Source organism: Pseudofrankia sp. EUN1h (assembly GCF_001854645.1).
GTDB lineage: Bacteria > Actinomycetota > Actinomycetes > Frankiales > Frankiaceae > Pseudofrankia > Pseudofrankia saprophytica.
On sequence record NZ_MBLN01000058.1, the window covers coordinates 1 to 57,344 of the forward strand.

The following is a 57,344-nucleotide window of genomic DNA, read 5'->3' on the forward strand; positions in this document are numbered from 1 at the left end:
GGCGCTCGCGGAGCGGTACCGGGTATACGTCCCGGAGCGCCGTGGCCACGGCCATACGCCAGACGTCGAAGGGGCGTTCACCACGGAGGCGATGGCCGGCGACACCATCGCTTTCCTGGAGAGCCTGCACATCGGGCCGGCGCGTCTGGTCGGCTGGAGTGACGGCGCGTTGGTCGGTGTGCGGGTTGCTCTACGCCGCCCCGACCTCGTGCGCAAGCTTGTGCTGATCGGCCAGTACCTGACCCGTGACGGTGCCACGGCGGCCGCGAAGGCCTTCATCGAGACTCCCGCCGTGTCGCTGGCCGAGATTTTCGGGCCGAGCTACGCGCTGACGTCCCCGGACGGCCCGGACCATCTCCCGGTGTTTCTCGACAAGCTCTCGGCCATGTGGCGGGGAGAACCGGACATCGAACTGGCCGCGCTCGGCGACCTGGCCATGCCCGTCCTCGTGCTTCAGGGGGACGACGACGCGGTGCGGATCGAGCACAGCCTGGCCGTCGCCCGTGCACTGCCCGACGCGCAGCTCGCCGTCGTCCCCTGCGCCTCGCACGCCCTTCCGGTGGAACGGCCCGCGCTGCTGAACCAGATACTCATGGACTTCCTTGCCGACGAGCAGCCGGCGAAATTCATGCCGCTCGGTGCCCTCGCTGATGGGTGACGGGGAGCGGCGCGCTGCTGGATGTCACCGGCCGGCCTGAGCGACTCCCCTCGCCTTCGGTTGCTCAGGCGAAATCACGTGGCGGGCTTGCCGAACCAGCGGGAGAGGTGGTCGTCCAGGTCCCGTTGGTCGTCGCCGATCCAGGCGACGTGGCCGTCGGGGCGTAGCAGGAGGCACGGAACATCCAGTACCGCGGTGGGATCCGCGAGGTAGTCGACCCGGTCTGACCAGCCGCCGATGGTCAGGCGTTCGGTGCGATCCAGCAGCAGGCCGCGGCCGCGATGCAGCAGACCGTAGAGGTGGCCCTGTTTGACGTCGATGTCGCGCAGGCGGCGGCCGAGCAGGTCGGGGCCTTCGCCGAAGTCGTAGCGGATGCCGATCGCGGTGATCTTCTCGAGCAGATAGCGGTTCACCTCGTCGAAGTCCATCAGTTCGGTGAGGAGCCTGCGCACGGCCTGCGGGCCCGGTTCGGTGGACAGCAGTTCCATCTGGGCGCGGGTGTTGTCCAGCACGTCCTCGGCGACCGGATGACGTTCGGCCTGGTAGGTGTCCAGCAGTTTTTCCGGCGCCCAGCCGCGGATCTGTGCGGCCAGTTTCCAGCCGAGGTTGAATGCGTCCTGAACGCCCAGGTTGAGGCCCTGTCCGCCGATGGGCGGATGGATGTGCGCCGCATCGCCGGCCAGCAGCACCCGTCCGACCCGATAACGTTCAACCAGCCGGGTGGCATCCCCGAAGCGGGACAACCAGCGCGGGGAGTGCACGCCGAAATCGGTTCCGGCGATGGTGCGCAACTGCTGTTTGAAATCCTCGATGGTGGGCGGTTCCGTGCGATCGCCGACTCCCGCGCCGGGGACTACGACGCGATAGACCCCTTCACCGAAGGGTCCGAGGCTGAGTGCCTTGTTGGTCTCGCGGATTTTCGCCACCTTGGCGGTGATCTCCTCCTGCGGCACACCCACCTGCATCTCGCCCATCAGCGTCGCGGTCCGCGAGGGCTCGCCGGGGAAGCCGACGCCGAGCAGTTTGCGCACCGTACTGCGCGCACCGTCACAGCCGACGAGATAGCGCGAACGCAGCTGTTCCCCGTCGGCCAGCTCGATGGTCACACCCTCGTCGTCCTGCTCGAAGCCGGCCACCGCGCAACCATGCCGGACCTGCGCACCCAGTTCGATCGCATGCTCTTCGAGCAGGTGAACGATGACCGGCTGCGGGATGCCCAGCAGATAGGCGTACGCAGAATCCAGGCCCTCGGGCACGGGTTTGGTGATGGCGGCGAAGAAACCGGCGGCCGGACGCTGTCTTCCGCGTTCGAGAATGCGTTCCAGCAGTCCGCGCATTGCCATCATCTCGATACTGCGAATATGCAGCCCGACTATGCGGACGAACGACGCGGGCTCGGTTTCCTTCTCCAGGACGAGTACCCGCACATCGTGCAGCCGCAGTTCGGCGGCCAGCATGGCGCCAGTCGGCCCGCACCCGGCAATGATCACGTCGAACTGGAGAGGCGCGCGTTCGGCACCGGAGGCCGGCGACCAGAGTCCGGGGACGTCGCTGATGGTGGGGTCGCGCTCGACCGTGTCGTTCGGCGACGGCGCGGCGGTGAACTGCAGAGAGTGCATAGGTGTTGCCTTCCCGGGAGTGCCCTGTTGGCGAGGCGCTCCCGGCGACACCTATGTCAATCGCCCGACCGTGACGGGAAGGGGGAGCACCCACATCGATACAGCGTTCATGGGTCTCACCTCCTCGGGCGGTGTCGCGGCCAGTCGCAAGCTACAAGCCCGAGCATCATCCCGTCCAGTCCTTTCCCACAGCTGCTTGGACGATGCGGGAGCTGGGCTTTCGGCCGTTCAGGCAGCGGCCGGGGAAGCCGTGCGCAGTGGACGGAGCGCCTGCGCCCACGCCAGCAGTTCGTCGACCAGGCCGTGCAGCTGCGCTGCCTGCGGCTCCTGCGGCCGGAAGTCGGCGAAGTTCACGAAGTCCTCGCGCAGCGACAGCGCCACCTGCGGCCCGATGTCCGCCATCCGCAGCTGGCCCGCCTGCGCGCGCAGCTTCTGTACCGCCATGACCGCGCCGAAGATGCCGTAGCCGACATAGCCGACGGCCTTGCCGCCCCACTCGGCGTAGAGGTAGTCGATGGCGTTGGTCAGGGCGGCGGGTGGGGCGGTGTTGTACTCGGGCGTGACGACGATGTAGGCGTCGTACGAGCCGATCCGCTCGGCCCATCGCCGGGTGTGCGGCTGCCGGCCCGGCGCCATGCGCGCCGGGATGGCCTCGTCGAGCAGCGGCAGCTCGTAGTCCTTCAGGTCCACGAGCTCGAAGTCCGCGGCGTCGCCCGCGTGTTCGGCCGCCAGGTCCCGTACCCACCGGGCTACCTTGTCGCCGCTGCGACCAGGGCGGGTGCTGCCGATGATGATGCCAGTCCTGATCATGTCTGCTTCTCCTGTTTCGTTTGGGCGCGCTGAATCTGCCGTTGCCTGGTTCCTGGTTGGCCCGGCAGGTTGTCGCCGCCGGCCGCCGCGCCCGGCCCGCTTGGTCTGGGGCGCGGTCGGCTCGTGCGGTCAGTCTGTGAGCGGACGAGCCTGGCTCGCCTCGCGGAAGACCGCCCAGGCATCCGCGACGGGCCCCACGTGCCCGAGCTTGTCGGGGTTGATCACCGTACGGATCGTCTGGATCTGCCCGTCGAGGATGTCGAGCGTCATGGTGCTGAGGACCTTGCCGTCCCGGTCACGGAAGATCGCGCCCGGCTGTCCGTTCACCTCACGCGACTCCACGACGCCGCCGATCCGCAGCAGCGGTGGGGCAAGCATGGCGAGCACCTGGGCCACGGCCTCGCCATGGAAGCCGGGCTTCCACTGCGGGGCCTTGCCACCACCGTCACCGATCATGAACACATCGGCGGCGAGGAGTTTCCGCAGCCCGTCGACGTCCCCTACCCGGAAGGCGTCGAAGAACCGTTCGGCGAGTTCCTCGCGTTCCTTCCGGTCGGCCTCGAAGCGGGGTCGGCCCGCGTCCATGTGGCGGCGTGCCCGCACGGCGAGCTGGCGGCACGCCGCCTCCGACCGTTCGATGGCCGCCGCGACCTCGGGGAAGCCGAAGGCGAACACCTCCCGCAGCACGAAGACCGCGCGTTCGAGCGGGCTGAGCCGTTCGAGGAGAACCAGGGCCGCCATCGACACCGAGTCGGCCAGTTCCGCCGAGCGCTCGGGGTCCTGGTAGGGGTCGGTCAGCAGCGGCTCGGGGAACCACGGCCCGACGTACTCCTCCCGCCGGACGCGGGCCGAGCGCAGCACGTCGATCGAGATCCGGGTCACCACGGCCGAGAGGAACGCCTTGGTCGACGTGGGCTGCGCCGGGGAGGTCTCGTAACGCAGCCAGGTCTCCTGGACCGCGTCCTCGGCCTCGCTGACGCTGCCGGTGATCCGGTAGGAGATCGAGAACAGCAGCGGCCGTAGCTCCTCGAACTCCTCGGTCCTGGTCATGCCAGCTCCTGGCCGTCCCGGGACCCCGCTTTCACCTGCCCCGAACACCCGCACGTCCATCACCTGCCCGCTCCCGAAGTCCGTCTCCGATGCCCGAGACGAGACAGCCCAGCTGCCTGTGACATGAGCTGATCTCTGGCTTGATGGGGAGATCGCCGCGGTGTGCGTGGACGGCGTGGACTCAGGCGTTGGCATCCTTGACGTCGGTGAGGGAGGCGAGGGAGAGGACGCAGAACTCATTGCCCTCCGGGTCGGCCAGGACCGTCCATCGGACGTCACCCTGGCCTACGTCGGCGGGCGTCGCGCCGAGGGCCTTCAGCCGGGCCACCTCCGCCGCTTGGTCGTCACCGGGGTACGGCAGCAGGTCGAGATGAACGCGGCCCTTCACGGTCTCCGTATCGGGTGTACGGAGGAACTCCAGATACGGGCCGACGCCCTCGGTGGAGCGCAGGCGCGCGTGATCGTCGGTCACCTCGTGCAGGGTCCAGTCCAGCGCCTCGTCCCAGAACCGGGCCATGGCGCGCGGATCCGCGCAGTCGACCACCACCGCGGCGATCGGCCCGGTGTCCCGGTAGATCTCCCGAGGCTCCAGCACGCAGAACACGTTGCCCTCCGGGTCGGCCAGGACCGCCCATGGGACGTCGCCCTGGCCGACGTCGGCGGCCGTCGCGCCGAGGTCCTTCAGGCGCGCGATCAACTCCGTCTGATGGGCCACGGAGGTGGTGGCGAGATCGATGTGCGCGCGGTACTTCACCGTTTCGGGGTCTGGGACGGTGACGACATCGACGCAGACCGCGACAGGGTCCGGCCAGGCAAAGCCCACGGGTTCAATGTTGGTAACACCGGGTCCCTCGCTGGAAACACCCCAGCCGAGCGCCTCCGCCCAGAACCGGCCGAGCGCCGCGTCATCCCGAGCCTTGAAATTCACCTGGACAAGTCGCAGTGCCATGCCGCCAACCCTATGACAGCGGATGAACGGGATGAACCACGTGCCGTTGGCTCAGCTGGCGACAATGGGCAGGTCGAGGACCTCGCCGAATTACCCAATGCCCTGGGTAGGCGTGGAGGCGGTGGTTGTCTCGGGTTTGGTGTGGAGGACCTCACGGGCCTGTTCGGCGGCGCGGGTGATGCTTTCGCTGATGAAGTCGAGGAAGCGGGCGATGTTCTCMAGTCGGGCGGCGGCTGGGGTGTGGGGGCCGAGGACGGCGACGCCCTTGCGTGCGGTTTCGACGAGCTGGTCGTTGGATCGGGCGCTGGCGATCGTCGCCTGGTAGAAGAGCTCGTCGTCGACGATGTAGCGGTCGCGGCGGCGTTCGTCACGCTCCCGGCGTACCAGGCTCTGGCTTTCCAGGAAGGTGATCGCCTTGGAGATGGACGCCGGGCTGACCTGGAGGCGCTGGGCGAGCTGGGACGCGGTGAGGCTGCCCGCGTCGACGGTGAACAGGCAGGTCAGCACCCGGGCTGCCATCTTGGACAGGCCCGAGGCCATGAGGACGGTGGTGAGCGTCTCCTCGTACTCGGCCACGGCCCCGGCGTCGCGTCCGTGCGGCTGAGGGGCCGACTCCGTCCCGTGGGTGGAGACCGGCCCGCGCCGCTGGGCGCGGCGTTCGGTGGCGCGGTGGGCCAGGTCGGCGCGGTAGGCGGTGGGGCCGCCGTTGCGCAGCACCTCACGCGTGATCGTCGAGGTCGGGCGGTCGAGGCGCCGGGCGATCTCGGCGTAGGGGAGGCTGTCGGCCAGCCCCAGCGCGATCCGCTGGCGTTCCTGCTGGGTGAGCCTGCCTCCCGGCATCGCGATCTCCCTGGTGGTCCCCCGTGGTGGTCCCTACCGCCCCACCATAGCGTTCACTTCCCATCCATTGCAATGATCGGGCGAGCGGTCGTTGCGTTTGCGACAAGGTAGTTGCAACGATTAACTGCCATCTACCTGCGGAAATGCAGATCTGATGCAACGATCGTGTTGCCGATACTCGGAAAGCAACGTAGCGTTTGCGGTGTCAGAAACCACGAGCGAGCACGGGAGAGCACGATGCAGAAGTTCGACACCCCCGCCCCGATCTCCGCCGTCCTGGACATCCCCGCCGGACGCATCCAGCTCATCGCTGCCGACCGCGCCGACACCACCGTCGAGGTCCTGCCCGCCGACCCCTCCAGGAGCCGCGACGTCCAGGCCGCCGAGCAGGCCACCGTCGCCTACGCCGACGGCGTCCTGCGGATCCACGCCCCTGAGTCCGGGAAGCAGCTGTTCGGCTCGCCTGGATCCCTGGAGGTCACCGTCCAGCTGCCCGCCGGCTCCCGCGTCGAGGCGAAGACCGCCAGCTGCGAGCTGCGCGGTGTCGGCCGCCTCGGCGACGTCGCCTTCGAGGGCGCATACCGTCACATCAAGATCGACGAGGCCGCGAGCGTCCGCCTCACCGCGATCGACGGCGACGTCGAGGTCGGCCGGCTGGGTGGCCCCGCGCAGATCAGCACCACGCGGGGCGGCATCCGGATCGCCGAGGCCGTGCGTGGCACGGTCGTGCTCCGCACCCAGTCCGGCGACATCTCGGTCGCCGCCGCCGCCGGCGTGTCGGCCACCCTGGACGCCGGCACCGGCCACGGCCGCACCAGCAACACCCTCAAGAACAACGGCACCGCCGAGCTCGACATCCGCGCCACCACCGCCCACGGCGACATCACCGCCCGCAGCCTCTAGCAGGGGCGACGGGCGGCACCGTCCTGGCCGCCGACTCAGGGGTGGCCGGTCTCCGGCAGATCCACGGTGTTGTGGCGGTGCTGGATCTTCCAGCCGTCGGGCGTGCGTACGTGCCGGCTGTAGTGGTGCCCGAACCAGACGACCCGCGTGAGCCCGTCGTCCTGGGTGCGGCCGACTCCGTAGAGCATGGTGGAGCTGGCGGTGTCGCCGTCGATGGTGATCCGGGGGTTCATCTCCATGTGGATCACCGCCGGCGGGTTCTTCGCCATCACCGCGGCGAGCATCTCCTTGATCGCGGCTCGGCCGCGGGCGGTCCGGCCCGTGCTCATCTCGAACTCGCCGTCCTCGGCCCAGAGCTCGGCCCAGGCGTCGAGGTCACGGGTGTCGAGCAGCTCGCCGTAGTCGATCAGGCTCTGCAGGATCTCCTCCCGGTCCTCCAGCAACTGCACGCGCTCTTCGAGGCTCATCTTGCTTCTGGTCATGGTGCGTAGCTTGACGAACGAATTTGCACTCGGTCAAGAACTTGCCTCGACGGTAGATCGCCGGCACCGTGTCGTCGCGGTCGCGAATCCGGTCAGATCGCGACCGCGACGACACGCCTGCGGCGATCATGAGGCTGGCGTGGCGCCAGGCCTGGAGGGGTGTCCGGAGTCCGTCCTCCTCGGCCGTCACCGACTGGTCGTCCTGGCACCGGTGGTTTCGACGGCCGGTGAGACCGGTGCTCCCCGCGCATGACACCTGACGGACAGGCGTTATAGAAGCGCTGAATCGGGCAACCCGGGTGACAGGGTGGCGCTTCCGCGCACACCAGTCAGATCGACCCAGGTGAAGGGGCCGACATGTGGAGCCGAACGATAACGGCAGCGGCGGTCTCATTGTGTGCCGTGTTCGCGGTCGCGGGCTGCGACCCCCTCAGCGACACGTCAGATGGCGCGGGAACCAGCCCGTCGGGGACGGCGACGCCCGGCGGACCGACGACGACGAGCGAGGGCCCGTTCGCCATGCCGGCGTCGGGTTGTGACCTGGTCGACGCGGCGTCGGTGCAGCGGGTCGCGGGCCGTGGGTCGGTGACGCTGACCCCGATGGGCGGTTCGCCGACCGGCTCCGACCGGACCGTGCTGACCTGCGCGTTCACCGACGGGGCGGTTCCGGTCGGGCTGCTGACCGTCGATGTCCGTTCGCCCGGCGAGAACAGGTCCGCCGGTGAGGAGCTCGACGCCTCGGTCGCCGGCAGCCTGTACAAGTCCAGCACGACGGAGCCGGTCTCCGACCTGGGGGACGCGGCGAAGTACGGCACCGCCCTCAGCGTCGGCGGCCTCACCTACGCCTCCGTGTGGACGGTCCTGCTGGGTGACGGCAAGGTCGGAGACCTGTCGGTCACCGTCGCCTCCGAAACTCCCGACGCGGCCCGTCCCGGCCTGATCGACCTCGCCCGCACCGCCCTGACCAAGCTCGGACAGCCCGTCTCCAGCAGCAGCCCGTCCCCCACGGTCAATCCCGAGACCGGCCCCTGACCTCTCGCCTACCTACGACGTCCGCGGGACCCTTCGGGGTGGTATTCCCCTCCAGAAGGAAGGGAAATACCACCGGGCCACCGCCTCGGGCCGCGGGCGGCGCCGGTAGGGTGATCAGCCATGTCGGCGCAACCGCTGCGGGAACTTGTCGAGCCAGGCTGGGCACAGGCTTTGGAACCGGTGTCCGAACGGATCGCGGCCATGGGTGACTTCCTGCGCGCGGAGATCGCGGCGGGGCGTAGCTACCTCCCGGCCGGACAGAACGTCCTGCGGGCCTTCCAGCAGCCCTTCGACGACGTCCGGGTACTCATCGTCGGGCAGGATCCGTACCCGACCCCGGGAATGGCGATCGGGTACAGCTTCGCGGTCGCACCCGAGGTGCGCCGGCTTCCGGGCAGCCTGGAGAACATCTTCCAGGAGCTGCGTGCCGACCTCGACGTGCCGGCGCCCTCGAACGGTGACCTCACGCCGTGGACCCGGCAGGGCGTGCTGCTGCTGAACAGGGCGTTGACGACGGCGCCGCGCCAGCCCGGCTCGCACCGGGGCAAGGGCTGGGAGGAGGTCACCGAGCAGGCGATCCGCGCCCTGGCCGGCCGGGGCAAGCCGCTGGTCGCGATCCTGTGGGGCGCCGACGCGCGCGGCCTGCGGCCCTTTCTGGCCGACACCCCGACGATCGAGTCCGCCCACCCGTCACCCCGCTCCGCGGACCGCRGCTTCTTCGGCTCCCGGCCGTTCAGCCGCGCCAACGACCTCCTGCTCCGTCAGGGGGCCCAATCCGTCGACTGGCGACTCCCGTAGACCGAGCGGCCGAGCCGACAGGCTGACCCGACGGCCCCCGGCAGTCGGCGTGAGCGGGGGTCTGGGCGGGGATGCCGGTGTTCGAGCCAGGCCGTGATGTTCGATCAGGGCGTCGAGGGCCGGTCTATGCGGTAGACGTAGTGCAGTGGGTCGTCGATGGGGTTGTCCGGTGCGATGGCTCCCTGCCCGACCCGCCGCAGCCCGGCTTTCTCCAGCGCCCGCCATGACGCCCGGTTCGCCGCCACCACCGACACCATGACGCAGGTGGCCTCGGGGAAGTCCGACCAGATTCTGAGGATCATCGATGTGATCATGTCGGGGCCCAGGCCACGCCCTATCTGGTCGGGTTCACCGATCAGATAGTCGATGCCGATGGCGCCCGCAGGAACGTCGACGATGGGTGCCAGCTGGTCGTGATCCTCCGGGTAGTCCGCGATGCGGCACCGTTGCATCAGCCCGATGGGCCGCTCGTCCAGCAGGGCGAGGAAGTCCTCCGACGGCTCCTCGCCGCGGGCCGCGGGCCCGAAGTCGCGTTGGACCGCGGCGGCCGTGGTCTCGTGGTTCCACCACCGGGCGACATGTGGTCGCTCCAGCCATCCCCGCAGCAACGCGAAGTCGGACTCGTCGAGCCGCCGCCAGGTGATCATCGTGGACCGCTCCGATGCGATGACGTCACGTACGTACAGCTGCCGGCCATGGCCGGTGACGACCGGCCGGCGAGATCCGCCTGTTGGTATGTCCTCGCTGTGCGGCCATCCTGTCAGACCCACGCCGTCCCGTGCCTGGCAGGTCACGCGTGGCGGCGCGGAAAATGCGATACAGGCCCTCCACAGGGTTCTCTCATGCGTGCACAGGATTCCCACGGCTTCGGCACAGGGAGCGGAACTAGCCTGACGGCCAGGCGGCTGAGCTGGGGAAACGCAGAGGAAGAACGTTTCGGCCCGGCCGCTGAAGGGAGTCCGGAAGGCCGGGCGTGAATTATCAATTTGCATGCCGAGAGGAAGCCCTGTGCGTATTTCCAGGAATGTTCGTCGCACCATTTCCGTGACGCTGGCCGGGGCGGCGGTCGTCGGCGTGGCGGCGCTGCCCGCCAGCGCCGCCACCGCGTCGCCGGCGGCGCGGCCGGCGGTGGTGTCGGCGAGCCCGGCCCGTCAGCAGGTGCGCGTGGACATCGCCATCACGCCGGCCTCGCTGCCGGCGGGAGCGCGGGCCGTGTTGGTCCGCGACGTCACGGCCGGCACCGTCGTCGGCGTCTTCCCACTGAGGACGGACGCGGTGACCCACGTGACGGTGACGGTGCCAGCCGGGACGACGCTCGACATCTCAGCGTTGACCTCGGCGAACGCGAACCGGCCGGCGCGGCTCGGCACCGTGCGGGTCGTCGTGGGGGCCCAGGGCTCGACGGCCGCGGGCAACACCGTGGCGGTCACGTTCCGCCGGGGCGAGAAGCCGCGGGCGGCGGCGAGCGCGCAGCTGGGCCGGCAGGGCGCGAAGGTCTCCGTGCTCTGATCCCGTCCGGCCGGGTGCGCGGCGCGGGGGCACCGCGCACCCGCTCGGCGCCGACCTGTTCAGGTACGGCGAAGGACGTGGCCGCCGCGTATCGCCCGCTGCGGTTGCGCGTCGTCGCGAGGCGCGTGGCTTGGGTGACCCGCGCCGCCACGAGCGGTGCGGACAGTCCTTCCGCACGGCCGAATCCCAGGACTTACGTCAGGGCCTGGTAGTCGACGCGGATCCCGGAGTTCTCAGGGATGACGAACACCGGTGCGCCGCTGGTACGAAACCACCCCATGGGTAGCAGCACGTAGCTCTTGGACGTTCGCACCAACAGCCGCAGCCCGGAATATCGGAAGCGGTAGGCCGACTCCGGCTGGTCCAGCAGGTCCATCCGGGTGCCGTAGCCCGACAGATAGAGCCGGTCGCGGCTGTAGACGACCACCCCCGTCGTCTGGTTGGACAGGTGCTGGGTCATCCTTTCGGCGATCGCCTCGCCCTGCAGGGCGCCGTAACTGCCCATCGCCCAGAACGCCGCGAGGATCAGCACGCCGACCGCCGCACCTCGTTGGACGGTGTCGGCCTGGCGGAAGGTGGCCGGAGTCGCGATCCATCGGTGCCGCAAGTGGATACCGAAGGTCGTCAGGAGGACGCCGATACCCAGTGCCAGCGGCGGTAGCAGCTGTTTCAGCGGCAGCCGGGTCTGCTCCGGCAGCGGTGAGACGAAGGCGGCCAGTGCCCCGAAGCCCGCGGCCGTCACGCCTGCCGCGATCAGCAGCGGCGTGACGGCGCAAACGTAGCGCAGGTAGCGGGCGGCGTCCGGGCGTCCGGCCAGGATGTCCATGCCCCGGTAGAGCCAGTACCAGCCGAGCGCGCCCAGCAGGAACAGCGCCGCCGGTCGGAAGACCACCGAAGGGCTGCGTTGGACATAGTCGAAGGTTCCGAACCCCAGCGTCCCGACGTCGACACCGAAGTAGCTGTACACGGTGGTCGTCCGCACGTAGCCGAAGTAGGTCAGCAGTGCCGCTGCTACCGAGACCGGCGTGAGGACCTTCGCTGCCAGTTCCACGACCGCGCCGATGTCCCGCGTGTTGGAGGCGGGCGGCGTGCCCGGGCCCGTCACCAGCGGTCAGCCCACTGAGGAAGAGCCAACGGGGCCAGGGGCGGTCGACGTGGACTGCGTCTGCGTGGGAAAAGGATCCAACGAGGTTCGTCCTGTCTGCGTCATTGAGCCCTTTGGCAAGGGCGGCTGGACGTCGCCGCTCTCTCCGGCCCCTCCCTCGGGCCCGGGCGCTCTCGCCGGCGCGGGTRCCTGGCTGGCCCCGGTGGCGCTGGCAGGCGGGTTGCCACCTCGAGTCGGCGTTGGCGTTCCGCCGGACGCGGACACCTTCGGGTCGGGGCCTCTCTCCGGCCCGGTCTCATCTGACGATCCGCACCCGACGAGAAGAACGGCCGCCAGCCCGAGGACCACGGCCGAGAGGCCGAGGGTGGGTGGGTTTGCTCCGGTCATCGTGTACGGCGGCATCCGGGCACCTGCCTGTGTCTGGAGAGCGAGGTCGCCGGAGTCGCCGCATGCGAGACCGACCACGAGCGAACGGCACTCACGGTAGCGTTGCTGCTACGTTCAGTCGATAGATCGACGGTCGGGTGCCCTGGCCGACGCTTCGCTGTCTGAACGTATGGGGGTCCCCACCGTGCCGTCCGGCTCGACACAGGTCTCCGGCTGGCCCGGCTCCCGCGCCCCGGCCGGGCCAGCCGGCCCGGCCGGGAGAGCGGGGACGGCCGCCGGGCGGCCGCCGCGCAGCGCGGAGGCGGTGGCGGCGACCAGGGCGAGGACCGCGGCGACGGCGAACACCACGACCAGGCCCTGGTGAAACGGGCCGGAGATCAGGCTGGGGAAGAACTCGTGGCCGGTGAGCGCCTGCCGCTGTCGCGGGGTGAGCTGCGCGAGCGTGCCGGCCGGGAGCAGGTGCTCGACCGGGTTGAACCCCAGCTGCGCGGCGAACAGCGACGCGACGGGTGGCAGGTGCCCGACCTGGGTGGCCACGTCCGCCGGCACGCCCTGCTGGGTGAGCCCCGTGGACAGGGCCCGCGGGAGGCTGCCCGCGAGCCCGGCGACCATGAGGGAGAAGAAGACCCCGATCGACAGCGCCGTCCCCGTGTTCTGGAACGTCGCGCGCATCCCCGACGCCACGCCCCGCTGCGGCGCCGGCACACTCCCCATGATCGACGAGGAGTTCGGGGAGGCGAACATGCCGCTGGCGATCCCGTTCACCGTGATCAGCAGCGCGAACGGCACGTAGCCGAAGTCGACCGGCAGCAGCATGAGGCCGACGAACGTGGCGCCGAACAGCACCGCCCCGGAGCTGGCGATGCCCCGGGAGCCCAGCCGGTCGGACAGGTAGCCGCTGATCGGCCCGGCGACGAGGAACCCGAACGTGAGCGGCAGCAGGAAGACGCCGGCCCACAGGGGGGTGTCCTCGTAGTCGTAGCCGTGCAGCGGCAGCCAGACGCCCTGCAGCCAGATGATCAGGATGAACTGCATCCCGCCACGGCCGATCGACACGCACAGCCCGGCGATGTTGCCCATGGTGAAGGCCCGGTTGCGAAACAGCTCCGGGCGCAGCATCGGGGCCTTGATCCGGTTCTCGACGGCGACGAACGCCAGCAGCAGGGCGACCCCGCCGACGAGCAGGGCGATCACCAGCGGCCGGGTCCAGCCCATGGTGTGGCCGGCGTAGGGCTGCAGGCCGTAGGTCACGGCGACGAGCACCGCGGACAGGCCGACGCCGAAGGTGAGGTTGCCCCACCAGTCGATCCGGCCGCCGCCACGTTCCGTGGTCTCCCGCAGCCGGGCGTAGGCCCAGATCGTGCCGAAGATGCCGACGGGGACGTTGACCCAGAAGACGGCCCGCCAGTCCCAGGCGGCGAGCAGGCCGCCGGCGACGAGGCCGACGAACTGGCCGGCGAGCGCCGCGACCTGGTTGATGCCGAGCGCGAAGCCGCGCTGCTCCGCGGGGAAGGCGTCCGTGAGGATCGCCGCCGAGTTCGCCGTCAGCATCGACCCGCCGACGGCCTGTAACAACCGCCAGCCGATCAGCCAGGTCGCCCCGTGCGCCTTGTCGAACGGGTCGAACGACAGGAGCACGGAGGCGACGGTGAACACCGCGAACCCGGCGTTGTAGAGCCGGACGCGGCCGAACATGTCGCCGAGGCGGCCGACGGTGACCACGAGAACGGCCTGCACCAGCCGGTAGCCCATGATCATCCATAGCAGGAAGGCGATGTTGCCTGGGGCTAATGGGTCCAGGTGCACGCCCCGGAAGATCGCCGGCAGCGCGATCAGCACGATCGAGCCGTCGAGCGCCGACATGAACACGGCCGCCGTGGTGTTCGTCAGCGCCGTCCACCGGTAGGGGTCGGGCACCGGCCGGGCGGGAGCGGTCGCGGTGGGCGGGATCGGTGGGACGGCGGCCGGGTCGGCCGCGGGTGGCGCCCCCATCAGGCGTGCGTCTTGGCGAGCAGCTCCAGGATCTCGGCGGTGGTGGCGGTCTCGCCGAGGCGGGGGAAGATCACCTGGAGGCTGTGCCGGTGGGACTCGACGGACATGTCCGCCATCGCGTCGGTGGCCAGTGTGACGTGGTAGCCGTGCTCGTGGGCGGCGCGGGCGGTGGACTCGACGCCAATGCTCGTCGCGACGCCGGTGAGCACGATCTGGGTGACGCCGCGGCGGCGCAGGATGACGTCCAGGTCGGTGCCGTGGAACGCCCCCCAGTTGCGCTTGGTGACGACGAGGTCCTCCGGGTGGCCGGCGAGCTCGTCGACGATCTCGTCCCACCCCGCGGGCCKGGGCATCGCCGCCATGCCGCGCCCGGCGTCGGTGCGGCCCGGTGGTGTGTCCGCCCCGTCGGCGGCGAACGAGACGCGTACGAGCACCACCGGCAGGCCGGCGGCGCGGAACGCGTCGGCGAGTGCCCCTGTCCGGGTGACGACCTCGCTCGCTGCCTGCGGGACGGTGGGCCTGCCGACGACGCCCTTCTGCAGGTCAATGACGACGAGCGCGGTCTTCGGGTCCAGCGCGGTGGCGGTCATGGACTCCCTTTCTCGTAGGGCCGCGAACGGCGGCGCGGCTGTCCGGGGCGGGATCCTGGCTGGTGCTCACAGATGGGTGAGCCGGTCGAGAAGAGTCATCGCCTCAAGGAGCGTCTGCCGCTCGGCCTCGGTGTAGTGGTCGTGCATCGCGCGCGTCAGCCACTCCACCCGGGCTGCCTTGTCGCCCTCGGCGCGGCGGCGGCCAGCGTCGGTCAGGGTGATGAGCTGGCGGCGGCCGTCGGTTGGGTCCGGGTCACGGCGGATCAGTTTGTGCGTGTCGAGTGCGGCGATCGTGGCGGCCATCGACTGCGGCCGGACCCGTTCGGCAATCGCGAGCCCGCTCGCTGTCCAGGCACCCTCCTTGGCGAGCCGGGTGAGCACCGAGGTCTGCGATGGGCTCAGCTCCCCGTCGGTGTCGGCGACCTCCCGCATCCGGCGGCGCAGCCGGCTGAACACCACCCGTAGGTCCCGCGCCGCCGCGACCGCGGACTCGGCCAGGACCTCCCCGCCCCCGCTGCCAGCGTCGTCCGCACGCGTCCCGGCCATGGCCACGACCGTAATTACCGTCAGTTCAGACTGTCAAGCTCAGCCTGTGCAGTCTGAACTGCCTAGTTCGCCATCGGTCCAGGGCAGTMCACCCGTCACCGTGGCCACCGACCGCACCAGAAGGAAGGGGGCGACGAGGTCACGCCAGCCCGCCTCCCAGGCTCTAGGTAGTGACGGGCGACGTGCCCGGCTCCGAAGGGAGACGAAGGTGGACATGGCGATGGTGACGGTCTGCTCCGTGGCTGTCGKGCCAGTGCTGACGCTGATGGAGATCTCGCTGCGCCTGCGCGCGCAAACACGCCGGGACCGTGAACACAGACAGATGGTGGCCGGTCTCGTCCGGTCCGCCGCCATCGTCGTGATCGTGGCACCGGCCCAGGATGACTGAGAGCCGTCGTGGTGACCGAACGCCCTGCCCCGAGGGACGTCGCCATCCCCGCCATACCTGCAGGTCCGCCATCCAGCCCCGGTTGCGGACGGTACGACCCAGCGATGGTGACCGCGTTCAGCGCGTTCTACCGAGCCGAACTCCCCCGCCTGTGGGCGTTCCTGAGGTCACTGAGAGTGCCAGCCGCCGACGTCGAGGACATCTCCCAGCGGGCCATGACCACGCTGCTCGACCGCTGGGAGCGTGTCGACAATCCGCGTGCCTATGTCCGCACGGTCGCCGCACATGACGCCCATGGCTGGAGACGAACCAGTCAGGTCGAGCTACCTGTCGGTGACCTGCCCGAGCCCACCCCGCTGTCACCCCGTCCCGGAGAGATCGACGCCGTCATGGGCCAGCGCTACCTGCTCGGCCTGGTCACCGGGCTGCCACCTCGCCAGCGGCAGGTGGTGGCCTGGTGGCTCGACGGCTTCACCCCCACGGAGATCGCCGCCGAGCTCGGCATCACCCCGGAAGCCGTCCGGACCGCGCTCGCCAAGGCCCGCCGTTCCCTCAAGTCCCAGCTCGCCGATGAAGGAGATGGCCCTCGATGACCAGTGACCGCGAACCCGGCCTTGACCGCCGGCTGGTCGACGAGCACGCCGCGCTCGTCGAGGCACTCACCGCGGCACTCGACGTCGAGGCCGGGCTGGCGGCGATCCTTTCCTCGGCCGTGGGGCCCGCTTCCTCGCCCGACGACCGGGACCCGGCCGTCGGGCGTCCCAGCCCGCCGACCGGTGACCTGGTCGCCTCGCCCACGGCGCCTCCCGCCTCGCGGGGCGTCCGCCTGCCCGCGGCCGACGACGCCGCCGCGCGGCCAGGCGCAGGTCCCGCGCCCGACGGGTCCTCCCCGACCGTGGGAGCCGCCGACGTCGACACCCCACGTCGGTGGCCCGCCGGACCGGCGACGGTCCAGGGCCGCGGAATCCATCGAGCCGCGGACAGCGTTCTGAGCGCCTCCGGATCGCTGGTGGCTTCCCCCTGCGACCTGCGGATGATGGACCGCGGGGGTCGGGAGGAGCCCGGCGTCGTCATCGCGCGGCTGCGGGACCTGCTCGCTCGCTGCCCGGCCGGGACGTTCGACGAGGAAGCGTCCGCGACGGTCCTCACTAGGGTCGCCACGGTGTCGGAGGCACTGGTGGCGGCCCGGGACGAACGTGGCGCGCTGCGTCTGATCGAGGCCGCCGCCCCGCATCTGGTGTCCCTCGGTTCCCACCATCCCGCCGCCTTCGAGCTGCGGCGTGCCCGGGCCGGGGCCTGGTCCGAGCTCGGCCACCATCGGCGGGCCTGGTCACTGCTGCGTCGGCTGAGCGAGGACGAACGGCGGGTGTTCGGCCAGGAGGATTCGAGGACGGCTCTGCTCCTGCTCTGGACGCTGGTCGGCGGCGGCCGGTTGCGAGAGGCCGACACGGGATTTCGTGCCCTGCAGGCCCGCGAGATCCAGCGGCAGGGCGCCAACGCCCCGGACCTCTGGCATCTGCACTGCAGGCACGCCTGGCTGCTGGGACGGCAGGGGCTGGCCCGTGAGTCAGCCGGTGGGTATGACGGCGTCATCATCAACCGGTCACACGAGCTGGGCGAAGACCACCCCGATGCCCTCGACGCCCGGCACTCAAAGGGGAAGATGCTCGTCCTCGCCGGGCACGGTCCGCAGGCGGTCACGCTCCTGCAGGTGCTGCACGATCACCGTGCGCTGGTCCTGGGAGACCGTCACCCGGACACCCTGGAAACCCTGAAGTATCTCCACCTGGCCCGTGTGCGGGCGGAGCCAGGCAACGATCGCGTTCTCGACAGCGCGATCGACGTCCTCGGTCGGATCCTGCTCGTCCAGGCCGGACGACACGGCGCGGCGCACCCCATGAGCCGTGACACGGCCACCCACCTCGGCCAGACCCGCCTGCTCCGCCAGGCGGCTCGCCACTGCGAGAGGACCGATCTCCGGGCAGTGCGCGGCGGCCGGCCGGTGGACGCACTGGGCCTGTTTCGCCCAGGTTCCACCGATAAAAGACAAATCATCCGGAGCGGATTCACAGAAATGGTGACACTCAATACTGATGAGCAGTAACCTTCTGCCTGCGATCAGGTGACTGCCCGACTGCGTGCTCTCGGCCGTGCCTCGTTACTGCCAACAGCGCCCCAGTACCCCTCTCGGCACCATTGATTGATTGTGCAACTGGTACGCCGCATCCCCCGGCGCGCCGGGTCGATCTGCCATCGGCCGAGCACCACAGCGAACGCGGTCACGCACGACGCGAATTCCCCGGTCCGTCCGCAGAGGAGTTTTTGTGCGCCACGCGAACGACGTCGGCGAAGACCAGGTGCCCGACCACCTGGTTGTTTCGCCGAGACCAAACCGACGGACCGCCGTCCTCGGTGCCGCCGCCCTGGGGGCGGCCGCGCTGGCACCGTCGGCCCTTCAGACCGCCAGCGCCAGCGCCAGCACCACGGCGTCCAGTGCGTCCGGTGCGTCCAATTCCGCCGGCCGCATCGACGTACACCAGCACGCCATGACGCCCGCCGGCCGCCAGTGGCTGATCGACCACGGGCTCCTGCCCCCGTCCGGCGGACCGCCCTGGGCGCAGTGGGACCTCGACAGCACCCTGCAGATCATGGACGAGACCGGGATCGCCGCCGGGGTGCTGTCCGGCCCCGTTCCCTCGGAGTTCCTGGCCGGTTTGACCGCGGACCAAATCCGGGAGATGACCAAGGTCGGGAACGAGTCCCTGGCCGAGGTCGTCCGCGGCCATCCGAAGAGGTTCGGCTTCTTCGGGTTCCTGCCGTTGAACCAGGTCGACGTCGCTCTGGAAGCCGCCGCATATGCGCTGGACACGCTGAAGGCCGACGGCGTCGCGGTGAACCTGCACTCCGCGGGCCTCTACCTCGGGGACCCGTCGTTCGACCCGGTCCTCGCCGAACTGAACCGGCGCAAGGCCGTGGTGTTCACCCATCCGTTCAACCTGGCTGGATGCGGAGGCGCACCCGTCGCCGAGTTCCTCGTGGATTTCCTGACCGACACGACCCGCGCAGCCGTAAAGATGGTGCTCAACGGCACCCTTACCCGCTTTCCGGACCTGAAGCTGATCCTCCCCMACGGCGGCGGATTCTTCCCCTACATGGCAGGCCGGCTGCAGCTCGGCACCTATCTGGGCGCCGGCGTCGACGAGGCCACGGCCGTACGCAGCGTCAAACGGTTCTTCTACGACACCGCGATGCCGACCTCGCCGCACGCCACGCCGTCGCTGCTCGCCGGCGCCGGCGGCGACCGGATCCTCTTCGGATCAGACTGGCCGGCCGCGACCGCCGACGGGGCCAGGCTGAACGCGCGGGCGGTCGACACCGACCCGTTCCTCGACCAGGCCACTCGCCGCCGCGTCAACCGCGAGAACGCGCAACGGCTCCTGCCCGCGCTGGCCCGCCGCATGGCGAGCTGACACCCTCCTCGCCCCGGATCGCAGGGGATCACCCGCCGACGGGCGTCGGCGGGTGATCCCCTGCGGCGCGTCCGGGCCGCTCAGCCGTCCAGGGCAGCGAGGTCCAGGTGGCGCAGGCGGTCCGGGCCGGACCAGGCGTCGATCTCGATGATGCGGTCGCCGACGACGGTGAACGCCATGACGGCCGTCGGCTGGCCACCGACGGTGGCGACGACCCCGGCCACGCCGTTGACCAGCACCGGGCGCAGGGCGGCCGCCGGGTTGGCGAACATCAGGGCGCTTCCCGCGACCTGGCGGGCGCCGCGGCGTACGCCGGCGGCGGCCGCGAGCGCGGGCGGCACCTCGGCGCCGAGGTCGATGCGCAGCACGACGTCGGGGTCGAGCACGGCGAGCAGCCCCTCGAAGTCGCCGCCGCGGGCGGCGGCGAAGAAGGCGTCGACGACCGCCCGCCGGCGGGCCCGGTCGGCCTCGGTCACCCGGCCCGCCGCGCCCGCGCCCGCCGTGGCGCTGTCATCGTCACCGGCGGCGTCCTCGGCCGTGGCCGTGCCGCGGACCCGGCGGCGGGCCCGGCTGGCGAGCTGGCGGGCCGCGTCCGCGGACCGGCCGACCATCGGGGCGATCTCGTCGAACGGCACCCCGAACAGGTCGTGCAGCACGAACGCGAGGCGCTCCGGCGGGCTCAGCGTGTCCAGCACGACGAGCAGTGCCAGGCCCACCGACTCGGCCAGCACGGCCTCCTGCTCGGGGCCGGCCGCCGCGTCGGGCCGGGTGACCACCGGGTCCGGCAGCCGGGCCTCCAGCGGCTCCTCGCGCCGGGCCGCCCGGGAGCGCAGCGCGTTCAGGCACACCCGGCCGACGACCGTCGTCAGCCAGCCGCGCAGGTTGTCGATGCCGTCCGCGTCGGACCGGGCCAGGCGCAGCCAGGTCTCCTGGACGGCGTCGTCGGCCTCGGCGAACGAGCCGAGCATGCGGTAGGCGACGGACCGCAGGTAGGACCGGTTCTCCTCGAACCGCCCGGCCAGCCAGTCCCGCTCACCGCCCGTTCCTGCCCCCGTGCCAGGACCATCGGTCTCGTCGTCGCCGGGGACCTCGTTGTGGTGGCTGTCACGTTCGCGCATCTGTCACGTTCCTCCGTCGCGTCGGGTCATAGCACTGACCGTCGACGCCAGGCGGATGTGACCGCTCTGGCGAACTCGCAGGAGGTTCCCGTGGAAGCACGCATGAAGCATCCGGTGTACGTCATCCCGGCCGCCCTGAAGGCGCTGACCGCCATCCACGAGGCCGTGAAGGGTACCGGATTGCCGGAACAGACGATCGAGCTGGTCAACCTGCGCGCCAGCCAGATCAACGGCTGCGCCTGGTGCCTGCAGATGCACGCCACCGCGCTGCGCAAGGCCGGTGAGCCCGACGAGCGGATCGACACCGTGGCCGGCTGGCGGGACGCGTCGTACTTCACCGACGCCGAGCGGGCCGCTCTGGCGCTCACCGAGTCCGTCACCCGGATCGCCGACCGCGGCGACCCGGTGCCCGACGACGTGTTCGACGAGGCGGCCCGGCACTACGACGAGGCGCAGCTCGCCGCGCTGCTGCTGACCATCGGGCAGATCAACGTGTGGAACCGGCTCAACGTCGCCACCCACCACGTGGCCGGCGCCTGACGCCCCGACCCAGCCCGGCTGGTGTCCCGGCCGGCGCGGCCGACGGGACACCAGCCGGGGAACCGGCCCCGGAAGGCCTACTGAGAGGCCACAGTCAGGGCGCGAGGGCTGTGGACAGCGGGGTGGTTTCCACAGTTTCGTGCTGGTGGTGGCGCTGATGCCCGGCGGGCGGTCAGCGTTGGCCCATGTCCCTGCCCCCGAGGAGCGCATCATGTCTGCCATGCCGGTGCCGCCTGACACGTCGCCGCCCGACCCGTGGGTGTTTCCGACGCCCGGCCCCGACGGGTTCATTCCGGATGACCTGGCGCGGCTCCCGCGTGACGGCTACCACTACGAGCTGCTCGACGGGGTCCTGCTGGTCTCCCGGCCCGGCGGGTTCACCGTCGACGACCTCGAACGGACGCCCGAGGACAGCAACCGCTACGAGCTCATCGACGGGACGCTCCTGGTGAGCCCCGCTCCCCGCTGGGAGCACCAGCATGTGGTGCTCTCACTGGCCGTGATCCTGCGCGCCGCCTGCCCGGCCGGACTGGTCGTCTTCGGCCCGACACCCGACGTGCTCAAGGGCCGGCGCGGCAGCCTGCAGCCCGACCTCCTCGTGGCCCACGCCGTCGACCTCACGCCCGAGGAGCCCTACCTGGGTGTGCCGGTGCTGGCCGTGGAGGTGCTCTCGCCCAGCAGCCTCGGCATCGACCGGCTCGCGAAGCGGCAGGTCTACGCCCGGCTCGGCGTGTCGTCGTACTGGATCGTCGACCCGTCGACCCGCACCGGCCCGGCGGTCACGGTGCTGTGTCTCGACCGGGCGCTCGACGGCTACCGCGAGGAGCCGACGACCGGACCGGACGAGGCCGTCACGGTCACCGAGCCGTTCCCGGTCAGCTTCACCCCGGCCGACCTGGTCCGCCTCCCGTAGACACGCCACCGCCGCGGCGATCACGGAGTCCGTGCATCGGGCGTCCGGCGGGTACGCAGCCGCAGCGCGCCGAACGTCACCAGGGCGACCGCGACGAGGGTGAACAGCAGCTCGCTGAGCCGTTCGGTCGCCGGGTTGGAATGGTCACCGGGGTAGTCGGCGACCGGGTAGACGTACGCGACACCGAGATAGGTGGCCAGCGCGCCGGCGGCCAGGGCCAGGGTGCGTGCGTCGTTCCAGCGTGTCCGCGCCACCGTCCGGGCGAGCAGCGCGCCGGCGAGGCCGACCAGGGCGACCTGCCCGGCGACACCCGGCCACGACGCGGGCAGCAGGCACCAGCCGGCCGTTACCGCGAACGCGACCACCCCGACAAGCCAGACCGCGACGCGGCGGCCCTCGCCGCACGGCGAGGCCCGGTGCCGCCACGCCCAGGCGGTGGCCAGGGACGCCGTGGCGATCCCCGCGGCGAACACGACCTGCACGGCCGACGGGGCGAACCCGTCCGCGACGTCGGCGTGGATCAGCGCCGCGCCGCCGAGGTAGAGCAGGCCACACCCGACCAGACCCGGCCGGCGCAGCCACGGCCGATGGCGCAGCCGGGCGGGGGCAAGGCCCTCGGCGAGCGCGAGGGGGACGGCGATGCTCCACACGACGTGCCCGACGACGAACACCAGCAGGTTGAACGCGCTGGTCTCGAGCCCCGGCAGGTGGGCGGGCCTGGTGAAGTCGTCGGTGCCCTCGTACGCCGGGTTGAACAGGCTCATGTCGATCAGGCCCGCTTCCAGGATCCCGTACGTCGTGCCGAGCAGCGCGACCGTCAGCCACGGGGACGCGGTCCGGCGCGCGGCCTCCCGGATGAGCAGCGCGCCGCTGCCGTACATCGGCGCGAGGAAGACGATCAGGCCGAGCCGGTCGGCCGTCCCGAAGGCGAGGAACTCGGCGACGAACGGCGAGAGCAGCATGACCGCGCCCGCGAGGAGAAACCGCATGCCCACAACGTCTCTCGTCGCGCCGAGCGGGCCACCCTCCTTGGTCTCTCTCTTTCGGCGGTAAGCGCGGGCGCCTCGCGGATTCCAGGTACTACCCTCGTCGACTTCCGGATGCGCCTTCGTCGACGGCGGCCCGCGGCGCCGCCCGTCAGGACAGGTAGCGGCGGAAGCCGACGGCGGAGCGCGCGAAGCCGAGGGACTCATAGAACAGGTGGGCGTCGCCGCGCTCGCCGCGGGACAGCAGCTGGATCTTGTAGCAGCCGGCGGCGCGGGCCTGTTCGACGACGTGGGCCATGAGCGCCCGGCCGGCGCCGAGCCGGCGGGCGTCCGCGGCGACGACGACGTTCTCGACGATCGCCCAGGGCTGGCCGCCGTGCGTCAGGTTGACGTGGACGAGCACCTCGGCGGTGCCGACGACGCGGCCGTCGACGTCGGCGACGAGCAGCTGGCGGGACGGGTCGGCGAGGATCCGCGCCAGGATCGGTTCGGCGGCGGCCGGGCCGGCGGGCTGAGACTCGGGCCGCCCGTCGGCGAGCTGCCGGTACAGGTCCAGCAGGACGGGCAGATCCTCGGCGACGGCGGGCCGGATGCGCGGGCTGTCCACGTCCCGATCGTCCCGCCCCGCCCCTGGCCGCGGTGACACCGGTCGACCGAGGCGGCCAGGGGCGGTCACGATCCGCCCCTGGCCGGTAGGGCCGGACCGGTCAGATCTTGCCGAGGGCGGCGCGGGCGAGGACGACGAGCGGGTCCTTGGCGGTGGCGGGGTCCTTGGCGTCGATGGAGATCGACAGGCTCGCGACCTGGGTGCCGCGCAGGTCGATGGTGTAGACGGACGCGAACGTCATGCTGCCGAGGCTTGAGGTGCCGTAGCGGGCCGCGGCGCCGAGGCCGGGGATGTCCTGGACCTTGTCCTTGCCGTAGGTGGAGGCGGCGACGGTGTCGTCGAGCTCCTGCTGGGCGGATTTGTTCGCGTCGGCGGTACGGATGACCAGTGTCACCGCGCCGACCGGCAGGAAGCCGTCGGTGACCGCGCAGCCGAGGCTGGAGACGCTGTTCAGGCTCAGTCCGGACCGGCCGCTGATCCGTTCGAGGGAGGGGGCGTCGACGAGGTCGCAGGCGGACTTGGGAGCGGTGAACGAGCCCGGCTTGGGACCGCCGGGGCTGGCGGTGGAGGTCGATGACGTGCCCGGGCTGGCCGTGGTCGACGCGGTGGAGGTCGCTCCCCCGGAGGTCGACGCCGGGGTCGCCGGCTCGTCGCTCTCGCTGACCGCGGAGCAGGCCGTCAGGGCTACCGCGAGGAACAGGACGAAGGCCGCCGGTGCTACCGCTCGTATCCGCACAGCCGCACCCTAGTGGTCGCGAACCGGACGGGCTGAACCCGAGTCGGCCTGGCGACAGCTGGCCAGCGCTCCACTCGTGGCGGTGGGCCAGCCGTGGTCTGGCGGAGTCTTCCGCCGCGCCTGTCTCACACTGACCCGTCCGCCGCTCCGGTGGCGAGGGCGGTGAGGAGGGTGGCGACGGCGTCGGCGGCGGCGGTGTGGTCGAGGTCGTCGTCCCAGGCGGTCTGCAGCGCGAGCCCCTGGTAGATCGCGATGAGGACACGGGCTGCGCCGTCGGCGGGCAGGGCGGCGGGCAGGGCGCCGCGTTCCTGGGCGGCGCGGACCAGCGCGGTGACCGCGGCGCGCGGTCCGTCGACACCCTGGCGGGCCACCAGGTGGATCGCGGGTGCGCGCAGCGCCTCCGCCCAGATCTGCACCCCGAGGCGGACCCGCGTCCGCTCGGCGGGTTCGGCGAGCGAGCGCAGCATCTCCAGGTACCCGGCGGTGACGGCGGCGAGCGTCGCCTGTCCGTCCGGGCTCTCCGTGACGTCGTCCGACGCCGGCGCTGGACCCGTGGCGACGACCGGGTCTGCCGCGGGGAGGTGCAGGCGGGCGGACTGGGCGTCGTGCCACTGGATGGCGATGGCGGCGACGATGGCGTCCTTGTCGGCGAAGTAGCGGTAGAGCAGGCCGGCGGACAGGCCGGACTCGGCCACGATGTCGGCGACGGTCGTGCGGTGGAAGCCCGCGCGGGTGAAGCAGCGGGCCGCGGCCGCCAGGATCTGCTGGCGGCGTGCCAGGGTGTGCTCCTCGCTGACCTTCGGCACCGTCAGTCCTTCCCTCCGGGCGTGGCGGCGGCCCGCGGCGCCGTCGGGGTCGCCGCCGCGGCGGGCCGCGCCGGGGCGATCTCGGCCTGGGCGACCCGGTAGAAGGGCGCGGCCGGCTCGCCGCCGCGGCCGAGCGGGGTCAGGTACCGGTCGGCGGCGGCGCGGGTGGAGCAGTCCAGGGTGAGGGTGAGGCCGCGGGCGGCGAGGTAGCCGGGCAGCTCGTCCGGGACGAGGCCGAAGGTGAACGGCTCGCCAGCGGCGCGGACGGTGCCGGCCCACTCGTCGACGCCGCTGAAGGTGCCGCTGCCGTCGAGGGCGCGCCGGTCGACGTAGGTGAACACGACCCGGCTGCCGGGGGCGAGCGCGCCGGCGAGCCCGGTGAGGGTGGCGTCGACGGCGGTGGCGTCGAGGTAGTTGGTGACGCCTTCCCAGACGACGACGGTGGGCGTGTCGGTACGCAGCAGGTCGGCGGCGACGAACCGGACGTGGGCGCGGCTGGCGGCGGGGACGCGCTGTTCGACGAGCCGCCGCTTACGGGCCTGCGTCGCCGGATGGTCCACCTCGTAGACGTCGACCGGCCCGGTGTCCCGCCTGGCGGCCGCAGGTCTCGCGGCGGCGGTCGCCTTCGCGTCGCGGACGGCGGCGAGGCGGTAGGGACGGCTGTCGAAGCCGGCGCCGAGCAGGACCAGCTGGCGGGCACCGGCGGTGAGGGCCCCGGTGACCAGGTCGTCGATCAGCCGGGTGCGGGCGACCGCGCTCGCCCGCGGCCCGCCCGGCCAGCGCCGGTCGATGTAGCGCTCCACGCGCCGCGCGACGCGCGGCCCGGCGCCGGGGAGCCGCGCCGCGGCGATGACGAGCCGGTGGGCGGGTGGCAGCGACGAGGCGGCGTACGGGTCGGTGAACAGCCGCGGCCCGCCGCGCGCCGACTCCAGGGCTCGGAACAGCGCCACGTGCTGAGCCGTGCGGCTCGGCTTCTCCTGCATGCCCACCACGATAATGAATGGACGTCCATTTTTCCTTTCACCGCCCTGGTCGTTCGGGGTGGGGCGCGGGGGACACTGCTGGCATGGAGCTCTCACACCTGACCCACATCGCCGCCCCGGGCGGGGTCGCCCCCGGCGCCGGCTACACCCACGTGGTGACCGGCACGGGCCGGCTGGTCGCCGTCTCCGGACAGGTCGCGCTCGACGAGCACGGCGCCGTCGTCGGCGCCGGCGACCCGGCCGCGCAGGCGGTTCAGGTGTTCGCGAACCTGGGCCGCTGTCTCGCGGCCGCGGGCGCGACGTTCACCGACGTGGTCAAGCTGACGTTCTTCGTCGTCGACGTCGCCCACCTGCCGGCCGTCCGCGTCGCCCGCGACGCTGTCATCGACACGGCCCGGCCGCCGGCGAGCACCGCCGTCCAGGTCGCGGCCCTGTTCCGCCCCGAGCTCCTGCTGGAGGTCGAGGCGTTCGCCGTCGTCGCTCCCTGAACGTCTCAGCGCGGGTCGCGGGCGCCGGAGGCGCCGCGGCCTTGGGTGGCGTCGAGGATCGCGGTCTCGACGGCCGGGTCCAGGCCGACCGGTGGGCGGTCGGGGCGGTGCGGGGCCCGGCCGCCGATCTTCTGGAGCCAGGTCCAGGTGTCGGCGACGGTGTCGAGGACCGGGCGTGGGCGCAGGCCGGCGGCCAGTGCCCGGGAGACGTCGGCGAGGTGGAACGCGGCGTGGTACTCGCCGGGCGCGAACCAGCCCGGCAGCTGCGTCCATGGCCGCACCCCGGCGGCGAGGATCGGTTCCGGGTCGGTCCAGACCAGCTCCGCGTCGGAGCCGGTCGCCGCCACGCAGGCCGACAGCACCGAGGCCGTGGTCGCGTGCCCGGGCGGGCTCTGCAGGTCGAACGGACCGGCGACGCCGGCCACGGCCGCGTCCAGCAGCCAGCCCGCGAGGTCGCGGACGTCGAGGTACCCGAACGGCAGGTCGGCCGGGCCGGGGGCGAGGACCCGGCCGCCGCGGGCGATCCGGGTCAGCCACCAGGGCAGCCGGCCGATGTTCTCTCCCGGCCCGAGGACCAGCCCGGGCCGGGGCAGCAGCGTGCGTCCCGGGCCGAACGCGGCGAGCGCGGCCAGCTCGCCGCCGCGCTTCATCCGGTTGTAGGCGGCGAGGCCGCCGTCCTCGGCGTCGTCGGGGGATCCGTCGACGACCGGGGCGTCCTCGGCGAGGCCGGTCGCGCCCGGTGGGACGGGGAACGTGTAGACGGAACGGCTGGACACGTAGACGTAGTGGCCGGCGCGGGGCTCGAGCAGCCTGGCGGCGTCGCGGACCGCGGCCGGCGCCCACGACCAGGTGTCGACGACGACGTCCCACTCCCCGCCGGCCTCGGCGAGCGCCGCCAGGCCGCCGGGCGCGGTCCGGTCCCCGTGCAGCGCGGCCACCTCCGGCGGCGCCGGATGCCGGCCCCGGTGGAACACCGTCACGTCGAAACCACGAGCGAGCCCCGCCTCGACCACCGCCATACCGACGAACTCGGTCCCACCGAGCACCAACAGCCGCATGTCGCGACTATCGCCGCCCACCCGGGCCGGTGAACACCCCTGCCTGCCGTCAGCAGAACCGGATCCGACCGACAGGAGGACCACGCCATGACCCCCCTGCACGCCTTCCCCCTGGAGCCCGCCCCGCTCCACGTGTCCGACGACGTCCTCGACGACCTGCGCGCCCGTCTCACGCTGACCCGCCCGCCGCTGGACGAGGGGAACGAGGACTGGTCCTACGGCGTCCCGGACAGCTATCTGGGTGAGCTGGTCGCCTACTGGCGGGACGACTACGACTGGCGCAAGGCCGAGGCCGCCATCAACGCCTACGAGCACTACCAGGTGGGCGTCGCCGGTGTGCCGGTGCATTTCATGCGCAGGCCCGGCCGCGGCCCCCGCCCGATCCCGTTGATCCTCACCCACGGCTGGCCGTGGACGTTCTGGCACTGGTCGAAGGTGATCGACCCGCTCGCCGACCCGGCCGCGTTCGGCGGTGACCCCGCCGACGCGTTCGACGTCCTCGTGCCGTCCCTGCCCGGCTTCGGTTTCCCCGGCCCGCTCACCGGCTTTCCGGACGTCAACTTCTGGAAGGTCGCCGACCTCTGGCACACCCTGATGACCGAGACGCTCGGATACGAGAAGTACGCCGCCGGGGGCTGCGACATCGGCGGGATCGTCACCAGCCAGCTCGGCCACAAGTACGCCGACGAGCTGTACGGCATCCACATCGGCTCCGCGCTGCCRCTCGACTTCTTCACCGGCCCCCGCGCCTGGGACCTCGCCCGCAACCGGCCTCTCACCGACGACCAGCCCGCCGACGTCCGGGCCCGGATCATCGAGCTGGACCGCCGCTCGGCCTCCCACCTCGCCGTGCACATGCTCGACGGCGCCACCCTGGCCCACGCCCTCAGCGACTCACCCGCCGGGCTGCTCGCCTGGCTGCTGGAACGCTGGAACGCCTGGAGCGACAACGGCGGCGACCTCGAGTCCGTCTTCGCCAAGGACGACCTGCTCACCCACGCCACGATCTACTGGGTGAACAACTCCATCGCCACGTCGATGCGTTACTACGCCAACGCCAACCGCTACCCCTGGACCCCCGCCCACGACCGCACCCCCGTCGTGCGGGCCCCGGTCGGCGTCACCTTCGTCACCTACGAGAACCCGCCCGGCATCCACACCGCGGGCGAGCGCGTCCAGGCGTTCAGGACCGGCCCGCAGGCCGCCTGGTTCAACCACGTCAACGTCAACGCCCACGACCACGGTGGCCACTTCATCCCCTGGGAGAATCCCGACGCCTGGGTGAGCGACCTGCGCCGCACCTTCCACGGCCGCAGGCCCTGAGCGACCTTCGCGGGCTCGTCAGAACCCCGGCCTGCGGCCGTGGCGCTGTCAGGCCTGTCAGGGGCAGGAGATCGCGGGCGTCTGGCGGTAGGTCAGGCTCGCGCAGAAGCTGTCCCGGCTGACCTTCCAGCCCTCGGCGGTGCGGACCGCCGTGACCGAGATGAGCGCGGGGCCTCCGCCGAGCGCTCCGGCCACGGACGGGTCGTCGTACGACAGGGCGACCTGGGCGCTGACGGTGTCCGGATCCACCCTGCTGAGGGTGTCCACCCGTGCCCTGCTGGCCGGCCCCGGGTAGCGGGTGCCCAGCTCGTCGCGGACGGCGAGCAGCGCGGGGCCGTCCTGTACCGCGCCGGCCCAGCGGTCGGCCGGGGTGCCGCCGGTGAAGGCCGCCTCCAGCAYGGGGGTCACGGCCGCGGTGGTCGCCGCGTCGACCGGGACGGGCGGCACGCCCAGCGGGGTGTAGCCGGGGATCGTCGGCTGCTGACCGAGGACCAGGCCGTCGGCGATCCGGTGGGCCACGGCGGGGTCGGGCGGGGTCGGGCCCGCCAGCTCCACCGAGAACACGACGCCCGTCGCGTCGACCCACAGCAGCGCCGTGCGGTAACGCGTCTCGGCCGGGACCGGGGGAAGCGACGGGGTGGCCGTCGCGACGTAGCGCGCCGTCGTCCCGGGCTCCAGCGTCGGCAGGGTCTCCGTGGCCAGGTCATGGTGCAGGACGAGGGCCGGCCGGCCGCCGACGGTGTCCTTGGACAGGAGGATCGGGCCGAGGCCGGACGAGTCACTGGCGCGGATCTGGGTGGCCATCGTGTCGACGGTCGTCAGGACCTCCGGCTGCCAGGTCACTGTGACCCAGGCCGAGGACGGGTTGGTGGTGGTCGCGGAGCCCTTCGCCGTGAACAGGCTGCCGAACATGGTGCGGTCGACGTGGGTCAGCCTGAGCGTGGTGATCCCCATGAGCTGGGTGACCGGTGGTCGGAGCCCCCGTGGGGGCTGGGAGCCGTCGACGGGGCCCCACGAGAACCCGCTGTCGACCAGGTCGTGGGCGGCGGCGTCGACGTCGTGGGTGAGCCCGGCGGGCAGCCAGGTCACGCCGAGGCCGCCGAAGGTGTGCAGCGGTGGCTGGCGGGCCGGCACGACGGTGGTCCGCTGCGGCCCGGTGAGCAGGGCGACGGGGATCCCGACGCCGGCGGCGACCAGGACGACGAGCGCGGCGGCGCCGATGACCCGGGCGCGGGCCCGGTGGCGGCTGGCCCGCGCGCGGACCGTGTCCACGAGGGTGGGCGCGGCGGGGCGGCGGCGCAGGCCGGGGCCCAGGGCGCGCAGCCGCGCCTCCAGGTCGTTCACGTCGCTGTCGTTGAGGGTCACGGTGTCTCCTTCCTCGGCCGCCTGCTCCTGGTGGCCGCCGCGGCGAGCGGCGTGGCCGGGCCGGTCTCGTTGGTCAGGACGTCCGCCGCGCCGGGCGCCGTGACCGGTACAGGTCCCGGGATGGGCGGCCGGGCCGGGGTGCCACGGCTGGTCGTCCCGGCGAGCGCGGCGACGTGCTCGTTGTCGCGCAGCCGGGCCAGCCCCCGGTAGGCCTGGCTGCGCACCGAGCCGACGGAGCAGCCGAGCGCGGCGGCGACCTCGCCCTCGGGCAGGTCCTCGAGGTAGCGCAGGACGAGGACGGCACGCTGGCGCGGTGGCAGGGACAGCAGCGCCCTGGCCAGCCCGTCGCGGTCGGACAGCTGGTCGGCGTGGTCGGCGGAGGTGTCGCTGACGTCTGCGGTCCACGCGCCGTCGACGAGCAGGGGGACCTCGGTGACCCGGGCTCGCTGACGCCGCCAGCGGCTGGTGGCGCCGTTCACCAGGGCGCGGCGCACGTAGGCCTCACGCCGGTCCTCGGCGATCTTCGCCCAGTGTCGGTAGGTACGTTCCAGCGCTCCCTGGAGCAGGTCCTCGCCGGCGGCCCAGTCGCCGCCGACGAGCAGGGCCGCGCTCAGCAGCAGCCGTTCGGCCGACCGGGCCACGAACTCCTCGAAAGCCGGTTCGTCATCCGCGTGCAACCCTCGCCTCCCGTCAAGGTCGGGCATCTCGCGATCCCAGACGCGGCAGGAGCTGACGCACTATGAGCGCCTGCTCCCCGTTTTCTCCCACCCGGCGTTCCCGGCGCCCCGGGTGGAGATTGACAGCCCGACGAGGGCGGGTTAGAACGAGTTTCAGTTTTGCGTGACGTGGCTCACGGTCCCGCGGCCGTGTCCGGCCGCGGGCCGCCGTCCGCGCGGCGGGGGAAGGCCCGCGCCGTGGGCCGTCGTGGCCTGGGGAAGGGAACCGGCGTGCAGGCACAGGAACGCGACCCCGAGTTAACCCGCTCCCGGCTCGCCGGCTGGCTGGCGTCCCGGTTGCCGGGCGCCGACGGCGGGGTCGACGTGGGGCCGCTGACCAGCCCGGAGGGGCTGGGGTTCTCCAACGAGACGCACCTGTTCGACGCCACCTGGGGCGACGGGCCCGACCGGGCCACCCGGCGGCTGGTGCTGCGGATCGCGCCGACCGTCTACCAGGTGTTCCTGGAACCGCGCTTCGAGGAGCAGTACCAGGTCATGGCGGCGCTCACCGGCCGGGACCCGGGCCTGCCGATGCCGGAGCTGTTCGGCTTCGAACGGGACGCGTCACTACTGGGCGCGCCGTTCTTCGTGATGGGCGCGGTCGACGGCCGGGCGCCCAACGACAACCCGCCCTACCACGTCGGCGGCTGGCTGCACGACGTTTCCCCCGCCGACCGGGCCACGATGTGGTGGGGCGGCGTCGACGTGCTCGCCCGCCTGCACCGGCTCGACCCGTATGCCCTGGGCCTCGACTTCCTCGACAGCCCGCGCCGCGGCCGCACCGGGCTCGACCAGCAGCTCGCCTACTACGAGGAGATGCTCGACTGGGCGGCGGCGAAGATGTTCGACACCCCGCCGGAGCCGCTGGCCAGCGCCCGCGCCTGGCTGCGCGCGCACCAGCCGGCCGAACCCGACCCGCCGGTGCTGCTGTGGGGCGACGCCCGGATCGGCAACATTCTGTTCGACGACACGTTCCGCGCCGCCGCGGTGCTCGACTGGGAGATGGCGACACTCGGCGCCGCGGAGACCGACCTCGCCTGGTTCCTGTTCCTCGACCGGCACCACAGCGAGGGCTGCGACGTGCCCCGCCTGGACGGGTTCCCGTCCCGCGAACAGACGGTCGCCCGCTACGAACGGCTCCTCGGCCGGCCGGTGCGCGACCTGGAGTACTACGAGGTCTTCGCCGCCCACCGCTTCGCCGTCATCATGCTGCGCATCCTGGTGATGTTCGTCGAGCTCGGGATGATGGACCCCGCCACCGACATGATCACCAACAACACGGTGAGCCGGATGCTCGCGAAGCTGCTGGGCCTGCCAGCCCCCGGCGCCCCGCCGCCGCGGGGTGAGCCACGGACCGCGCCCGCCGGCGCGCCGACCGCGGCCGGCTGACGGCCCGCCCGGCCCCGACCCCGATCCGGGGCCAGGGCCGGGGGAACGCCGGCCAGCGCCGCCCGCCCGAGACCCGTCCAGCACGACCCCCGGGCACCCGCCCCCGAGACCCGCCAGGAGCGCCTCGTGCTGTCGCCGCTCGACGACTACCCCGTCCACCAGATCGCCGCGCCCATCCGCGAGGTCGCGACCTCCGACCGCAACTTCTACGACCGCTACTACTTCAACTGCGGCTCCCACGACGGCGACACGTTCCTCGTCCTCGGCCTGGGCCAGTACCCGAACCTCGGCACCGCCGACGCGTTCGCCCTGCTGCGCCGCGGCACCGAGCACCGGGTCGTGCGCGCCTCGGCGGAGCTCGGCACCGACCGGCTCGACACCCGGGTCGGCCCGCTGCGCGTCGAGGTCGTCGAAGGCCTCCAGAAGCTGCGGTTCATCCTCGAGCCGAACGACTTCGGCCTGTCCGCCGACCTGACGTTCGAGGGCGCGATGCCCGCGACCCTCGAACCGCGGCAGGTCATCCGCGGCGCCGCGAACCGGGTCATCATCGACGCCTGCCGGCTCGCCCAGACCGGCCGCTGGTCGGGCACCTTCACCACCGACGGCCAGACCACCGAGGTCACCCCCGACCGCTGGTGGGGCACCCGGGACCGTTCCTGGGGGATCCGGCCCGTCGGCGAGTCCGAACCCCCCGGCAGGCCCGCCGACTTCCACACCCTGTTCTGGCTGTACCTGCCGATCCAGTTCGAGGACTACTCGGTCATCGTGATCCTCCAGGAGGACGAGGCCGGGGACCGCTCCCTGGAGGAGGCGCTGCTCGTCTGGCCCGCGGCGACCGGCAAACCGGCCGAGCAGCTCGGCCGCCCCGACTACACGATCGAGTTCCACCCCGGCACCCGCGTCCCGAAGTCCGCGACCATCCGCTTCACCCGCCGCGACGACAAGATTCCCGAGATCACCGCCGAGGCCCTGGTCACCGCCCACCTCGGCGCCGGCACCGGCTACGGCTTCGACCCCGGCTGGAAGCACGGCATGTACCAGGGGGCGCTCAAGGTCGACGGGGAGACCATCGACGTCACCGACCCCGCCCAGCAGGGCCGCCTGCTGGGCATCACCGACAACTTCGCCCGCTTCACCCGCGACGGCCAGGTCGGCTACGGCCTGTTCGAGCTGCTCGCCATCGGCCCGCACCGACCCACCGGCCTCACCGGCTTCCTCTAGACCGGGCCCCGCCGAACCCCGGCACATCGCGTCCGGCGGCGGCGCTGGCCTGCCGTGGTCGCCGGGGGCGTAGTGGGTCCAGGTGCCGCCGGCGACCCCTCTCCCACGACCGCGGAAGCCGCCTCGTCATTTCGGGTGTGTCCTCGAGGACACACCCGAAATGACGGACGACGTTTTCACCCAGCCAATGCCACGAAGGCGTCAGCAGTTGTCCTGGTAGGCACCCATGACGGCGTACCACCCGGTCCCGGGGGCGGGGGGCACGATCATGTCGAGCACAACCATGTACAGGGGCTCCAGGAGCTCGCACGTCAACGGCCGGGCACTCGCCGTGCCTGCCGTACCGACGATGGTCGTCGCGGCGATACCCGCGGTGAGCGTTGCGGCAGTGGCCGCCGCGAGCAGACGTCTCTTCACAGTATTCCTTCCTCCCGTCGCGTCGTTCGCGACCCGTGAGGCAAGGAAAACCGGCAGGCGTGTGAGAAAACGTGTGAGGAGCAGCTCGCGGGACTGTCAGAGGCCTGACAGTCCCCACCTACCCGCGTACTCCACGGCCACCGCGGGCCCGATGGGCTCCCGGACCGCGGCGCGGCCGATGGTCAGCCCCTGGCCGTCGCGCCGGCGTCGACGGGCAGTGCGACGCCGCCGATGGACGCGCCGACCGCCGGCGAGCACGGCGACGTGCGCGCCCCGCTCTTCGGGGGTTGGAAGAACCGCAGGATTGAACGATTGGCTCGGCGGACCCGAGTTCCGGACCCCGATGGAATGACGAGAGCGGATGGGATCCGCTCTCGTCCGCCGGCATTCTCGGCTGATGGTGGGCCTAAGCCCCCTTCGGTTCGGGGGCTCGCCGGCTGGGGGCCTCGGGCGACGCTCGTTAGCGTCCCCTACGGATCCTGACCAGCATCCTTCCCGAAAGGCCGGCGTCCCATGCCCACTGTCACCTCCGCCGATGGCACCACGATCAGCTACCTGACCGTCGGCCATGGCCCGGGCCTGATCCTGCTTCCCGGGGCGCTGGCGACCGCACAGGACTTCGCCGGCTTCGCGCGGGCGTTGGGCACGTGGTTCACCGTCCACACACTGGACCGGCGCGGCCGCGGCGGGTCGGGCCCGCAAGGCGCCGACTACACCGCCGAGCGCGAGTGTGAGGACATCGCCGCCGTCCAGCAGGCAACCGGAGCGACGTTGCTGGTCGGACACAGCTTCGGGGGCTTCCTCGCCCTCGAGGCGCTTGCGGCCGGGCAGCGGTTCGATCGGGCCGCCGTCTACGAACCGGGTGTCCATCTAGAAGGGCACGGCCCGGTCACCCTCACCTGGACCGACCGCTGCCGCCGAGAGCTCTCAGCCGGGCGGCAGCTGGCCGCCTTCCTCACGTTCATCCGCGGCGTCAACCCGCGCACGACTGGGCGGGTGCCACGTCCGCTGCTCACCCTGATCATCCTCGCCGCGATCCGCCGCCCGGAACGGCGCCAGAAGTATGCGCTGCTGGCCGGAACGATCCTCGAGCATGAGGAGGCCGCCCGACTCGCCAACCAGCCTCAGCGCTACGCAGGCATCACCACGCCCATGTTGCTGATGACGGGCAAGGACACCGAGAGCACCGCCGCCGGTGGCGCCCCTGCGCGCCTCGCGGCGCTGCTGCCCGCTGCCTCCCTGACCGGCTTTCCCACGTTGGACCACTTGGGCCCCGAAAAGGCGCCGGACACTGTCGCCGCCGCGATCGCGACCTTCTTCCAGGAGACGAAGGGCGTTGGCCCGTCGATGCCGCGCAGGGCGTAGGCGCCGCCCGCAGTCCGGCCAGACCGGCGAGACCGGCAACGACCCCCGACGACCCCCGACACGGCGGCGGTAGCGTCGGGCGTGCGCGGGCATATCCGCCCACGCCCCGCAGCCGTCGCCTGAGAGGGCCGCCAGCTCACCGTGGTCGCCGCCCGTTCCGTCGCCCTGTTCGTCCTCGCCGCCGTGCTCGAGATCGGCGGCGCCTGGCTGGTGTGGCAGGGGCTACGCGAACACCGCGGCCCGCTGTKGGTGGCCGCCGGGGTGGTCACGCTCGGGCTCTACGGCTTCGTCGCCACGTTCCAGCCCGACGGGCACTTCGGCCGGGTACTGGCCGCCTACGGCGGGGTCTTCGTCGCCGGGTCGATCCTGTGGGGCGTCGTCGCGGACGGCTACCGCCCCGACCGGTTCGACCTGGCCGGCGCGGCGGTCTGCCTCGCCGGCATGGCCCTCATCATGTACGCCCCCCGCGGCGGCTGACCGGCCCCGGCCCACCCCTCCCGTGGACGACAGGATGGGCCGGGCACCGGGCACCGGGCGCCGGGTCAGCCGGAACGCAGCGCGTCGGTGAGACGGACCCGGGTACCGGTGCGCTTGACCGCCCCGGAGTAGATCCGGCCCGTCAGCGGGACCAGCCCGATGATCGTGGCGATCGTCAGGGCGGTGCCCAGCGCGATCTGCCACGCGGCGGCCGTGCCCGCCGCGATGAGCATCGGCATGATCAGCGGCGCGGACAACGGGACCAGCGACAGCACCCGCAGCAGGCCGCTGCCCGGGTCGCCGGGCAGCACCGAGATCCCGATCACGTACGGAATGATGATGATCATGATGAGGGGCATGGTGACCGCCGAGGCGTCCTCCTGCCGGGACACCAGCGAGCCCGCCGCGGCGAACAGCAGCGCGTAGAGCGCGAAACCGAGCAGGTACCAGACCAGCGACCAGCCCGCCGACGCGAGCGCCGTCACCAGTGACAGGCTCAGCACCCCGGTCGCCACCGCCAGCGGCACCCCGACCGCGGCATACAGCGCCATCTGGATCAGCCCGATGATCCCGATGCCGATCACCTTGCCCGACATCAGCTGCCACGGCCGGACCGTGGCCAGCAGGATCTCGACGACGCGGCTGGACTTCTCCTCGACGACCCCCTGCGCGACCACCGGGCCGAAGATCAGCAGCGACAGGTAGATCAGGACCCCGGTGACGGCCCCGAGGCCGATCCGCGCGTTGTCCCGCTCCCTGGGCGCCTCGAGCGCGACCACGTCGACACCGGCTGCGGCGACCTCGCGGTCGACCTGGCCGAGGTCACCGCCGAGCGCGGTGACCTGCGCGTCGAGCGCCTGCTGGCGGGCGATGGCGGTGAGAAGCCCCCGGCCCTGGTCGTCGAGGGTGTGCCGGACGATGACCCGGAAACCGTCCGGGCCACTCGCCGTCACGGCGGCGTCGAGCGTGCCGTCCCGGACCTGGCGCTCCGCCTCGGCAGCGTCGGCGACGGTGACCGCGCGGACGTCGACACCCGCGGCGTCACCGACCGCCGTGAGCGCCGCCCCGTAACGGGCGTCAGCAGGCAGGAAACCGACGGTGCTCGGTGACGAGCCGCCGAACAGGGCCGTGACACTGATCCCCGCGGCGAGCACGACGACCAGCAGCGGCGTCATGATCCGAAAAGCCTTGGAACGCAGCCGGGTCGACACCTCGCGGCGCACGACGAGCCACAGCACCCGCCCCGACGACGTCCCCGCCCCGCCCCCGCCGTCCTCGCCGCCACGAACAGGGCCGCCACCGCCAGCCACGACGCCCGCGGGCACCACCGCGCCGGGCCGCCCCTGACCGTCGGCGCCGGTATCAAGATCGATGGTGCCGCTCACCGCTGCCCACCCTTCACCCTCGCCCGCACCGACGCGCCCACCCCGGCACGTCTCCCCCAGCCACGCCCACGCCCGCCCCTGCCCTTGCCGCCGTCGGGCGCCGCCCCACCCGGCGCCGGGTCCGAGCTGACCACCTCACGGAACAGCTCCGTCAGCGTCGGGCGCCGGTGCGCGAACTCGTGCACCGGGCCGGTCGCGAGCGCGGCCCGCAGCACCTGCTGGTCGTCGGCACCGGCCGCGAGAGCGAGCACCGTCTGTGCACCCTCCACCCGGGCCCCGACCACACCCGGCAGGCCCAAAGCCCACCCCTCGGGGGCGCGCGGCGCGTCGACGACCAGCAGCGACTCACCACCCGCGCGCAGCTCGTCGACCGGGCCGACGGCGACCATCGCGCCACCCGAGACGATCCCGACCCGGTCACACAGCCGCTCGACGAGGTCGAGCTGATGGCTGGAGAACACCACCGGCACCCCCGCGGCGGCCCGCTCACGCAACACGTCGCTCATCACGTCGACCGCGACCGGGTCCAGACCGGAGAACGGCTCGTCGAGGACCAGCACCGCCGGGTCGTGCACCAGCGCGGCCGCGAGCTGGGCACGCTGCTGGTTCCCGAGACTGAGCGCCTGCACCTCGTCCCCGAGCCGCGGCGCGATACCGAGCCGCTCGGCCCACTCCAGGGTCGCCCGGCGCGCGGCCACGCCCGACATGCCATGCAGCTGGGCGAGGTACTCCAGCTGCTCACCGACCCGCATCTTCGGGTACAGGCCCCGCTCCTCGGGCATGTACCCGATCCGGCGGCGCGCCGCGAGCGTCAGCGGACTCCCGTCATAGCKGACCTCCCCGCCGTCGGCGGTGAGCACCCCGAGCACGATCCGCATCGTCGTGGTCTTGCCGGCCCCGTTCGAGCCGACGAACCCGAACAGCTCGCCCGCCCGGACGTCGAACGTCATCCCGCGCAGCGCGACGACCTCTCCATACCGTTTGGACAGCCCGTCGATCGCGAGCGCTCCGTCGCGCACCTCGCCGCCTTCCGCATGGGCGATGCGACCCGCGGCGGCCGCCGCGGACCCAAGCCGGCTCCATCCCACGGCAGGCACCGGCACAGCACGCGACGGTCGATATCCGTAGGTTCAGACCCAGATTCCCCCGCTGCCCATCGTGCCACCCACGACGGGCGATTCCCGCCGGGCACCAGGTCCGGCCGGGCTATCTGAGCGAACTCTGAGGTTCACCGCGGCGAGGGACACAGCGAGGTGACAAGGAAGGAGAGCACGGATGCCGCTGGGACCGCTGCAGGCCGGTGACCCGACCCGGGTCGGCGGCTACCAGCTGACCGCCCGACTCGGCGCCGGCGCCATGGGCGTGGTGTTCCTCGGCGTAGCCGACGACACCGCCACCCTCCACCTGGACGACACCCCGGGCCACCCCACGCCCCCCGGCCTCCCAGGCTCCACCGCGCCGCCGCCGCCGACGTTCGCCGCCGCGGACAGCGCCGCCGCCACCGAGGGACGGCTGGTCGCCGTCAAACTGATCCACCAACGAGTCGCCTCGATGTCCGACTACCGGGTCCGGTTCCGCCGCGAGGTCGCCGCGGCCAGGGCGGTCGCCGCGACCTGCACCGCCCGGGTGCTCGCCGCCGACCCGGACGCCCACCGGCCCTGGCTCGCGACCGAGTACGTCGCCGGGCCAAGCCTCGACGAGGCCGTCGACCTCGGCGGGCCGCTGGCCCCGGCGACCGTCGAGGCCCTGGCCGTGGGGCTCGCCGAGGCCCTGGTCGCGATCCACCGCGCCGGCATCGTCCACCGCGACCTGAAACCGGCGAACGTGCTCATCACCGCCACCGGGCCGAAGGTCATCGACTTCGGCATGGCCGTGCCGACCAACCCGGCGGCCCGCGTCGACGTGACCCGGACCGGGACGGTCGTCGGCAGCCCCGGCTACCTCGCGCCCGAGCAGGCCGAGGGCAGACGGGCCGGGCCCGCGGCGGACGTGTGGGCGTGGGCGCTCACCGTCGCGTTCGCGGCGACCGGCCGGCCGCCGTTCGGGACCGGGACGGCCGAGGCACTGCTCTACCGCTCGATGACCACCGAGCCGGACCTCGCCGGCGTACCCCCACGGCTGCTGGCGATCGTCCGCTCGGCGCTGCGCCGCGACCCGGCGGGCCGGCCGTCCGCCACCCGGCTGCTGGCCACGCTCGTCGGCGAGACCGCCGACCCGGCGGCGGCCGTGGCCAGGGTGCTGGAGGTCCTCTGGCAGCCCCCTGCCTCCGCCCCGACCCCAGCCGGCGCCACCCCGGCGACCCCGACGCCCGCCTCCGGTGGGTGGGGTCCGCCCGCCACCTGGCCAGACACCGCCAGCGGGCAGCCTTGGTTCCCACCACCGCCCCCCGGCGCCTACGCGGCCGCGGGCACGCCCCCGCCGTCGACCCCCACCCCACTGCCCCCGGCCGGCCACGGGGACCGGCCACCGAACCCAGGTGGGCCACTCGCCGCCGCCACCCCCCTGACGGCACCGGCCCGGCCACTGCGGGGCTGGTTCGTGGCGGCCGCCACCGCGGCGCTGCTCACCGCCGCGCTGGCCGGCGCCGGGATCACCGCCGCGGTGACCGGCACCGGGAACAGCCCGACACCCGGACCCACCCCGACGCCCACCGCGACCACACCCGCCACCGCGACCCAGGAAGCCGGCGTCCCGGGCGCGGGAGACACCGAGCTGCTCGCCGGCCGCTTCACGGGGACCTACCGCTGCCAGCAGGGCACCACCAACCTGCGGCTGGACATCCTCGACCTGCCCGAGGCACCCGGCCGGGTCACCGCGGAGTTCTCGTTCTCGGCGACCGCCGACAACCCCGACGTGCCCTCCGGGGCGTACACGATGAGCGGCACGTTCGTCGGCAACGTCCTGCAGCTGACCGGACGGCGCTGGCTCGACCACCCACCCGGCTACGTCATGGTCGGCCTGTCCGGCACGTACTCCGTCGGCAGCCAGCAGCTACGCGGCCAGATCAGCGGCGCGAACTGCGACACCTTCTCCCTCACCAGATCCTCCTGACCCGCACCCCGCACCGCCGCACCGCCGTACCGATCGACCACCCCGGCCCGGCCCGGGGTGGTGCGCGCGGTGGGGTCAGCATGGTCGACTGGAGAGGTGGCCGAGTCCGACGCGCCCCTCCCTCCGCCCACCCGGTGCTCACTGTGCGGCCACCTGTGGTCCGCGCACTTCGGCGGCGGCCCGACCGCGGTGTGGGTGACCTGCTGCGCCCTGCCCGGCCAGGCCGAACCCGGCGACACCCCAAGCCCCACGGACGGCCACCGCCAACAGCCGGCGCCAGCGCAGCGCGCCGCCGCCGCCGTGGACGCCGTCGCGCCGGCGGTGGCCGGCCTCGCGGGACCCGCCCCGACCTGCTACTGCCGGCGCGGCGTCGAGGAGTTCCGCCAGGAGGCCCTCCAGGAAGCCCGCGCCACCGCCGGCCACCCACCCCCCACCGACCTCCACGAGGCCCAGGCAGACGCGTACGGCGCCCGGCCAGGAGAGCACACACCCGCCCGGGAACCGGTGGTGCTGTGCGTCACCTGCCGCGCCGCGCCCGCGCAGGACACCCAGTGCCACCCCTGCCGCCAGGCCCGCCAGCACGCCTCCCGCGCCCGCTTCGCCGCCCGCCAGGCCCAGCTCACCCGCCACGCCCGCCGCCGGCCCGGCGGCCGATGACCCGCAACCAGCCCGACCGGAGCGCGACACCTCACAGGACACCCACCAAGCGCACGGGTAGGCCATACTTGGCCACCAGCCGACAACAACAGCTCCGTGGTACGCCCGCGACGTGTCCATCCGCGCCTGACGAAGACTCCGCCCTCACCAGGGCCGACCGACCTACCGTCGAGGTACGGACCCCGAGGGGCCCGGACGAAGCCGCCGAGGTGGGGGATGCCCGTGACACGAGACGCCAGCCCCCCCGGCTCGCCCACCCGTCCCGCCAACGGGCTCCCGTCGACACCCGGCGAGCTCCTCGTCGACCTGAACGTCGACGCCGACGCCCGCGCCGTACCACGATCACGCCGACTCGTGTCCGCGACCCTCGCCGGCATCGAACCGCCGCTGCGGGCGCTGCGCGCCGACGTCGCCCTCATCGCCGGCGAGCTGCTGACCAACGCCCTCCTCCACGGCAAACCCCCCATCACCCTGCGCGTACTCACCCAGGGCAGCGGACTGCGGGTGGAGGTCGCCGACGCGAGCCCCACCACACCCACCAGAGGACGACCAAGCTCCGAGTCGTTCACCGGCCGCGGCCTGGCGATCGTCCACAGCCTCGCCGCACGCTGGGGCTGCTCCCCCGACGGCGCCGGGAAGGTCGTCTGGGCCGAACTCGACGCCGCGGCCGAAACCAGCCCCCCGCAGCCCACCGAACGCCCCCCGGCCAGCCCCCCGCCGAACACACCGGTAACCGGCCGGCACACCACACCACCAACCCAGCCCCACCCACCCGTCGCCCCGGCCCCGGCCCACTACCCGGTCAGCATCGGCGACATCCCGACCGACCTGCTGCTGGCCGCCAAGAGCCACGTCGACAACCTGGTCCGCGAGTTCACCCTCGCCTCCCGTGGCGCGGCCAGCGGCGAGAGCGGCGCGGTCCCGCCCCACCTCGCCGAACTGATCACCGTCGTGACGACCCGGTTCGCCGCCCCCCGGGAGGCGATCCGCCGGCAGGCACTGGCCGCCGCCGCGGCCAGACGACCCCGGACCACCCTCGAACTCTCGCTCCCGCTGTCCGCCGCGGACGCCGCCGAGGAGTACCTCGTCGCCCTCGACAAGGCAGACGAGTACGCCAGAGCGGCCCGGCTGCTCACCGTGGAGACACCGCCCGCTCACTGGGCGTTCCGCCGCTGGTACATCAGCTCGATCATCACCCAGCTGCGCGCCGCCGGCAGCGGCCAGCCACCGCCCGCGCCACCCAGCTTCGAGGAGTTCCTGCTGCGCGCCCTGGCCGAGGTCTCCACGGCCCGGCGCGCCGCCGAACGCGGCGCCCGCCTCCAGGCCGCGACGGCGGCACTCGCGTCCACCACCCGCCCCGAACAGGTCGCCGAGGTCGTCCTCACCGAGGGTGTCGCCGCACTCGGCGCGAACGGCGGCAGCCTGCTCGTACCCCTCGACGGCGACCTGCTCGCCGTCCCCGGAGCCGTCGGCTACCCAGGCGAACTGGTCGCCCAACTACGCGCCGAACGGCGCGACGCGCCACTGCCCGCCGCGGAGGCGATCCGGGAAGGCCAAGCCGTCTGGCTGGAGTCCGTCGCCGAGGATCACGCCCGCTACCCGCAGCTGCACCAACTCGAGCCCACCACGGTCTCCCTCTGCGCACTGCCGCTGTCCGTCGGCGCAGAGGTACTCGGCGCGCTCCGGTTCTCCTTCGACTACCCACGGCTGTTCGGCCCCGAGGACCGCGAGTTCGCCGGCGCGCTCGCCGCCCAGACCGCGCTCGCACTCGAACGAGCCCGGCTGATCGCCGCCGAACGACAGGCCCGGGAACGCGTGACCTTCCTGGCCGCCGCCACCACCCGGCTGACAGCCCGCCTCGACGAAGGCGAGACCCTCCACCAGCTGGCCGCCCTGTTCACCCCCACCCTCTCCGAATACGCCGCCGTCTACCTCGCCGAAAGCGGCACCCAACCCCACCTGGTGGCCGAAGCCGGTACCCACGCCAACACCCCCACCGACGCCGACACGCCAGCCCAGGGACACCTCGACCCCGCCCGCGTGCAGGCGATGCGCCTGGCACTCCACCACGGCCAGACCATCGCCATCGCCGGCCCCGCCGCCCGCGGCCTGTCCTGGCCCACCGCCCCAGCCAACCCCGACCTCCCCGAGAACGGGCGGCCCGCCGCCGCGACCACCGAATCCGGCGCCATCCTCGCCGTGCCACTGCGCCTGCGCTCCGAGACCGCCGGCGTTCTGGGACTGTCCCGACCCCCCGGGGCCGCCGCCTTCTCCGCCGACGAGCAGAGCCTCATCCAGGACGTCGCGGACCGGGCAGCCATCGCGCTCGTCCACGCCCGCCAGTACCAGCGGGAACGCGAGACCGCGCTGACCCTGCAACGCAGCCTGCTGCCACGCCGCATGCCCGAGATCGCCGGCGTCGCGTTCGCATGGCGCTACCTGCCGGCCGGCGCTGGCTCCCTCGTCGGCGGCGACTGGTACGACGTCCTGACACTCGACGACGACACGATCGCCCTCGTCATCGGCGACGTCATGGGCCGAGGCATCCAGGCCGCCGCCACCATGGGCCAGCTACGGGCCAGCGCACGGGCAGGCACCTCGGCCCACCTGCCCGCCGAGGCGGTCCTCGTCCAGCTCGACGCCGCCGTCAGCGGGCTCGAACAGGACCAGATCACCACCGTCGCCATGGCGATACTCGACCCGGCGGCGCGCCAGCTGCGCGTCGCCTCCGCCGGCCACCTGCCACCGCTGATCGTCCCGCCACACGGCGAGCCCCAGTTCGTCGCCGTGGAACCAGGCCCCCCGCTGGGCGCCGGCCTCACCGGCGGCCACTACGCCGAGACCGCCGTCCCGTTCGCCCCCGGCAGCATCCTGCTGCTCTACACCGACGGACTCGTCGAGGACCGGCACCGCTCCGTCGACGAGGGCATGGCGGTACTGCGCTCCGTCGCCGCGGGCGCGTCCGGCCCGGAGGAGCTGTGCGAACGGGCGCTCGCCGCGCTCGCCCACGGCAGCCACGACGACGACACCGCCCTGCTCGCCGTCTCCCTCACCGCCGACGCCGCCTGACCCACCGAGGTCACGGGCACTGCAGGTCCGCCACCATCAGCGCGCCAGTGGTGGCACAGTACGTGTCCCTGCTGACCAGCCAATGACCGTCGACCAGCACCGCCGTACCGGTCGTGCCGTAGGAGCGCTCTCCGGTCTCCGACGATCCCACCACCGTGGAGTCCGTGAACGTCAGCGTGAACGAGACGCTGACCGTCGCCGGACCGACCTGCTCGAGACCGCCGAAGGTGACCGAGATGGTGGTGTAAAGCCCGGGGAACCGCTGGCCCACCTTGTCGCGGACCGGCAAGAGCGCCGCGGGATCCTGCACCGCCGCGGCCCACACCTGGTCGGAGACCTGCGGGTGCTGCGCCTGGTACACCGTGCGGAACGCGGCCCTGACCTTCTCCGCCGTCTGCGGATCCAGCGGATCCGCCTGCTTCTGCGTCGGCGGCCACGTGACGGCGGGCCCGCCATAGTAGAAGTCCGTGGTCGGCCCGGCCGGAGCCACCGTCCTCGCCGGCACGATCCCACCCGTCCCCGTGCCGCCACCCAGCAGGCTCACCGAGACCACGACCAGAACGACCGCCATGACCGCGACCACGACGGAACCGGCGGCCCGGACCCGCGCCCGGCGGCGCAGCGCCCGCGCCCGCACCGACTGGGCGAACCACGGCCCGACCGACAGTTTGGGCAGCTCGGCCCGCACGGCGCGCAGCCGCGCCTCGACGCCACTCGTGTCGAGGTCGGCTGGGTCCGCGTCGCGTCCGCCGGTGCTCACAGCGCGTTCCCCCCTGCCCGCCCGGCCCGCACCTGCTGGGTCGCGCCCACCTCGCTCGTTGTCGCCAGGCCGCCCACGGGTCCGCCGGACGCCAGCCCCGCCCGGTGCCGGCCCGGTGGCGGCGGCGCGAGCCGCGGCCTGGGCGACGCGGCACGAGCCGGGCCCGGGCCGCTACTAGCCCCCTCGTTCGTCAGGAGATCCACCGCCCGGGCCCGCTGGCCGGCCGGCCGCACCGGCCAGCGGGCCGCGCCGCCGCCACCGCCGATTCCGGCGAGGTGCTCGTTGTCGCGCAGCTTCGCCAGGCCCCGGGACGCCTGGCTGCGCACCGAACCGACGGAGCAGCCGAGCGCGGCGGCGACCTCGCCCTCGGGCAGGTCGTCGAGGTAGCGCAGGACGACGACGGCACGCTGGYGTGGCGGCAGGGTGCGCAGCGCGCGCGTCAGCCCGTCGCGCGCCGACAGCGCCTCGGCATGGTCGGCGACCTGTGGCCCGAACCMGCCAGGGTCCTGTTCCGTCAGCAGCGGCACCTCGGTGACCCGCGCCCGCAACCGGCGCCACCGGCTCGTCGCCGCGTTGACGAGCGCCCGGCGCACGTAGGCCTCCGGCTGCCCGTCGGCGATCTTCGACCAGTGCCGGTAGGTGCGCTCGAACGCGCCCTGCAGGAGGTCCTCGCCGGCCGCCCGGTCGCCACCGACCAGCAGCACCGCGCTCAGCAGCAGCCGGTCCGCGGACCCGGCGACGAACTCCTCGAAGGCCCGTTCCTCATCGGAGCGCACCCCTCGCCTCCCACCCGGTCGAGCATTTCCCTATATCCATCAACGCTTCCGCCCGGCCCTGCGATGAGCGCTCGAAGCAGTACTCCACGAATCCGAACCACAAGATCTTTTTGGCGAGTCTTTAGTCGATGAGCTGTTTGGGGGTTGGGAGGGGTGTGCGCACGGGTTTTGTGTTGAAGATCAACAAATAGCGTTACCGCTCGTCAACACTGTTGATTATCTTGTGATGAGGGCCGCGGGAAACGATCTCCTACACCGCCCCGGCGCACCGGTCCAGCGACATCGGTCCCGGGGGGCACCGCGTGCATYAGCCACTCCCCCTCCACCTTGGCATCCACGTCCTGTCTGCGGAACCTCGCCCCGCTCCCCCGAGCTGCGTACGCACGGCAGGATTGGGCGGATGACGCTGTCGTCGGGCAGCCGACAGACCTGCGCTGGGTAGCGGACGGACGAAAAGGATGGCGCCATGGATCGCGAGGACGACCTGGACGTGCTGCGGGCAGCCGCGGCGATGGCGCTCGACTACGCGGCGACGGTTGACAGCCGGCCCGTCGCGCCGACGCCGGAGGCGGTGGCCGGGCTGGCGGCCTTCGATGAGGCACTGCCCGAGGCCGGTACGTCGGCGCACGCGACGCTGCGCCTCCTGCACGACGCCGGCGGCCCGGCGACGATGGCCTCGGCAGGCGCCCGCTACTTCGGCTTCGTCATCGGCGGGACCCTGCCGGCGGCACTCGGCGCCGCCTGGCTCACCGACGCCTGGGACCAGAACGCGGCACTCCCGGCGATGTCCCCCGTGGCCGCCAAGCTGCACGACGTGACCCGACGCTGGCTGGTCGACCTCCTCGGCCTACCAGCCGACTGCGCGGTCACCTACGTGACCGGGGCCACCATGGCCAACGCCGCCTGCCTCGCCGCCGCCCGCGACGAACTGCTCGCCCGGCTCGGCTGGGACGCCCAGGCCGACGGGCTGTTCGGCGCCCCGGCCTTCGACGTCGTCATCGGCGAAGGGGCGCACGCGACGCTGCGCAAGTCGCTCGGCCTGGTAGGGCTCGGCCGCTCCCGGGTGCACGTCGTGCCCGCCGACGACCAGGGCCGGATGCGCGCCGACGCGCTGCCGGGCGACCTCACCGGCCCGGTGCTCGTCTGCGCGCAGGCGGGCGAGGTCAACACCGGCGCGTTCGACCCGTTCGACGAGATCGCCGACTGGCTCGCCCGCCGTCCGGGACCCGCGCCGGGCTGGCTGCACGTCGACGGCGCGTTCGGTCTGTGGGCGCTGGCCGACCCGACGCGGCGTGACCGGCTCGCCGCCGGGCTCACCCGCGCCGACTCGTGGGCGACCGACGGGCACAAGTGGCTCAACGTCACCTACGACTGCGGTCTCGCCTTCGTCCGGGACGCGGCCCCCCTGCGCCGCACCTTCAYCGCCGCCGCCGGCTACACCCCCGCCGGCGACACGTTCGACGCGATGCACCACACGCCGCAGTCCTCACAGCGCGCCCGGCAGATCGAGGTGTGGGCAGCCCTGCGCACCCTGGGCCGCGACGGCGTCGCCGATCTCGTCACCCGCGCCTGCGACGCCGCCGCCGAGATCGCCCGCCGGCTCGACGAGGGCGGCCTCACGGTCCTCAACGACGTCGTCCTCAACCAGGTCCTCATCCGCCTCGACCACCTCGACCCGGAGCCCGGCACCGAGGCCCCGGGCGCGGCCGAGGCCGCGCCCGAAGCGGCCGGCGAGGCGCTGACACGGGCGCTCATCGCCGAGATCCAGGAGGACGGCCGGGTCTGGTGCGGGCCCACCCTCTGGCACGGCCGGACCGCGATGCGCCTCAGCGTCTCGAGCTGGAAGACGGACCCCGACGACGCCGCCTTCGCCGCCGACGTCATCCTCACATGCGCCACCCGCGTCCGCGCCCGCCTGGCCGCCCGCTGATCGCTGACCGCTGATCTGCGGGGAACCGGACGGCCTCCCACGTCCCACCACGCTCAGCGACGGGAGCCAGGCGGTCCATCCGGCCGTAGCCATGATCTGGTGGGATCGTCGGAGCTGTGGGCCCGACGATCCCACCAGATCATGAAACCCGGCGAGATCTCCTCCGCTGGGCGGTGACCATGAGTGACCTGGTGCCCTTGATGCCCTGATCGGTCGAAGCAGTCAGCGGCACCGAACCCGGATCACCATGCTCAAGATCAACAACAGAGCCCGGTCGAGGTCAACGGCGTGGACAACGGTGCCTGTAGGGATGGTGCTGCCTCGCTCTCGCCGGCTCGCAGGCCTTGAACCCGCTACGTCAACACCCTCATGGTCCAGGACGTCCTCGCCGACGACGTGCAGGTCGTCGAGGTCCACGACCTGCACGCCTGGGAGATCACCTCGGGGCAGCCCGCCCTGTCCGCGCACGTCCTCGTTGTTCCCGGCGGCGACTGCCACCACGTCCGCCGTGTCCTGCAGGGCGTGCTGCGCGAGGAGCACCGGATCAGCCACGCCACTCTCCAGGTCGACCACCTCGGCGAGGACCAGGACACCGGCCTGCTGCAGATCACCACCCCCGAGACTGCCCAGGCTGACCACGCGCGGCGCGAGGATTCCCACGGCCCGGTGCACTACCCGGCCTCTCACCCGCACTGACCGGTCCGGGCCGGCTTTCGCCCTCGCGCCGGGCGCGGCCAGTCAGTGCTCGGCGAAGAGGACTTCCTTGACCTCCCGCGCCGCGTAGTAGACCAGCACGTAGCCGGCCGCCGGGTCCGCCCACCACAAGCCGGCCAGAGTGTTGAGGACCAGGCCGAGCAGCACCGCGGCCGCGAGCAGGCCGTCGATCAGGGTGACCCGCCCCTCGGTCCTGAGCACCGGGTTGTCGAGCGCCGCGCCGGTGCGGGCCTTGCCCACAGCGAGGGTGAACATGACCGCCGCGGTCACCGCCGTCCACGCGATGCCCAGCGGCGAGTGGCGCGGGTGGAAACCGGCCACCAGCACCCACGTGGACGCCACCAGCAGATAGAGCGCGAGCAGCGCGAAGCCCACGCCGATCAACCTCAGCGCGCGGCGCTGACGCTCCTCGCCGGCACCGGACAGCTCCCAGAGCACCACCGTGGACGCGCCGATCTCGATCAGCGAGTCCAGGCCGAACCCGGCGAGCGCCACCGACCGCGCGGCGATCGCCGTGACGGTGAGCACCACAATGCCGACMACGTTCCAGCCGAGCGTGGCGTACTCCAGCGCGAAGCCCCGGCGAAGCAGAGCGGGGCGCGCGGTGGCGTCCATGCTGGTCATCGCGGCAGCCTCCCGCGGGGTCGGGTGGTCCGGAGCAGGCAGCGGCCGGTGTTCACCAGCGCGGGTGGACTGGCGATACCGGCGTTCTTCCGTCAGGCGGCGGTGTGGTGGCTGAGGGCGGCGTGYGGATCGGCGCCGTGGGGCGGGTGGTCGGTGTGGACGGTGGCGGCGGTCAGCCGGGGAACCGCGTGGATGAGGGCGTGTTCGGCGGCGACGGCGAGGCCGTGGGCCTGCACGACGGTCAGCTGCGGGTCGACGACGATGTCGGCCTCCGCGCGCAGGGCGTGGCCGATCCAGCGCATCCGGACCTGCCCCACCTCCCGGACTCCGTCCACGGCGCGCAGCGCGGACTCGGCGGTGTCGACCAACGCCGGGTCTACGCAGTCAAGCAGGCGCCGGCAGACCTCACGGGCGGCGTCCCGCAGCACGAGGAGGATGGCGACGGTGATCAGCAGGCCGACCGCAGGGTCGGCCCAGCGCCACCCGAGCGCGACCCCTCCGGCGCCCGCCAGGACGGCCAGGGACGTGAAGCCGTCGGTGCGGGCGTGCAGCCCGTCGGCGACCAGCGCCGCGGAGCCGATCCGGCGGCCGGTGGCGATCCGGTAGCGCGCCACCCACTCGTTGCCGGCGAACCCGACCACGGCGGCGATCGCCACCGCCCACAGGTGGCTGATGCCGCGCGGGTGCAGCAGCCGGTCGACGGCCTCATAGGCGGCGAGCGCCGACGAGGCGGCGATCGTGAGCACAACAGCGACACCGGCCAGGTCCTCAGCGCGGCCGTAGCCGTAGGTGTAGCGGCGGTTCGCCGGCCGCCGACCCAGCACGAACGCCAACCCGAGCGGGACCGCGGTCAGCGCGTCAGCGCCGTTGTGGATCGTGTCGCCCAGCAGCGCCACCGACCCGGACAACGCCACGACCGCCGCCTGGACCGCCGTGGTCAGCCCCAGGACACCCAACGACAGCCACAGCGTGCGCGTGCCCTCGCGCGAGGTCTTCATCGCGGAGTCGATCTTGTCCATCGCCCCATGGCTGTGCGGGGCGGCCAGGTGCCCGGCCTGGTCGCGCAGCCTGGACCACCAGCCGTCCCGGTGGGCCTGCCCGTGGTGGTGACCGCCGTGGTCGTGGCGGTGTCCGTGCGGCTCATGGGGATGGGTGTGCCCGTTCACGGCGTGCCTTTCGGGGATGTGGCTGGACGCTGGTGTCGCCACCCCCGCATTATGTGCGTGTGAACGCACGCATGCATCTATCAGGTGCGCATCCCTCGCAGCAGCATGAGGACCGCGAACGTCTCGCGGTGGCCGTGGACGTGCTCGGCCTGCTCGCCGACCGCACCCGCCTAGCCCTCCTGGCACGGCTCGGTGAGGGTGAGGCCGACGTCACCACCCTGACCGAGGCGACCGGAGCAACCCGAACCTCCGTGAGCCAGCACCTCGCCCGACTGCGGCTGGCTGGCCTGGTCACGACACGCAAGGAAGGACGGCACGTGGTGTACGCGCTGCGCTACGGGCACCTGCGCCGCCTCGTCGACGAGGCGCTGAGCGTCGCTGACCACCAGCTCGGCCACCTACCGCCGCACGACTGAGCCCGCCGGACAAACGGCCCGTCCTGGTCTTCAACAAACCTTCGTTTCCTGAAGATCAGCCCCGGGAGATCGACAAGGGCCCTGGAGTCGTCAGAAACTCCTTCAAATACCGGCACCCTCAAGAACTCCCACTGGACCGTTTGCTGAGATGAGCGCGGCCGTGACCGCAGTCTTCGAGCCCACCGAACTCCTCGCGGCGCGGGTACTGCCCGCGGACCCGGATTCACCGCGGCCGTGGCTGGCGAAGGTGAGCCTCCAAGGGAGTCGCGKCGCGGCCTCCCGGATGGCGAGGGGACGGCGTCAGCCGCGGGGGGCGGGGATCGTCCAGCCGGTCTTCGCGGCCCAGGGGCGGGCGCGGGCGGTGATCTCCTGGATGATGGTGCTCTTGGCCTCGGCGTAGTGCTGCATGCTCGGCCAGTCGAGGGCCGCGAGCGCACGCTTGGCCGCCTCGTAGGCGGTGCGGTCGGCGGGGTCGTGGCGCAGCCAGTCGCGGAACAGCAGGTGGCGGTGCTCCCAGTCGCTGCCCGCGCCGCAGACGTGGATGTGCACGTCCTGTTCGGGGGTCCGGAACATCCAGTGCTCGCCCTGCTCGCGCACCCGCACCACGTAGCCGGTGCGCAGCAGCGGGCCCTCGAAGCTCGCCGCGTCGGCCATGTCGGGGACGCTGACCTGGATGTCGATGATCGGTTTCGCGCCGAGCCCTGGCACCGAGGTMGAGCCGATATGCTCGACCCGCACTGCCGCCTCGCCGAGTGCCCCGACGATCCGCGCCTGTTCGTGCGCGAACTGCTTGACCCATTCGGGGCGGTAGGCGGCGATCACGATCGGCCGCTTCTCCAGCCCGCCGACGAAGATCTCCTCCCGCGGCGTCACCGCCGCCGGGTCCACGCTCGCCACCACGACCATCCCGCACGCCCCCTCAGCACGGCGCGAATCACCCGACTCCGGGTCATCCCGGACCATCTCCCCCGCCACCGGCCCATTCTGCGCCGGACCGCTGGTCTGCGGGCCGTCGGAACAACGACACCCCGGTCCGAGCCCACACCGGGACCGGCCTCGGACCACCCATGGACACGCCACCGGGCGGTCTATTTCGGCCCGCGGGAGCGCAGCAGGACGTCGAGCCCGTCGAGCATGCGGGCGAGGCCGAAGTGGAATTCCCCGTGCAGCTCGTCGGCGACCCCCTCTGGCGGCACGGCCGGGTCGATCTCACCGGAGACCGCGATCGCGTGCAGCGCGGGGAACCGCTCCGGGTCGAGCAACCGGGCGAGTGTCGCGCCGTAGTCACCGTCGTCCGGCCCGTAGGTGCCGGCGCTCGCGGCGGCCGTGACGTCGCTTGTCAGCTGCGCCGCGGACATGGCGTAGCGGGACAGCATCAGGATCGCCGACAGCTTCTCCTGACCAGCCAGCGGCACGCCGGCGAGGGGGGCGACGCCGCGGTCCATCCAGGCCAGCTGGTTGGGCAGGTTCGGCGCGCCGCCGATCTCGATCCGGGTTATCCACGGGTGCGCCAGTGCCCGCTCGTACATACCTCTGGTCCAGGCGTCGAGCCCGGCCCGCCAACCGGCGGCCGGGTCGGTCACCAGCGTCTTCGGCGGCGGGCCGACGGCCTCGTTGAGCATCAGCAGGAGCAGGTCGTCCTTGCTGGCGACGTGTCGGTAAAGCGACATCGTCGTGAAGCCGAGCCGTTCGGCGACCCGGGCCATCGACAGCGCGCCGAGCCCCTCCTCGTCCGCGAGCGCGACCGCCGCCTCGACCAGGCTGTCCAGCCGCAGCGCCGGGCGCGGACCGCGCCGCGGCCGCGCGGGGGCGCCCCACAGCTGCTCGAACGCGCCCGGCGGCCCCCCGGCCGCCGGGGTGCGCCGCTCGCCGCCGCCCACCGGGGCGCCGCCCCCACTCGCATCCCTCGTCATCCCACCGCCCTGTCCACCGACGCCCGTCGACCCACCCGCGCGCCGCGGCGGCCCCGGGGAGGTGCCTGCCTTGAGTGTCGCCTCCCCGACGGCCGGCCACCGAGCTGCCTCGCCATCACCCGTTGACCACCTTCCGACAACTGCGTATAACGTACATCATGTGTACGCCATAAACAGTTTTGGTTCGGCCGGCACACGAGGTGGGCGTAGCCCCACCTCGGGCCGGGTTCCAGGACCCGTGTCCGGGCCACGACACTCCGCCACGATGATCCCGCCGGCCACCGCCGGCGGGCATCCCCACCGCGCGGCGGCACGCGCCAGCCACCGACCCAGCCCCGAACCCCAGCCACCGACTCCCCCGCCATCCGGCCCCACCCGCCAGCCGTCCCGGCCAGAGCCGGCCGGGTGGACGCGGGAGATCCGACCAGAAAGGTCACCGACCATGCCGACCACCCTGGACGCCGGCCGTGAGCCCCCGGCCTCCCCTCTCCCATCGGCGTCCCCGGCGCCTCGTCTCCCGGCGGGCGCCGACGGCGCGGTCATCCGGGTGCGCGGCCTGCGCAAGGCGTTCGGCGCCGTCACCGTGCTCGACGGGGTCGACCTGGACGTCGCCGCGGGCCACGTCCACGCGCTGCTCGGCCCGAACGGCGCCGGCAAGACGACGCTGGTGAGGATCCTCTCGACGCTGCTGCGCGCCGACGCCGGCGAGGCGACGGTCGCCGGCCACGACCTGGCGCGCGCGCCGCGCCGGGTCCGCGAGGTGATCAGCCTGACCGGCCAGCACGCCGCCGTCGACGAGCTGCTCACCGGCGAGGAGAACCTCTGGCTCGCCGCGCGGCTGTTCCGCCTGCCCCGGGCTGTCGCGCGCCGCCGGGTCGCCGAGCTCGTCGACGCGTTCGACCTGGCCGGTTTCGCCCGCCGCCTGGTCAAGACCTACTCCGGTGGCCAGCGCCGCCGCCTCGACCTCGCCGTCGGCCTGGTCAGCGACCCCGAGGTGATCTTCCTGGACGAGCCGACGACCGGCCTGGACCCACGCAGCCGCCAGGGTGTGTGGGACGTCGTCGCCCGCCTCGCGGACGGCGGCGCGACGGTGCTGCTCACGACGCAGTACCTGGAGGAGGCCGACCAGCTCGCCGACCTGGTCTCGGTCCTCGACGGGGGCCGGATCGTCGCCGAGGGCACCCCCACCGCGCTCAAGGCCCGCCTCGGCGCCGAGCGCGCCGAGCTGACGTTCTCCGACGACACGGCATACGCCCGCGCCGTCGCGGTCCTGCGCGCCACCACGCCCGCCGAGGGCGCGCCGCCTGCGCCAGCCACCCCGTCCGGGGTCGTCGGCGGCCCCGGCACCGACGGGGCGGCCCTGGCGGCCGGCGGCGGCGTCGACGCGGACCCGGTCGCCCGCCGGGTCGGCGTGCCCACCGACGGCTCCGCGTCCGCGCTGCGCCACCTGCTCGACGACCTCGACGACCGCGGCATCGAGGTCGCCCGCGTCGAGCTGAGGGTTCCCACCCTCGACGACGTCTTCTTCGCGCTCACCGCCGGTTCCGCCTCTCGGAAGGAAACCCGATGACCACCGCCGTCCCGTCCGGAGTCCCCGCCGGATCGGATTCACCGATCCGGCCGGTCGGCCACCCACGCGCCGCCACCAGGCCGACCCGCTCCGGCGGCGGAACCCCCGCCATGATCGGCCGGAGCCTGCGCCGGCTGCCCCGCCAGCCCGACACGGTGATCATCTCCGTCGCGCTGCCGGTGATGCTGTTGCTGTTGTTCGTCTACGTGTTCGGCGGCGCGCTCGACGCCGCCGGCGGCCGGACCGCCTACCTGACCTACGTCGTCCCGGGGATCATCGTGCTGGCCTCGGGGTGGGGCGCGGCGTCCACGGCGGTCGCCGTCGCCGCCGACATGGCCAACGGGATCATCGACCGGTTCCGGTCGATGCCGGTCCGCGCCCCGGCGGTGCTGACCGGCCACGTCGTCGCGAGCCTCGCCGCCAACGCCGTCGCGACCGCACTGGTCATCGGCATCGCGCTGGGCCTCGGCTTCCGCCCCGACGCCGGCGTCGGGGGCTGGTTCGCCGCGATCGGGGTCGTCGCGTTCTACGTGCTGGCGATCACCTGGGTGTCGGTCGCGCTCGGCCTGCTCGCCGGCAGCCCCGACGCGGCGAACGGGATGACGTTCTTCATCCTGTTCCTGCCCTATGTCAGCAGCGGCTTCGTCGCGACCGACACGATGCCCGGCCCGTTGCGCGCGTTCGCCAACCACCAGCCGCTCACCCCGGTGATCGACACCGTCCGCGGCCTGCTCGTCGGCGGCGGCGCCGACGGCTCGGACGTCGCGGCGGCCCTGGTCTGGTGCGCCGGCATCCTGGCTGTCGGCTACTGCGCCTCCGCCGTCATCTACCGCCGCCGCTCCGCGCGCTGACGGCCGCGGGGAACCGGGGCCGCACAACCCCGGTGTCGAACGACGCTGGAGTCACACGACCATGGAGTAGGCGATGACACCGCGGCGCAGGGCGCTCATCGCCTCGCGGGCGGTGGAGCGCAGGGCCGAGTCGGGCCCGGCCGACTGGGCGATCTGGTCGAGCAGGTCGAGCAGCTGGCGCATCCAGCGGACGAAGTCGCCGGCGGTCAGCTCGGTCGCGTCCTCACCGAGGATCCGTTCCAACGACCGGCCCGACGCCCAGCCGTAGGCCGCGGTGACGAAGCCCAGCTCCGGCGGCCGCAGGAAGGCCAGGCCATGGTCCTGCTCGACGCCGGACAGCTCGGCGTAGATCCGGTGGGTGGCGCCGAGCGCGGTGCGCAGGTCGTCGTCGCCCGGCAGCGCCGGCATGGCCAGGTCGTCGCCGCGCGGCTCGAACACCAGCGACGACACGGCGGCGGCCAGCGCCGCCGGCGTCAGCGGCTCCCACACCCCCCGATCCAGGCAGACCGCGACGATCAGGTCCTGCTCGGTGTAGATCCGGGCGAGGCGCGTGCCCTTCGGGGTGACCGTGTCCCCGTCGAGGTAGCCGAGCTCGGTCAGCGCCGCGCGGACCCGGTCGAACGTGCGGGCGACGGTGTTCGTCCGGCCCTCGACCTTGCGGGCCAGCGCCTCGGTCTCCCGGCGCAGCCGGGCCGCCCGCTCGGCCTTGCGCAGGTGCTCCTCGCGGCGGGGGCAGTCGTGCACCGGGTGGGCCCGCAGCGCGCGGCGCAGCCGGGCGAGCTCCGCGTCGTCGGCCGCGGCGGCGCGGGCTCGCTCCCGCTTGCCCGGCTCGGCGCGCAGCTCCGCGTGGTGCAGGGAGCTCGCGAGGTCACGCCGGGAGCGGGCGTCGCGGGGGTTGAACGTCCGCGGCACCCGCACCCGGCCGAGCGGCTCCACCACGACCGGGAAGTCGATCAGGGACAGCCGCCTGACCTGCCGGTCGGCGGTGAGCACCAGCGGGCGCGGCTCGTCGGTGGACCGGGGGTCGATGGCCACGTCGAGCACGACGGCGAGCCCCATCCGCCGCCCGGCCGGCACCCGGACCACGTCGCCGATACGCAGCCGGGCCAGCGCCTCGRCCGCCTCCGCGCGCCCCCGGGCCGCGCCCTCGCGCGACAGCCGCTTCTCCCGCTCCCGGATGTCCCGGCGGATCTGGTCGTACTCGAGCGCGGAGCCCCGGTCGCACTCGACCTCGGCGGTCAGCTCGTCGAGCGCCGACTGGTTGCGCCGCACCTGCCGCGCCAGCCCGACCACCGCCCGGTCGGCCTGGAACTGGGCGAACGACGACTCCAGCACCGTGCGGGCACGCTCGGCGCCGAGCCGGCCGACCAGGTTGACGGCCATGTTGTAGGACGGGCGGAACGACGAGCGCAGCGGGTAGGTCCGGGTCGAGGCGAGCCCCGCGACCGCCAGCGGGTCCAGCCCCGACTGCCAGAGCACCACCGCGTGGCCCTCGATGTCGATGCCGCGCCGGCCGGCGCGGCCGGTGAGCTGGGTGTACTCGCCGGGGGTGATGTCGGCACGGGCCTGGCCGTTGAACTTCGACAGCCGTTCGAGGACGACGGTGCGCGCGGGCATGTTGATGCCGAGCGCGAGCGTCTCGGTGGCGAACACGGCGCGGACCAGGCCGCGGACGAACAGCTCCTCGACGACCTCCTTGAACACCGGCAGCATCCCGGCGTGGTGCGCGGCCAGACCCCGCTCCAGCCCGTCGAGCCACTCCCAGTAGCCGAGGACGCGCAGGTCGCCGTCGGGGATCCCGGCGGTGCGGGCCCGCACGTGGGCGCGGATCTCGGCGGACTGCTCGGACGTCGTCAGCCGCAGCCCGGCGGCCGCGCAGGCCGCCACCGCCGCGTCGCAGCCGACCCGGCTGAAGACGAAGGTGATCGCGGGCAGCAGGCCGTCACGGTCGAGCCGTTCGATCACCTGCGGGCGGCTCGGCCCCCAGGGGCGCCGCCGCGGCCGGCCACCGGGGCCGGGCCGGCCGGAGCGCGACCAGTCGGGCCCCGAACTCTCCAGCCGGGCCAGCCGCAGCAGCTCCGGGTTGACCGGCCGCCCGTCCGAGGCCACCACCCGGTCGTCGCTCTCGGCCGTCCCGTTCGGCCGGCTGCCCGTCGCCGTCAGGTCGTCGCGGCCTCCCCCGCCGGCACCACCGGAGCGGGCCGGCCGGTCGGCGCGGCCGCCGCGGGCCTGCCGCCCAGGGGGGCCGGCCCGTCCCGGCCGCTCGCCGCGCGCGCCGTCCCGGGGGCGGTCCCGCTGGCCGGGAAGGGCGCTGGGACCGGTGGCGGCGGGTTCGAGCGCGCGCGGGCCCCCGCGGACGTCACCGAGCGTGGCCGCGTCCTCGACGAACAGGTCGTAGAGCGTTCGGTCGGCCAGGACGTGCTGCCACAGCGGCACCGGCCGGTGCTCGGAGACGATCACCCTGGTGTGGCCGCGGACGGTGACCAGCCACTGGGCGAACTCCTCGGCGTTGCTCACCGTCGCCGACAGCGACACCAGCTGGACGTGCGCCGGCAGGTGGATGATCACCTCTTCCCAGACGGCGCCGCGCTGCCGGTCGGCGAGGTAGTGGACCTCGTCCATGACGACGTAGGCGAGATCGTCGAAGCGGTGACTGCCCGCCGCGGAGGCGTAGAGCATGTTGCGCAGCACCTCGGTGGTCATGACCACCACCGGCGCGTCGCCGTTGCGGGAGGTGTCCCCGGTCAGCAGGCCGACGTTGGCCGCGCCGTGGGCCGCGACCAGGTCGGCGTACTTCTGGTTCGACAACGCCTTGATCGGCGTGGT

General features: G+C 72.9%; 55 protein-coding genes (1 of these 55 running past the window's edge). 25 read left to right on the top strand and 30 right to left on the bottom strand.

Annotated elements, in window-relative coordinates; genetic code table 11:
* Positions 1-658 (top strand): alpha/beta fold hydrolase (locus BCD49_RS20275; protein ID WP_071041784.1); only part of this gene is annotated, 658 nt, incomplete at its 5' end.
* A 74-nt stretch (positions 659-732) separates the two neighbouring features.
* Here the strand turns inward: BCD49_RS20275 and rox are convergent.
* The 5 genes from rox to BCD49_RS20300 all read right to left on the bottom strand — a co-directional run bounded on the left by rox (position 733) and on the right by BCD49_RS20300 (position 5,926).
* Positions 733-2,277 (bottom strand): rifampin monooxygenase, encoded by a 1,545-nt coding sequence (gene rox, locus BCD49_RS20280; protein ID WP_007517799.1) that lies wholly within the window; start codon positions 2,275-2,277, stop codon positions 733-735.
* Positions 2,278-2,505: 228 nt separating this feature from the next.
* On the bottom strand, positions 2,506-3,087 hold the full coding sequence (locus tag BCD49_RS20285) for an NADPH-dependent FMN reductase (protein ID WP_007517797.1): 582 nt from the start codon (positions 3,085-3,087) through the stop codon (positions 2,506-2,508).
* 129 nt (positions 3,088-3,216) lie between these two features.
* Entirely contained in the window at positions 3,217-4,137 is a 921-nt protein-coding gene (locus BCD49_RS20290) for an RNA polymerase sigma-70 factor (protein ID WP_007517795.1), read from the bottom strand.
* A 181-nt stretch (positions 4,138-4,318) separates the two neighbouring features.
* Positions 4,319-5,086, bottom strand: coding sequence for a VOC family protein (locus tag BCD49_RS20295; protein WP_007517793.1), 768 nt, complete (start codon positions 5,084-5,086; stop codon positions 4,319-4,321).
* 90 nt (positions 5,087-5,176) lie between these two features.
* Positions 5,177-5,926 (bottom strand): helix-turn-helix domain-containing protein, encoded by a 750-nt coding sequence (locus BCD49_RS20300; RefSeq protein WP_007517791.1) that lies wholly within the window; start codon positions 5,924-5,926, stop codon positions 5,177-5,179.
* Positions 5,927-6,163: 237 nt separating this feature from the next.
* Between BCD49_RS20300 and BCD49_RS20305 the strand changes: the two genes are divergently transcribed.
* Positions 6,164-6,829 (top strand): DUF4097 family beta strand repeat-containing protein, encoded by a 666-nt coding sequence (locus BCD49_RS20305; RefSeq protein WP_007517789.1) that lies wholly within the window; start codon positions 6,164-6,166, stop codon positions 6,827-6,829.
* Positions 6,830-6,864: 35 nt separating this feature from the next.
* Here BCD49_RS20305 and BCD49_RS20310 read toward each other — a convergent pair whose 3' ends face one another.
* Positions 6,865-7,311, bottom strand: coding sequence for a nuclear transport factor 2 family protein (locus tag BCD49_RS20310; protein ID WP_007517787.1), 447 nt, complete (start codon positions 7,309-7,311; stop codon positions 6,865-6,867).
* A gap of 402 nt (positions 7,312-7,713) precedes the next feature.
* Between BCD49_RS20310 and BCD49_RS20315 the strand changes: the two genes are divergently transcribed.
* A complete protein-coding gene (locus tag BCD49_RS20315) occupies positions 7,714-8,343 on the top strand; it encodes a hypothetical protein (protein ID WP_063630162.1) in 630 nt (209 codons plus the stop codon).
* Positions 8,344-8,463: 120 nt separating this feature from the next.
* Complete coding sequence (locus BCD49_RS20320; protein WP_071041785.1) at positions 8,464-9,141, top strand: uracil-DNA glycosylase; 678 nt, start codon at positions 8,464-8,466, stop codon at positions 9,139-9,141.
* Positions 9,142-9,245: 104 nt separating this feature from the next.
* On the opposite strand, the gene BCD49_RS20325 is transcribed toward BCD49_RS20320, so the two are convergent.
* Positions 9,246-9,788: a GNAT family N-acetyltransferase gene (locus BCD49_RS20325; protein WP_007517782.1), complete on the bottom strand. Its 543-nt coding sequence runs from the start codon at positions 9,786-9,788 to the stop codon at positions 9,246-9,248.
* Between the two features lie 361 nt (positions 9,789-10,149).
* Here BCD49_RS20325 and BCD49_RS20330 point away from each other — a divergent pair, with 361 nt between their 5' ends.
* A complete protein-coding gene (locus tag BCD49_RS20330) occupies positions 10,150-10,650 on the top strand; it encodes a hypothetical protein (RefSeq protein ID WP_007517780.1) in 501 nt (166 codons plus the stop codon).
* Positions 10,651-10,843: 193 nt separating this feature from the next.
* On the opposite strand, the gene BCD49_RS20335 is transcribed toward BCD49_RS20330, so the two are convergent.
* The 4 genes from BCD49_RS20335 to BCD49_RS20350 form a co-directional block, all read right to left on the bottom strand.
* Positions 10,844-11,755: a hypothetical protein gene (locus BCD49_RS20335; protein WP_007517778.1), complete on the bottom strand. Its 912-nt coding sequence runs from the start codon at positions 11,753-11,755 to the stop codon at positions 10,844-10,846.
* Between the two features lie 501 nt (positions 11,756-12,256).
* Positions 12,257-14,134, bottom strand: a complete 1,878-nt coding sequence (locus BCD49_RS20340; protein WP_007517776.1) for an MFS transporter — start codon at positions 14,132-14,134, stop codon at positions 12,257-12,259.
* On the bottom strand, positions 14,134-14,724 hold the full coding sequence (locus BCD49_RS20345; protein ID WP_007517774.1) for an isochorismatase family protein: 591 nt from the start codon (positions 14,722-14,724) through the stop codon (positions 14,134-14,136). The genes BCD49_RS20340 and BCD49_RS20345 overlap by 1 nt, the downstream gene beginning before the upstream one ends.
* Before the next feature lie 66 nt (positions 14,725-14,790).
* Complete coding sequence (locus BCD49_RS20350) at positions 14,791-15,270, bottom strand: MarR family winged helix-turn-helix transcriptional regulator (protein ID WP_007517772.1); 480 nt, start codon at positions 15,268-15,270, stop codon at positions 14,791-14,793.
* 208 nt (positions 15,271-15,478) lie between these two features.
* Between BCD49_RS20350 and BCD49_RS43175 the strand changes: the two genes are divergently transcribed.
* The 4 genes from BCD49_RS43175 to BCD49_RS20365 all read left to right on the top strand — a co-directional run bounded on the left by BCD49_RS43175 (position 15,479) and on the right by BCD49_RS20365 (position 19,128).
* Positions 15,479-15,658: a hypothetical protein gene (locus BCD49_RS43175; protein ID WP_131803525.1), complete on the top strand. Its 180-nt coding sequence runs from the start codon at positions 15,479-15,481 to the stop codon at positions 15,656-15,658.
* Between the two features lie 104 nt (positions 15,659-15,762).
* Positions 15,763-16,251 carry an RNA polymerase sigma factor gene (locus BCD49_RS20355; protein ID WP_007517769.1) on the top strand — a complete coding sequence of 163 codons (489 nt, stop codon included), beginning with the start codon at positions 15,763-15,765 and terminating at the stop codon, positions 16,249-16,251.
* A complete protein-coding gene (locus BCD49_RS20360; RefSeq protein ID WP_007517767.1) occupies positions 16,248-17,762 on the top strand; it encodes a hypothetical protein in 1,515 nt (504 codons plus the stop codon). Before BCD49_RS20355 ends, BCD49_RS20360 begins: the two co-directional genes overlap by 4 nt.
* A gap of 220 nt (positions 17,763-17,982) precedes the next feature.
* Complete coding sequence (locus BCD49_RS20365) at positions 17,983-19,128, top strand: amidohydrolase family protein (RefSeq protein ID WP_071041786.1); 1,146 nt, start codon at positions 17,983-17,985, stop codon at positions 19,126-19,128.
* An 80-nt stretch (positions 19,129-19,208) separates the two neighbouring features.
* Here BCD49_RS20365 and BCD49_RS20370 read toward each other — a convergent pair whose 3' ends face one another.
* A complete protein-coding gene (locus BCD49_RS20370) occupies positions 19,209-20,246 on the bottom strand; it encodes a sigma-70 family RNA polymerase sigma factor (protein WP_083401580.1) in 1,038 nt (345 codons plus the stop codon).
* A 90-nt stretch (positions 20,247-20,336) separates the two neighbouring features.
* Between BCD49_RS20370 and BCD49_RS20375 the strand changes: the two genes are divergently transcribed.
* Together BCD49_RS20375 and BCD49_RS20380 are read left to right on the top strand one after the other, a co-directional pair.
* The gene (locus BCD49_RS20375) at positions 20,337-20,786 is read left to right on the top strand and encodes a carboxymuconolactone decarboxylase family protein (protein ID WP_007519730.1); all 450 of its coding nucleotides are present in this window, start codon (positions 20,337-20,339) and stop codon (positions 20,784-20,786) included.
* 211 nt (positions 20,787-20,997) lie between these two features.
* On the top strand, positions 20,998-21,699 hold the full coding sequence (locus tag BCD49_RS20380; protein ID WP_007519728.1) for a Uma2 family endonuclease: 702 nt from the start codon (positions 20,998-21,000) through the stop codon (positions 21,697-21,699).
* 20 nt (positions 21,700-21,719) lie between these two features.
* On the opposite strand, the gene BCD49_RS20385 is transcribed toward BCD49_RS20380, so the two are convergent.
* The 5 genes from BCD49_RS20385 to BCD49_RS20405 form a co-directional block, all read right to left on the bottom strand.
* Complete coding sequence (locus BCD49_RS20385; RefSeq protein ID WP_007519727.1) at positions 21,720-22,688, bottom strand: hypothetical protein; 969 nt, start codon at positions 22,686-22,688, stop codon at positions 21,720-21,722.
* Between the two features lie 148 nt (positions 22,689-22,836).
* Entirely contained in the window at positions 22,837-23,292 is a 456-nt protein-coding gene (locus BCD49_RS20390; RefSeq protein ID WP_007519725.1) for a GNAT family N-acetyltransferase, read from the bottom strand.
* A gap of 100 nt (positions 23,293-23,392) precedes the next feature.
* Positions 23,393-24,028: a hypothetical protein gene (locus BCD49_RS20395; protein ID WP_007519724.1), complete on the bottom strand. Its 636-nt coding sequence runs from the start codon at positions 24,026-24,028 to the stop codon at positions 23,393-23,395.
* A 125-nt stretch (positions 24,029-24,153) separates the two neighbouring features.
* Positions 24,154-24,834, bottom strand: a complete 681-nt coding sequence (locus BCD49_RS20400) for a TetR/AcrR family transcriptional regulator (protein ID WP_007519722.1) — start codon at positions 24,832-24,834, stop codon at positions 24,154-24,156.
* A 2-nt stretch (positions 24,835-24,836) separates the two neighbouring features.
* Positions 24,837-25,817, bottom strand: a complete 981-nt coding sequence (locus BCD49_RS20405) for a class I SAM-dependent methyltransferase (RefSeq protein ID WP_007519720.1) — start codon at positions 25,815-25,817, stop codon at positions 24,837-24,839.
* A gap of 83 nt (positions 25,818-25,900) precedes the next feature.
* Between BCD49_RS20405 and BCD49_RS20410 the strand changes: the two genes are divergently transcribed.
* Positions 25,901-26,305 carry a RidA family protein gene (locus BCD49_RS20410; protein WP_007519718.1) on the top strand — a complete coding sequence of 135 codons (405 nt, stop codon included), beginning with the start codon at positions 25,901-25,903 and terminating at the stop codon, positions 26,303-26,305.
* 5 nt (positions 26,306-26,310) lie between these two features.
* Here BCD49_RS20410 and BCD49_RS20415 read toward each other — a convergent pair whose 3' ends face one another.
* The gene (locus tag BCD49_RS20415; RefSeq protein WP_007519716.1) at positions 26,311-27,363 is read right to left on the bottom strand and encodes a hypothetical protein; all 1,053 of its coding nucleotides are present in this window, start codon (positions 27,361-27,363) and stop codon (positions 26,311-26,313) included.
* 87 nt (positions 27,364-27,450) lie between these two features.
* Between BCD49_RS20415 and BCD49_RS20420 the strand changes: the two genes are divergently transcribed.
* A complete protein-coding gene (locus tag BCD49_RS20420; RefSeq protein ID WP_007519715.1) occupies positions 27,451-28,686 on the top strand; it encodes an epoxide hydrolase family protein in 1,236 nt (411 codons plus the stop codon).
* 57 nt (positions 28,687-28,743) lie between these two features.
* On the opposite strand, the gene BCD49_RS20425 is transcribed toward BCD49_RS20420, so the two are convergent.
* Positions 28,744-30,051 carry a hypothetical protein gene (locus tag BCD49_RS20425; protein ID WP_071041787.1) on the bottom strand — a complete coding sequence of 436 codons (1,308 nt, stop codon included), beginning with the start codon at positions 30,049-30,051 and terminating at the stop codon, positions 28,744-28,746.
* The gene (locus BCD49_RS20430; RefSeq protein WP_007519711.1) at positions 30,048-30,728 is read right to left on the bottom strand and encodes a SigE family RNA polymerase sigma factor; all 681 of its coding nucleotides are present in this window, start codon (positions 30,726-30,728) and stop codon (positions 30,048-30,050) included. The genes BCD49_RS20425 and BCD49_RS20430 overlap by 4 nt, the downstream gene beginning before the upstream one ends.
* A gap of 270 nt (positions 30,729-30,998) precedes the next feature.
* Between BCD49_RS20430 and BCD49_RS20435 the strand changes: the two genes are divergently transcribed.
* Both BCD49_RS20435 and BCD49_RS20440 read left to right on the top strand, forming a co-directional pair.
* Entirely contained in the window at positions 30,999-32,156 is a 1,158-nt protein-coding gene (locus BCD49_RS20435) for a phosphotransferase family protein (protein WP_158072955.1), read from the top strand.
* Between the two features lie 126 nt (positions 32,157-32,282).
* Positions 32,283-33,377, top strand: a complete 1,095-nt coding sequence (locus tag BCD49_RS20440; protein WP_007519057.1) for a hypothetical protein — start codon at positions 32,283-32,285, stop codon at positions 33,375-33,377.
* 201 nt (positions 33,378-33,578) lie between these two features.
* Here the strand turns inward: BCD49_RS20440 and BCD49_RS20445 are convergent, their stop codons facing one another.
* Positions 33,579-33,794 carry a hypothetical protein gene (locus BCD49_RS20445; RefSeq protein WP_007519055.1) on the bottom strand — a complete coding sequence of 72 codons (216 nt, stop codon included), beginning with the start codon at positions 33,792-33,794 and terminating at the stop codon, positions 33,579-33,581.
* 513 nt (positions 33,795-34,307) lie between these two features.
* On the opposite strand from BCD49_RS20445, the gene BCD49_RS20450 reads away from it, so the two are divergent.
* Positions 34,308-35,159, top strand: a complete 852-nt coding sequence (locus tag BCD49_RS20450; RefSeq protein WP_007519053.1) for an alpha/beta fold hydrolase — start codon at positions 34,308-34,310, stop codon at positions 35,157-35,159.
* A 141-nt stretch (positions 35,160-35,300) separates the two neighbouring features.
* A complete protein-coding gene (locus BCD49_RS20455) occupies positions 35,301-35,636 on the top strand; it encodes a YnfA family protein (RefSeq protein ID WP_071041789.1) in 336 nt (111 codons plus the stop codon).
* Positions 35,637-35,701: 65 nt separating this feature from the next.
* Here the strand turns inward: BCD49_RS20455 and BCD49_RS20460 are convergent, their stop codons facing one another.
* Positions 35,702-37,021 carry an ABC transporter permease gene (locus BCD49_RS20460; protein WP_007519048.1) on the bottom strand — a complete coding sequence of 440 codons (1,320 nt, stop codon included), beginning with the start codon at positions 37,019-37,021 and terminating at the stop codon, positions 35,702-35,704.
* Positions 37,018-38,040: an ABC transporter ATP-binding protein gene (locus tag BCD49_RS20465; protein WP_071041817.1), complete on the bottom strand. Its 1,023-nt coding sequence runs from the start codon at positions 38,038-38,040 to the stop codon at positions 37,018-37,020. The genes BCD49_RS20460 and BCD49_RS20465 overlap by 4 nt, the downstream gene beginning before the upstream one ends.
* Positions 38,041-38,296: 256 nt before the next feature.
* Here BCD49_RS20465 and BCD49_RS20470 point away from each other — a divergent pair, with 256 nt between their 5' ends.
* The 3 genes from BCD49_RS20470 (at position 38,297) to BCD49_RS20480 (ending at position 43,798) form a co-directional block, all read left to right on the top strand.
* The gene (locus BCD49_RS20470) at positions 38,297-40,072 is read left to right on the top strand and encodes a serine/threonine-protein kinase (protein ID WP_007519044.1); all 1,776 of its coding nucleotides are present in this window, start codon (positions 38,297-38,299) and stop codon (positions 40,070-40,072) included.
* Between the two features lie 96 nt (positions 40,073-40,168).
* Positions 40,169-40,729, top strand: a complete 561-nt coding sequence (locus tag BCD49_RS20475) for a hypothetical protein (protein WP_007519042.1) — start codon at positions 40,169-40,171, stop codon at positions 40,727-40,729.
* Between the two features lie 216 nt (positions 40,730-40,945).
* The gene (locus BCD49_RS20480) at positions 40,946-43,798 is read left to right on the top strand and encodes a SpoIIE family protein phosphatase (protein WP_007519040.1); all 2,853 of its coding nucleotides are present in this window, start codon (positions 40,946-40,948) and stop codon (positions 43,796-43,798) included.
* A gap of 10 nt (positions 43,799-43,808) precedes the next feature.
* On the opposite strand, the gene BCD49_RS20485 is transcribed toward BCD49_RS20480, so the two are convergent.
* Together BCD49_RS20485 and BCD49_RS20490 are read right to left on the bottom strand one after the other, a co-directional pair.
* Positions 43,809-44,558, bottom strand: a complete 750-nt coding sequence (locus BCD49_RS20485) for a hypothetical protein (RefSeq protein WP_007519038.1) — start codon at positions 44,556-44,558, stop codon at positions 43,809-43,811.
* Entirely contained in the window at positions 44,555-45,334 is a 780-nt protein-coding gene (locus tag BCD49_RS20490) for a SigE family RNA polymerase sigma factor (RefSeq protein ID WP_083401582.1), read from the bottom strand. The genes BCD49_RS20485 and BCD49_RS20490 overlap by 4 nt, the downstream gene beginning before the upstream one ends.
* A 466-nt stretch (positions 45,335-45,800) precedes the next feature.
* Between BCD49_RS20490 and BCD49_RS20495 the strand changes: the two genes are divergently transcribed.
* Together BCD49_RS20495 and BCD49_RS20500 are read left to right on the top strand one after the other, a co-directional pair.
* Positions 45,801-47,264, top strand: a complete 1,464-nt coding sequence (locus tag BCD49_RS20495; protein ID WP_071041790.1) for a pyridoxal phosphate-dependent decarboxylase family protein — start codon at positions 45,801-45,803, stop codon at positions 47,262-47,264.
* A gap of 369 nt (positions 47,265-47,633) precedes the next feature.
* On the top strand, positions 47,634-47,960 hold the full coding sequence (locus BCD49_RS20500) for a cation transporter dimerization domain-containing protein (protein ID WP_007519031.1): 327 nt from the start codon (positions 47,634-47,636) through the stop codon (positions 47,958-47,960).
* Positions 47,961-48,002: 42 nt separating this feature from the next.
* On the opposite strand, the gene BCD49_RS20505 is transcribed toward BCD49_RS20500, so the two are convergent.
* Together BCD49_RS20505 and BCD49_RS20510 are read right to left on the bottom strand one after the other, a co-directional pair.
* Positions 48,003-48,602, bottom strand: a complete 600-nt coding sequence (locus BCD49_RS20505; protein ID WP_007519030.1) for a cation transporter — start codon at positions 48,600-48,602, stop codon at positions 48,003-48,005.
* 92 nt (positions 48,603-48,694) lie between these two features.
* Positions 48,695-49,768, bottom strand: a complete 1,074-nt coding sequence (locus BCD49_RS20510) for a cation diffusion facilitator family transporter (RefSeq protein ID WP_007519029.1) — start codon at positions 49,766-49,768, stop codon at positions 48,695-48,697.
* Positions 49,769-49,839: 71 nt separating this feature from the next.
* Between BCD49_RS20510 and BCD49_RS20515 the strand changes: the two genes are divergently transcribed.
* Entirely contained in the window at positions 49,840-50,184 is a 345-nt protein-coding gene (locus BCD49_RS20515; RefSeq protein ID WP_198536143.1) for an ArsR/SmtB family transcription factor, read from the top strand.
* 300 nt (positions 50,185-50,484) lie between these two features.
* Here the strand turns inward: BCD49_RS20515 and BCD49_RS20520 are convergent, their stop codons facing one another.
* Positions 50,485-51,090, bottom strand: coding sequence for a GrpB family protein (locus tag BCD49_RS20520; protein WP_007519023.1), 606 nt, complete (start codon positions 51,088-51,090; stop codon positions 50,485-50,487).
* Between the two features lie 182 nt (positions 51,091-51,272).
* A complete protein-coding gene (locus tag BCD49_RS20525) occupies positions 51,273-52,097 on the bottom strand; it encodes a TetR/AcrR family transcriptional regulator (RefSeq protein ID WP_063630164.1) in 825 nt (274 codons plus the stop codon).
* Positions 52,098-52,539: 442 nt separating this feature from the next.
* Between BCD49_RS20525 and BCD49_RS20530 the strand changes: the two genes are divergently transcribed.
* Together BCD49_RS20530 and BCD49_RS20535 are read left to right on the top strand one after the other, a co-directional pair.
* Positions 52,540-53,667, top strand: coding sequence for an ABC transporter ATP-binding protein (locus BCD49_RS20530; protein WP_007520214.1), 1,128 nt, complete (start codon positions 52,540-52,542; stop codon positions 53,665-53,667).
* A complete protein-coding gene (locus BCD49_RS20535) occupies positions 53,664-54,518 on the top strand; it encodes an ABC transporter permease (RefSeq protein WP_007520212.1) in 855 nt (284 codons plus the stop codon). Before BCD49_RS20530 ends, BCD49_RS20535 begins: the two co-directional genes overlap by 4 nt.
* Before the next feature lie 51 nt (positions 54,519-54,569).
* Here the strand turns inward: BCD49_RS20535 and BCD49_RS20540 are convergent, their stop codons facing one another.
* A protein-coding gene (locus BCD49_RS20540; RefSeq protein ID WP_116439418.1) for a DEAD/DEAH box helicase crosses the window boundary here: on the bottom strand, positions 54,570-57,344 show its 3' portion. It continues 204 nt past the right edge of the window; only the last 2,775 of its 2,979 coding nucleotides appear in the window; the start codon falls outside the window, past its right edge; its stop codon occupies positions 54,570-54,572.

Excerpts from the sequence above, each read along its gene's own strand:
- rox (WP_007517799.1), bottom strand. The coding sequence starts at position 2,277 with ATGCACTCTCTGCAGTTCACCGCCGCGCCGTCGCCGAACGACACGGTC.
- BCD49_RS20285 (WP_007517797.1), bottom strand. The coding sequence starts at position 3,087 with ATGATCAGGACTGGCATCATCATCGGCAGCACCCGCCCTGGTCGCAGC.
- BCD49_RS20290 (WP_007517795.1), bottom strand. The coding sequence starts at position 4,137 with ATGACCAGGACCGAGGAGTTCGAGGAGCTACGGCCGCTGCTGTTCTCG.
- BCD49_RS20295 (WP_007517793.1), bottom strand. The coding sequence starts at position 5,086 with ATGGCACTGCGACTTGTCCAGGTGAATTTCAAGGCTCGGGATGACGCG.
- BCD49_RS20305 (WP_007517789.1), top strand. The coding sequence starts at position 6,164 with ATGCAGAAGTTCGACACCCCCGCCCCGATCTCCGCCGTCCTGGACATC.
- BCD49_RS20310 (WP_007517787.1), bottom strand. The coding sequence starts at position 7,311 with ATGACCAGAAGCAAGATGAGCCTCGAAGAGCGCGTGCAGTTGCTGGAG.
- BCD49_RS20325 (WP_007517782.1), bottom strand. The coding sequence starts at position 9,788 with ATGATCACCTGGCGGCGGCTCGACGAGTCCGACTTCGCGTTGCTGCGG.
- BCD49_RS20340 (WP_007517776.1), bottom strand. The coding sequence starts at position 14,134 with ATGGGGGCGCCACCCGCGGCCGACCCGGCCGCCGTCCCACCGATCCCG.
- BCD49_RS20350 (WP_007517772.1), bottom strand. The coding sequence starts at position 15,270 with ATGGCCGGGACGCGTGCGGACGACGCTGGCAGCGGGGGCGGGGAGGTC.
- BCD49_RS20355 (WP_007517769.1), top strand. The coding sequence starts at position 15,763 with ATGGTGACCGCGTTCAGCGCGTTCTACCGAGCCGAACTCCCCCGCCTG.
- BCD49_RS20360 (WP_007517767.1), top strand. The coding sequence starts at position 16,248 with ATGACCAGTGACCGCGAACCCGGCCTTGACCGCCGGCTGGTCGACGAG.
- BCD49_RS20370 (WP_083401580.1), bottom strand. The coding sequence starts at position 20,246 with ATGCGCGAACGTGACAGCCACCACAACGAGGTCCCCGGCGACGACGAG.
- BCD49_RS20380 (WP_007519728.1), top strand. The coding sequence starts at position 20,998 with ATGTCTGCCATGCCGGTGCCGCCTGACACGTCGCCGCCCGACCCGTGG.
- BCD49_RS20385 (WP_007519727.1), bottom strand. The coding sequence starts at position 22,688 with ATGCGGTTTCTCCTCGCGGGCGCGGTCATGCTGCTCTCGCCGTTCGTC.
- BCD49_RS20405 (WP_007519720.1), bottom strand. The coding sequence starts at position 25,817 with ATGCAGGAGAAGCCGAGCCGCACGGCTCAGCACGTGGCGCTGTTCCGA.
- BCD49_RS20410 (WP_007519718.1), top strand. The coding sequence starts at position 25,901 with ATGGAGCTCTCACACCTGACCCACATCGCCGCCCCGGGCGGGGTCGCC.
- BCD49_RS20415 (WP_007519716.1), bottom strand. The coding sequence starts at position 27,363 with ATGCGGCTGTTGGTGCTCGGTGGGACCGAGTTCGTCGGTATGGCGGTG.
- BCD49_RS20450 (WP_007519053.1), top strand. The coding sequence starts at position 34,308 with ATGCCCACTGTCACCTCCGCCGATGGCACCACGATCAGCTACCTGACC.
- BCD49_RS20470 (WP_007519044.1), top strand. The coding sequence starts at position 38,297 with ATGCCGCTGGGACCGCTGCAGGCCGGTGACCCGACCCGGGTCGGCGGC.
- BCD49_RS20480 (WP_007519040.1), top strand. The coding sequence starts at position 40,946 with ATGCCCGTGACACGAGACGCCAGCCCCCCCGGCTCGCCCACCCGTCCC.
- BCD49_RS20500 (WP_007519031.1), top strand. The coding sequence starts at position 47,634 with ATGGTCCAGGACGTCCTCGCCGACGACGTGCAGGTCGTCGAGGTCCAC.
- BCD49_RS20515 (WP_198536143.1), top strand. The coding sequence starts at position 49,840 with ATGCATCTATCAGGTGCGCATCCCTCGCAGCAGCATGAGGACCGCGAA.
- BCD49_RS20525 (WP_063630164.1), bottom strand. The coding sequence starts at position 52,097 with ATGACGAGGGATGCGAGTGGGGGCGGCGCCCCGGTGGGCGGCGGCGAG.
- BCD49_RS20530 (WP_007520214.1), top strand. The coding sequence starts at position 52,540 with ATGCCGACCACCCTGGACGCCGGCCGTGAGCCCCCGGCCTCCCCTCTC.
- BCD49_RS20535 (WP_007520212.1), top strand. The coding sequence starts at position 53,664 with ATGACCACCGCCGTCCCGTCCGGAGTCCCCGCCGGATCGGATTCACCG.